Below are 57671 nucleotides of genomic sequence, written 5' to 3' on the forward strand. Positions count from 1 at the left end.
TACATGAGCGGTTTTTTGTCCCACTCCTGCTAAAGATTTTAAATCTTTCTCGTTTAATGGAATTTCTCCACCAAATTCCTCGCAAACCGCTTTTGCCATTTTAATTAAATTTTGTGCTTTGTTGTTAAAAAAAGAACAAGAATTGATCAATAGCTTTAAGCTATTTAAATTTGCATTGGCTAAAGATCTAATATTAGGATAAGCATCAAAAAGAACAGGGGTAATTAAATTTACTCTTTTATCGGTGCATTGCGCTGAAAGCATTACGCAAACTATCAACTCATAGAGATTTCTAAATTGCAACTCAGTAACCGGTTTATCGAAATGTTTTAATAATAAATTTTTTATTTCTAATTCTCTTTTTTTCATTTTTTTATTTTAGTTAATTTTTTTTAAATTAACTTGAGTTATAATACAAAAATATATTTTTTATTTAAAAGGAAAGAAATATGAAAAAATTTTCACTCGTCGTTGCAAGTTTAGTTGCTGGAACAGCTTTAAGTTTAAATGCTGCTGTTGTGGCTACTGCTGGTGGTAAAAATATTACCGATACTCAAGTAGATGAATTTTTTGCTCCTATGCTTAGAGGACAAAGCATTAATAATTTACCAGCTGATCAAAAAAAGGCTTTTATTCAACAATATATTGTGCAAGATTTAATTTTAAATGAGGCTAAAAAAGATGGTTTAGAAAAAGATGCGACTTATAAAAAAGAATTGGATCGTGCAAAAGACGCTATTTTAGTAGCAGTTTATCAAGATAAAATCATGCAAGATATTAAAATAGATTCCGCAAAAGTGAAATCAATTTACGATCAAAACAAAGATAAATATGTAAAACCAGCTAGAGTTCAAGCTAAACATATTTTAGTTCAAAATCAAACAGATGCAGAAAAAATTATTGATGAATTGAAAAATTTAAAAGGCGATGCATTAGATAAAAAATTCTCTGAAATTGCAAGAGCAAAATCTATTGATAACGGCTCCGCTGCACAAGGTGGTGAGCTTGGTTGGTTTGATGAATCTACTATGGTAAAACCATTTACAGATGCTGCTTTTGCACTTAAAAAAGGTGAAATTTCCAAATCACCTGTAAAAACTAATTTTGGTTATCATATTATCCTTAAAGAAAATTCAGAGGCAAGAACACAACTTACTTTTGATCAAGTAAAACAAGGTATTGAGGCAGCTTTAAGAGCAGAGGAATTTAAACAAGTAATTGCAAAAAAAGCTCAAGAACTACTTGATAAAGCTAAAGTGACTTACAAATAATGGGTGTTTTAGATATAGTAAAAGCAGGAGTTGTTAGTGGCGAAGAGTTGAATAAACTCTACGCTTACGCTAAGAGCGAAAATTTTGCAATTCCTGCAGTAAATGTTGTGGGGACTAATTCTATCAATGCGGTTTTAGAATCTGCCAAAAAAGTTAATTCGCCTGTAATCATACAATTTTCAAATGGTGGAGCTAAATTTTTTGCAGGTAAAAATTGCCCCAATGCGGAAGTTTTGGGAGCTATCAGCGGTGCTAAACATGTTCATTTACTTGCAAAAGCTTATGGAATTCCTGTGATTTTACATACCGATCATGCTGCTAGAAAACTTTTACCTTGGATAGACGGTTTGATTCTTGCAAATGAAGAATTTAAAAAACAAAATGATGTAGCTTTATTTAGTTCGCATATGCTTGATCTTAGCGAAGAAAGTTTGGAAGATAATCTTAGTACTTGCGAAGCCTATCTTAAAAAATTAGATGCTTTAGGGGTGAGTTTAGAAATAGAACTTGGCTGCACTGGTGGCGAAGAAGATGGGGTGGATAATACTGGCATTGACAATGCAAAGCTCTATACTCAGCCTGAAGATGTCGCTCTTGCTTATGAAAGACTTGGTAAGATTAGTGATAAATTTTCAATTGCAGCAAGTTTTGGTAATGTTCATGGTGTATATAAACCAGGTAATGTCAGCTTGCAACCTGAAATTTTAAAGAATTCTCAAAATTTTGTTAAAAATAAATTTAATCTTCAAAATGATAAGCCTATTAATTTTGTGTTTCATGGTGGTAGTGGTAGTGAATTAAGCGATATTAAAAACGCTGTAAGTTATGGCGTTATTAAAATGAATATCGATACAGATACACAATGGGCATTTTGGGATGGTGTTCGTATTTATGAAGCCAGCAATAAAGCCTATTTACAAGGACAAATTGGCAACCCAGAAGGTGATGACAAGCCAAATAAAAAATACTATGATCCTCGCGTGTGGTTAAGAGCAGGTGAAGAAAGCATGATTAAACGCTTGGAAATTGCTTTTGAAGATTTAAATTGCATTAACAAAAATTAAAATTGATAAAAACAATCGCTTTTGATTGTTTTTATCCCAAGATAGTCATCTCTGACGCATTTTCATTTATCTTTAAAATTTTTATCCATTTTTAAAAATTCACATAATTTATTATTAAAAATTATTTATTTTTATAAATCATAAAACAAAGTGTGATATTTTAAAAAATTCAAGCTAAAGATTTTTATTTTAAAAATTTATCCCAAATAAGAGTTAAAAATTCTAAAAAAATGCAAGAGATATTAAAACCATTGTTGATAAAAATAATTCTTAAGCCCTAATATCGATATTTATCAAAGAATATATTTTATTAATATTATTTGGTTGTTTTAGAATTTCAAATAAAGATTTTTGATGCTCCTTTGGTGATTTGTTGCACCCATTCTAAAAAATTACTTGAATTTATTTCATTTTTTTGATTTAAACTATTTAATTTGTTTTCAAAATCTTTAACATCACTTGTGTCACTAAGTAATGCAAAAGCATCGCTTAAATTCGAAAAATAAGCATTGCTAAGTTTATTATTAAGTTCTTTGATTTCATTTTCACTTAAAGAATTATCAAACCCTTGTAACTTTCCCCATATGGTTGTTTCGCCAGTAATTAAAGGTTGTATGCTTACACCCCAGTATTAACATTGTTAGATAAAAAACCTATTAATAAACCACCCATAGTAATAGAGTCATCATTATTTGTATATTTATCAGCACTAGTATCCCAAGATAAAGCGGTGTTTTTAGCACTATGTAAAATATCAGGATTAAAAAGTAAAAGTTCTGATTTTTCATCTGTATTGTCAAAATTAAAAAAAACTAGGACTTAATTTTTCATTCTCATTAATATTTTTAAATCCACCTTTTGCGTTAATGTCTTTCATTTCTTCGTAAGAAAAAGTTTGTTTTACTTCTAAAGTGTTTTTATCTATTAAGTAATTTTGCGGAAAATAATTTGCTAAATCTTCTTTTGAAAAGCTATTTTCTCCTTTTAATTCAGGAGTTTTTTCTATAAGTTGAGAAACTATTTTATAAGCATTTCCTATGGTTTTCGCAATATCGATATTTGTATAGCTTTGCAAAATTCCATTATTTTGAGCCTTAATAAAATTTTCCATAGCGCTAGAATAAATTTTTATGTCTTCAGGAATTCCTACTTTTTTATTAAATTCACTTGTGAAATACCCATCTTTATCCACATCATAACTCATAAATTGGTTTTGCTTTAGAGTATCTGTATTTTTTATTGGGATTTATAGATAAATTTAACCCAGCTTAAAGCTACTAAAAGTAGTGTTTTTGATTTTTATCATACTAAGCCCTAATATCTATACTTTTTGGTGCAGAATTTAAAGAAAGGATTTTGTTAAATTCCCCTGTATCATCATCGCTAAATTTCATACCAAAAAGAATTTCTAGCTCATCGCTTGTACCAAATTTAGTTTCTAGTAGCTTTTTTAAAAGTTCATTCATTTTATTATCATCTTTGTAGGTTTCGCTTTTACTTTCTGCTTGTATAGGTTTAAATGGTTTTTCTTTGTCTTCTTCTGAAGTCTCTTGCGATGAAACAACTTCTTTTTGCTTTGCTATCTCGGCTTTATATACTTCTCCCATTTCATCACTTTTGGCTTTCATTTCTAGCCATTGTTTTTTAAATTCATCTATATCAGTTATTGTATTTCTAAGTTTGGTTATATATACACTATCTGCAAATACATCTCCTGTTATACTCCATTCGATAGGATTTTGTTTTATAAAATCATTCAAATCTTCCACTTGGCTTTAGCTCATATTTTTATCATAGCCATTAAGTTTTTCAGCTATGGTTGTTTCACCCTCTATAAGAGGATTTTGCCCTGACATAACTGCAAAGAATGCCATTAAAACACCACCTTTGCTTATAGTGCCATTATCATTTTTATAAAATGATGCTCCAATATTTATATGAGAGCTTGGATCAAATATATCGCTATTTTTTTAATATAATCAGCAGGAGCTTTTTCTTTCCAGCTTGGGAAACTTAGGGTTAATTGCTTAGGATTTTGATAGATTTTTAAGTCATCTTCAAAACTTAAAGCATTTTCAAAATCTTTTTCGGAATAATAAACATTTGTTACTTGAAAACTTTTTTATCATAAGAAAATCCTAAAGGGATTTTACTTAAATCTTCAGTAGTAAAATTTCCACTCGGTTCATCAATAAGCTGTGAAAATACCCTATAAGCATTACCTAAACTTTTGGCAATATCCATGCTAGTAAAAAATTTAGAGTTAGAAACCGTAATATAATCTACTAAATTTTCAGCACCTTTAGCATAAATTTTATAATCTTTTGGAATTCCCGCTGCTTCATTAAAATCACTTGTAAAAAAGCCATCTTTATCCACCTCATAACCTAAGATTTTATTTATTGCTTGTGATTTATCGCTTACAAGATTTAAATTATTATTTATGATACTTAGATGATTTTGTATTTGAAGTATTATTGCTAAAAGTATTTGTGTAATTGTAGCTTGAATAAGAATTTATACCATTAATCATTTTGCCACCTTGTAAAAATAGGATTTACAAGATAAATCGGCAAAAATGATTTTTTCGTAAATTTTTTATCTTTTTTGTTTTAAATATTTAATTAAAGTGTGTAAAAATAAAATCCTTAATAAGTTTTTTGCGGTATAATATTTTCTTTTATTTTTAAATTTTAAAGGTTGCTTATGGCTACAAAATCCGACAAAATGATAGAATTAGTCCTTCCAGAAGTTAAAGAAAGAAAAGGTTTTTTGGTTTATTTTAAAATCATTCTCGCACCATTTCTTGCGTATTTGTGTTTTGCATTAGCGTATTTTAACTTTATTTCATTAAGAATTGACTTGAATAGCTTTGCAATGATTAGTATTTTATTTTTCATTGCTTTAATTCTTGCTAAATACAATGCTGAATACGATTCTAATATCTTTGAACAGCAAAAACTTGAATTTAAACAAAATTTAAAACAATATATCATTAAACATTTTTTAACTATAGGCAAAGAGACAAAAGCCAATGCTTCTTTTGATAATTTTGCCTATGATTTTGTGACCAATATCAGAAATGAGCAATTTACCAGTGTGGCAACTTCTATTTTTCCAATGCTTGGTGTTTTAGGAACTTTTATAAGTCTTGCTATTTCAATGCCAAATTTTACCTCCAACGACATTGCAAATTTAGAAGGTGAAATTTCTTATCTTTTGATAGGAGTTTCATCTGCTTTTTATATTTCAGCTTATGGTATATTTTTGGCACTTTGGTGGGTATTTTTTGAAAAATATGGTAAAAACAAAATTCAAAAACTCATCAATCGTCAAAAAAATGCCACAAGCAATTTCTTTTGGACAAAAGAAGAATTGGAGCACCGCTATTTGTACGAAAGTCTAAAGCATTTTGATAAAATTGGACTCATAGTCGAACAGGTAAGCAATCAAGACTTTTTTACGGAACTTGATCAAACCATTAATCGTAAATTTGAACTTTTCCAAGATATGTTTAGCGTTGAAGAAAAAGCGATTAGAATTAGCAACGAGCATATCAAACAAACTATGAATGATTTACACAAAAGCCAAAAAGAGCAAAAAGACATAGGTAAACTTTATTCTGAAATTTTAAATGCTGTTGGTATTTTTAACCAAAATCTCAAAGATGTAAATCTTAGAATGTCTGAGCAATACAATCGCTTGCTTGATATAAGTTCTGAAAAAACTCACCATTTGGATAAAACTTTAAGTTCATTAGATGAAAAAATAGAACTTTTTCAAAGAAATTTCGAGTATTATCAAAAATCTATGCTTGAAAATCAAGAGAAAATATTCAATGGCTTTAAAACAAGCTTATTGGAAGGTATGAAAGAATTTAGAGAGATTTATGAAGAAGAAAAAAGTCTCGACAGTAATTTAGAAATCATGTCTCAATTAAAAAATGAAATTACTGAATTAAATAGCGAAGCAAGCGAAATGATAAGCAAACTCGAAGAAAGCACAAATAATGCAAAATAAAGAAAATAATTTTTGGATACTTTATGCTAATTTAATGGGTGCTTTATTTTTTATTTTTATTTTAATCATTGCGGCCATAGTTATCAAATATGCCTTAACCAAAGACAAATTAGAAGGCACCAAAAACGCTCTTAGTCAACAAGAACAAACCTTAGAGCAAAAAAAACAAGATTTTGAAAAACAAAAACAAATCATCTACACCCTTGCAAAACGATTAGCTGATGTAAATTCAAGTTATGAAAAACTCAATGTAAAAGATCAAGATTTATTGATATTGGTTGGTTTATTGGAAAAAAGGGAAGAGGAATACGAAAAGTTAAAGGAAAAATTTACAGAATTCAGACAAAGGCTTAATAATGTAAATTATTCTAAACAAGAATTAAGCGCCGAGCTTAAAAAAAATCCGAATTTAAATCTCATCATTAACGAAGAGGCGAATATTATTTTAGATTCTGATATTTTGTTTAACACAGATTCTTATATTTTAAAATCAGAAATCAAAGAAAATTTAAGAAAGCAATTAACTCTTTATTTTGATAGCGTTTTAAATAATAAAATTTTTGCCCCAAAAATCGAAAATATTATCATAGAATCTCACACCAATAGTGATGGTTCTTATATGTATAATCTTGACTTGTCTCAAAAAAGAGCTCACGAGCTTTTAAATTTTATACTTTCTTTTTATAAAGATACAAGGCTTCAAAAATTACTCATAGCCACTGGAAAATCATACTCTGAACCTATTTTTAAAAATGGTAAAGAAGATAAAATTTCCAGCCGTAGAATGGAAATTAAAATTCAAATTTCAAATAAAGCTATAGTGCAAGATATTGAAAAACTTATTTTTAACTAAAAGTCCTATTCAAAAAATTACCTTCAAGGGCTTTGAATTTTATATCAAAAGAGATGATTTATTAGGACAAATTAATGGCAACAAAGCTAGAAAACTAGCTTTTTATCTTCATCAAAATTATCCCAAAAATCAACGCTTTATAAGTTTTGGGGGACTTCAAAGCAATGCTTTGGAAGCTCTAAGTATTTTTACAAAGCTTAAAGGCTACAAGCTTATTTATTTTTGCGAAAAAATACCCCAATTTTTAAAGCAAAACCCTTGCGGAAACTATGCTTTAGCTTTAAACAATGGCGTTGTTTTTAAAGAAAATTTACAAGCAAAAAATTTAAAAGAATTTGCCCTAAGTTTTTGTAAAGAAAATGATGTTTTCATTGAACAAGGCGTGGCAAATTTAAATGCGGAATTTGGCTTAAAAGAACTTGCAAAGGAACTTGAAATTCAAAGCAAAAAACTTCAAATTGATTTTGATATTTTCTTACCTTCTGGCACAGGAACTTCAGCAGCATTTTTGGCAAAAAATTCAAATTTTGACATTTATACTTGTGCTTGTGTGGGAGATAGCGAGTATTTAAAAAAACAAATTTTAAATATTTTGCCTAATTTTGATTTTAAAAATTTACATATTTTAAACAGTGTAAAAAAATACTATTTTGCAAAGCCCTATCTTGAATTTTATGAGCTTTACAAACAAATCAAAATAGAATGCAATATAGAATTTGACCTGCTTTATGATATGCTAGGTTTAAATATAGCTTTAAACCATAACTTCTCAAAACCCCTTTTATACATACATCAAGGCGGCATAAATGGTAATACTTCTATGTTCGAACGCTATAAAAGATTGTTTTGATGTTTTGCTACACTCAACATGACGAGATACTTTGTCATACTAAGGGAGTAAATTCGTCATCCTGAGGGAATGAAATGACTGAAGGATCTCTATGATGAAAAACCATAAGTGGTTTAACGGTTTAATGATAAAAAATAGAGTTTTTGATTTTTTAGAGTTTACAAATTTTTTAAGTCCTTTTTAAATATAAGTAAGCTCTAAAAAGTTATAAAGCTTTGTTGATTTGAATTCTTTTTTATAAAATGGAACGAAACTGTGAAAGCAAGGGTTTATTTTAGGCTCTTGCTGGCTATTATCAAATTTAAAAACCTTCATTTATAAAGCAAGATAAAGGGCAATTTCATCAGCAAGTAAAAAATTTAAATTATAAAATCTTGCATTTTCAAATTTCAACTTTTTGTCTTTTAGTAAAATTTGTGCTTTTTCTTTTTGTGAAATTTGCAAACTTTTTTCATCAATACCTACTATGCTTCTTAAACCTAAAAACAAATGCTCTAAATTTAAATCCTTTTCACTCAAATACTCAAGCTCTCTAAAACAAGGATTTTCTATATAGGACTTTAAATTTTTAGCCGTATAAAAACGCTTGTTTTCATAAAAACCAACCCCACTCAAACCACAACCTATATAATTTTTACCTTGCCAATAAGCAAGATTGTGCTTACAAATATAGTTTTCATTTTTAGCAAAATTGCTAATTTCGTATTGTAAAAAGCCAAGTTCTTTGATTTTTTCTATAAAAAATTTCATCAAATGCGGTGCATTTTTTTTAAAATGCTCTTTTTTTGCAAAAGCCGTTTTTGGCTCTATAGTAAGATTATAAGCGCTTAGATGGGTGATTAGGGGTTTGATTTTTTCTAAATTTAAAAGCTCAAATTCAAGCATTTTTTTATCATCTAATTTTGTATCATAAATCAGATCTAAATTTACATTTTTAAATCCTGCTTTATTGGCATTTTTTAAGGCTTTAAAAATTTCTTTTTGACTATGAATGCGCCCTAGAAATTGCAATTTTTTTTCGCTAAAACTTTGTGCGCCAAAAGAGATGCGATTGACTCCAAAATTTTTTATCTCTTTAAGCCAAGTAAAGTCGGCAGAATTTGGATTTGCCTCGATAGAAATTTCAGCATTTTTTGCTAAAAATGGTTGCAAAAATTCAAAAATATTCTCATAGGCCTTTGCCTCGATCATACTTGGAGTTCCACCGCCTATAAAAACAGTATTGATGCTAGATTTATTTATATTAAAATTTGAAATTTGAAGGATAAGATCTTCTTTTAAAGCCTTAAAATAAGCATTTTGAAAATCTTTAAGCCTTAAACTCGTAAAAGAACAATAATGACATTTGCTTTCGCAAAAAGGAATGTGAATGTATAAATGCATAAAAACCTTAAAATTTTTAATTTATTTTAATCAAAAATTGATTGAAAATAAGTTAAAATAGGGGGATTTTTGCAAATTTTTAGGAATTAAGGTGGAACAAGAAAAAAAATATAGACTTAATGTCGCAGCGATAATTCTTTCAAGTGCTTATCCTTTTGAATGTAAAGTTTTAGTCGCAAAAAGAAATGATATGGATAATGTTTGGCAATTTCCTCAAGGGGGTATTGATAAAGGCGAAAGTCCAAGAAGTGCGCTATTACGAGAATTACAAGAAGAAATTGGTACTAATGAAGTGGAAATAATAGCAGAATATCCAAAATGGTTGCAATATGATTTTCCAAGCAAGGTTGCTAAAAAAATGTATCCTTATGATGGGCAAAGTCAAAAGTATTTTTTAGTGCGCTTAAAGCCAAAGGCAAAAATTGATCTAAATACTAAGCATCCTGAATTTGATGCTTATGATTTTGTTAATATAAAGCAAGTTTTTGAAATGATTAATCATTTCAAAAGACCTCTTTATGTCAAAGTGATTAAATATTTTGAAGAGAAAGGTTATATTTAATGCTTATAGTTCAAAAATATGGTGGCACAAGCGTTGGCGATTTAGAACGCATTGAAGCAGTAGCACAAAGAGTAATTAAAAATAAAAAAGAAGGACATCGGCTTGTAGTTGTAGTTTCTGCAATGAGCGGTGTGACAAATCAGCTTATTGAATACGCTGAATTTTTTAGTAAACAACCCAACGGTAGGGATATGGATGTACTTTTAAGCAGCGGTGAAAGAGTGACTTCTGCACTTTTAGCCATTGCTTTAAATGAAAAAGGCTTTCCTGCAATTTCCTTTTCTGGAAGAAATGCAGGTATTATCACAGATAGCATTCATACTAAGGCTAGAATTCAAAGCATTGATACTAAGGCGATTTTAGAGCAATTAGAGCAAGATAAGATCGTCGTTGTAGCAGGTTTTCAAGGTATTGATGAGAAAGGCAATGTTACGACTTTAGGGCGTGGCGGAAGTGATTTAAGTGCCGTGGCTTTAGCTGGGGCTTTAAAGGCTGATTTATGTGAAATTTATACCGATGTGGATGGAGTTTATACCACAGATCCAAGAATTGAGCCAAAAGCAAAAAAACTAGATAAAATTTCTTATGAAGAAATGCTTGAACTTGCAAGTTTAGGGGCTAAAGTTTTACAAAATCGCTCTGTGGAGCTTGCAAAAAAATTAGATGTAAAATTAGTCACTAGAAGTAGTTTTAATGACAATGAAGGAACAATTATAACAAGAGAGGATGGAATGGAACAGGCTTTAGTAAGTGGTATAGCATTAGATAAAAACCAAGCAAGAATTACTTTAAGAAAAATCGAAGATAAACCAGGAATTGCAGCTGAAATTTTTTCAGCCCTTGCAAACGCAAATATCAATGTGGATATGATTATCCAAAATGTCGGAGTAGATGGAGCTACAAATTTAGGTTTTACAGTGCCACAAAACGAATTAGATCTTGCAAAAGAAACAATGAAAAAAGTTCTTGGCGATAATGCTGTTATAGAAAGTGATAGTGCAATAGTTAAGGTTTCTATAGTGGGCGTTGGTATGAAATCTCATTCAGGGGTTGCTTCGGCTGCATTTAGCGCTTTAGCAAAAGAGGGCATTAATATCGGTATGATTTCAACAAGTGAAATTAAAATTTCTATGATAGTGCATGAAAAATACGGAGAATTAGCAGTCAGAGTTTTACACGAAACTTACGGACTTGATAAATAATGACAGATTTTTTAAAATTTACCCTTGAGTGTATACGTGATGGTGGTGCTTCTATGGCTTGGATGGAAGAAAGAAGGCTTGAGTTGGCCCCTTTACTTGCAGCAAGACTTAGATTGTTACTTGAGGGCAAAAGTTTTATTTTTATGTGTGATGAGCAAAGATCTTGGTATGAGGAATATTTTTTAAAAAATATCAATATCCGCTCTTCGCGTCCTATGCTTCCTTTTTTTTCTTTGAATAATTTTTGCAAAAAAAAATTAGAAAGCCAAGAAGATATAGAATTGCTCAATGATCTGTTAGAATTTACCTTTCCTAATGGCTATGTGTATTTTTATATAGGATCTAATTTAGATAAAAAATGTCAAATTGCGAAGTCAAAAAATGATAGCTTACTTTGGCTTTTTGACGAACAATTGCAAAATAGTTTTTATCTTAATTCTAACGATAGCGATCTTGATGTTAAACTCATTACGCTTTTTAAACTTATGGATAAAAGTTTAGATGCGATTTTATTTTCTAAAGTTAGTATTTAAAGGTTGCTCTTGGAATTTATCAGCAAAATCATCATTAGTAGCGAATTTGAAAAAATCACAGAAGAAATGCTAGAAAATTTTAATCTTAACGATTTAAGATTTATCCCAAAAACTCCAGTAAATGAGTTTTTAATTGAAGATGCAAAAGCCGTTGAAAAAGAAAGCTATATAGCCGAAAGAACGCAAAAAATTATCATCATCATGGCACATTCTTTCAGAAATGAGGCGCAAAATTTTTTATTAAAACTTTTTGAAGAACCACCAAAAAATATCAAATTTCTTATCGTAGCACCTTCTAAAAATTTGCTTTTACCTACAGTGAGGTCGCGATTTATTTGTGAAAAACGCAATGAAAAAAAACAAAGACAAGATATAAATTTAAATCTTAAGCAACTTGGCTTAAAAGAGATTTTTAGTTTTTTACAAAGCCATGAAAGCTTAGATAAGGTAGAATTAATGGAACTCATTGCAAATTTAAGTTTGCATTGTGTAAAAGAATTTAATTTAAGTGAAAAAGAATTAGAACTTTTTTATAAAGCCTATGAGTTAGCTAAGTTAAATTCGAAAGCAAATATTTTACTAAGCTCACTCTTACTTAATTTATATGAAGTAAAAAAATGAAATTTTTTAAAATTAACCCAAATACCAATTTTAATTTGCTTTGTTCTTTTATAAATCCGCATAAATTCGGACAAAAGATTATGAGTGAAAAAACACAAATTCACTTCATACTTATTAAAGATCTAAGCGTAAGTGCGGCAAATATTTTAAAGCAAGATGCCTTAAGAGTAGGGGCGGAACTTGTCACACATAAAGAAGTCATCACAGCTAAAATCACGCACTCAAATGCGCTTTTAATGGCGACAAAAGAGCAAATTCAAAAGCTTATAGCTAAAGAAAAACTTCAAGATTTTGGCCTTAAAAATCTAGCTAATTTTTTAGAAAATGATTTTACTAAGCCAAAAAACGCAGAGCTTATGGCAGTCATTAATGTAAATGAAGATAGTTTTAATGAACAAAGCAGAGTAAATGAGAAAAATTTTGAAAAAAAACTTATTGAGTTTTTAGAGCTAGAGCCTGAATACATCGACATAGGAGCGGTGAGTTCTAGACCAAAAAGCGTGTATTGTGGCAAAGAAGAAGAATTTAGAAGACTTAAAGGTGTGCTTGATTTAATTTATAGTCAAAATTATTATGAAAAAGCCATTTTTAGCCTTGATAGTTTTGATGAGTATTGCTTAGAATATGCTTTAAATAAAGGCTTTAAATTTATTAATGATATCAGCAGTTTAAGAAATGTAAATTTAGCTAAACTTGCAAGTAAATATAATGCAAAATATTGTCTTATGCATATGCAAAATGATCCTTTGACTATGCAAGATGATCCAAAATACGATGATTTGCTTGATGAAATGAGTCAGTTTTTTGAAGAAAAACTTGAAATTTTAGAAAGCCTTGGTGTAAAAGAAAGTATTTTAGATGTGGGAATTGGTTTTGGCAAGAGTGCAGAACATAATATGATTTTAATCAAACATTTAGAACATTTTTTAAAATTTAAAAAGCCTTTGCTTGTGGGCGCAAGCAGAAAAAGCGTCATCAATGCCTATCATAAAAGCGAAGTAAAAGATCGCTTAGCAGGGACTTTGTATCTACATTTAAAAGCTTTTGAAAATGGAGCAAGCATCATAAGGGTGCATGATTTATACGAGCATAAACAGCTTTTTGCGTTAGAAAAAGCAATGCAAAGCATAGGAGTTTAAATGACAAAAAAAGAATATTTAGAAAAAGTTGCTTTGGCTGCTTCTTGGATGAGGGCGTATTATGAAAAAGATGAGCCATTAGCAAGTGATGCAGAATATGATGCTTTAATTAGGGAGCTAAGAGAGTATGAAGAGCAAAATGAAAATGAAATTTCGCCTAACTCTCCTACGCAAAAGATAGCACCTACCATACAAAGCGAGTTTAAAAAACTTTCTCATTTAAGTCGTATGTGGTCAATGGAAGATGTTTTTGATGAAAGTGAGCTAAGAGCTTGGGCAAAACGCACAAGATGTGAAAAGAATTTTTTCATCGAGCCAAAATTTGATGGCGCGAGTTTAAATTTGCTTTATGAAAATGGTAAATTAATAAGCGGTGCGACAAGAGGGGACGGCGAAATAGGCGAAGATATCACGCTAAATGTGCAAGAAATTGACAATATCCCTAAAAGTATTTCTTATAAAGAAAAGATAGAAATTCGTGGCGAAGTGGTGATTTTAAAAGATGATTTTGAAAAAATCAATGAAAAAAGAGCCAGTTTAAATCAAAGTTTATTTGCAAACCCACGCAACGCAGCAAGTGGGAGCTTAAGACAGCTTGATACGAGTATCACAAGAGAAAGGAATTTGAAATTTTATCCTTGGGGAGTAGGGCAAAACTCACTTAATTTTAGCAAACATAGTGAGATTATGAGCTTTATAAGAGAGCTTGGCTTTTTAAAAGATGATTTTGTCAAAGTTTGTGCGAATTTAGAAGAGGTTTTAAAAGCTTATGATGAGCTTTTATCTTTAAGAGATGAAAAGCCTATGATGATGGATGGAATGGTTGTAAGGGTTGATGATTTATCGCTCTGTAAAGAGCTTGGTTACACCGTGAAATTTCCAAAATTTATGGCGGCTTTTAAATTCCCTGCTTTAGAAAAAACCACGCGTTTAATCGGGGTAAATTTACAAGTAGGAAGAAGTGGGGTTATCACTCCTGTGGCGGTTTTAGAGCCTGTAAATTTAGACGGGGTTGTTGTAAAATCTGCAACACTTCATAATTTTGATGAAATCGCAAGGCTTGATGCTAAAATTAATGATTTTGTAAGTGTGATAAGAAGTGGCGATGTGATACCAAAAATCACTAAGGTTTTTAAAGAGCGTAGAGATGGTTTAGAACTTAACATTACTAGACCTAAATTTTGTCCCACTTGTAAAAGCGAACTTTTAGATGAAGGCACTTTGATAAAATGCCAAAATATCGATTGTAAAGATCGCCTTGTAAATTCCATCATCCATTTTGTTTCTAAAAAATGCTTAAATATCGACGGACTTGGTGAAAGTATAGTTGAGCTTTTATTTAAAGAGAAAAAAATCACTACACTTGAAAGTATTTTTCATCTTAAATTTAGTGATTTTGAAGGTCTTGAGGGCTTTAAAGAAAAAAAGATTAACAATATTTTAAATGCCATTGAAGAAGCAAGAAATTGCGAACTTTTCCGTTTTATCACGGCTTTAGGTATTGAGCATATTGGAGAAGTGGCAGCTAAAAAACTCGCTTTAAGTTTTGGCAAAGAGTGGCACAAACAAAGCTTGGATGCTTATGCAAATTTAGAAGGTTTTGGTGAGCAAATGGCACTTTCTTTGTGTGAATTTTCGCGTGTAAATAGAACAAGAATTGATGAGTTTTACAAGCTTTTAAATTTAAAAGAGCCACAAATTCAAATCAAAGAAAATAGCGCGATTTTAGGCAAAACCTTTGTCATCACAGGCACACTTTCACGCCCTAGAGATGAATTTAAGACAATGATAGAAGAGCATGGAGCAAAGGTAAGTTCTTCGGTTTCTAAAAAAACCGATTTTGTGCTTTTTGGCGAGGAAGCGGGATCAAAACTTGAGAAGGCTAAGGAACTTGGCGTAAAATGTATAGATGAAAACGAATTTTACGAGCTTTTGCGATGATTATTTTGCTTGCACTTTTTGCTTTTATTGCGACTTGGCAAAATTTTAATTATGCTTTTATTTTTTTATTTTTTCTTTTTTATGCTTTATTTAGGGAGATTTTTGCTTTTTTAAAGCTTAGAAAAAATATCATCAAAGAAGCAACTATTATAAAAAATAGTCTTATTTATCATTTAAGCAGTGATTTTTATATTTATATTATTAGTTTTTTTGTAAGTGTTTTTGTATTTGTATCTTTATTTTTGAATTTAATTAGCTTTGATAAACAAGATTTTATTTTTTTGTTTTTACTTTTACCTTTAGTTTTGTTTTTTTTAAAGAAAAAACTACATTTACAATTTGTAGATAATGCTTATAATGATTTTAGAATCATCATCATTGCTAGTTTTTTCATCGCTTTAACTTATGCTTTTTTTGGCTTATTTTTTGTAAATTTTGATGATTTTAGTTTAAATGATTTTAATGATTTAATCATACATTATAAAAATTCCACTTTTTTTATTTTTGATTTTATTTCACAAATTTTAAATATCTTAAGTGCTTTAAAGATGTATTTTTTACTCTCTTTGGGTGAATTTTGGTTTAAAATTTTTAATTTTTTTATGGATTTTTTTAATTTTTTTATATTGTGTTCGGCTTTGGCTTATATTTATAATTTTGCTTTTAAGGGTGGAAAAAAATTCTATATTTTTACACTTTCTATCATTATGAGTTTTGGGGTATTTTTCTTAGGAGAATCAAAAAATCAAAACTTAAAACCTTTGCAAAAAGAAATCATTTTAATGGGAGAAAATTTGAAATTTTTAAAAGAACAAAATTTAAGTTCTTTAAAACAAGATAAAGAAAATTTAGAAAAAAACCTAAAACAAGTGCAAGAACTTTTAAATAAAAATACCTTTGAACTTGGAATTTGGTGGTTTTCTAAGGAAAAAGAAGATTTGCAAAAAACACTTAATGAGAATTTACAATGAGATATGATTTATTTATCGCTAAAAAATTAAATATCAGTAGAAACAAAGCCTTAGAGCTTATAGAAAATGAAGAAATAGTGTTAAATTCTAGGCTTTTTAAGGCTTCTTTTGATGTGAAAAATTTGCTTAAAAATGATTTAAATGATGATGAAATTTTGTATTGTGAAGAGTTGAATTTAAAGCTTTTGAATGAAATTTATGTTTCTCGTGCCGCTTTTAAACTCAAAAATTTTCTAAAGGATAAAAATATTACAATCCAAAATAAAAACTGCCTTGATATCGGTTCTAGCACGGGTGGTTTTGTGCAAATTTTACTCGAAAATAAGGCTCTAAAAATCACAGCCCTAGATGTGGGAAATAATCAACTTCATCAAAGTTTAAGAAATAATGAAAAGATAAAAGTGCTTGAAAACACGGATTTAAGAGAATTTAAAAGCGATGAGAAATTTGATATTATCACTTGTGATGTGAGTTTTATTTCTTTACATCTTTTGCTTTTTTATATTAATAACCTAGCATTAAAAGATATTATTTTACTTTTTAAACCTCAATTTGAAGTAGGGCTTAGAGCAAAAAGGGACAAAAAAGGCGTTTTAAAAGATGAAAAGGCCGTGCAAGGAGCAAGAAAAGAATTTGAAAAAGCCTGCATGAAATTAGGCTGGATTTTAGTCTCAAGTGAAGAATCAAAAATCAAAGGAAAAGAAGGCAATGTGGAATATTTCTACCACTACGCAAAAAGATAAAATCACTTCTATTGCGATAGGTTGTTTTGATGGAGTGCATTTGGGGCACAAAAAACTGATTTCGCATTTAGATGATTTTGGAGTTCTTTTAGTCATCGATAAATTTAAGGGTAAAAAGCTTTGCGATAATGAGCAAAAAGTATTTTTGGCAAATAAAAATCTTATAGAGCTTGACTTTGAGAGTATTAAAAATTTAGATGGTAGAGAATTTTTGCAAATTTTAAAAAAAGAATTTATAAATTTAGAAAAAATTGTCGTGGGCTATGATTTTTCTTTTGGAAAAAATAGGGCTTTTAAGGCGATTGATATTGAGAAATTAAGTGAGATAAAAACCATTATCGTAGATGAGTTTAGCATTGATAAAATCGGCGTTCATTCAAGTAAAATAAAAGAATTTTTAGAGCAAGGCGATATAAAAAATGCTAATCTTTTTTTAGGCAGAACTTATAGCATTAAAGGCAAAGTTATCAAAGGGCAGGGGCTTGGAAAAAAGGAACTTTTTGCGACTTTAAATTTAAAATGCGATGAGTATTTTTTGCCCAAAAATGGAGTTTATGCTACTTTTGCAAAATACAAAAATAAAAGCTATAAAAGCGTGAGTTTTATAGGCATTAGAAGCACCGATGAGAGCTTTGCCATAGAAAGTCATATCATAGAAAATTTTGATGAAAAAGTAAAAACAGATGATGCAATCGAGCTTTTTTTTGTGGATTTTTTAAGGCAAAATCAAAGATTTGACGACCTTAAACTTTTAAAAGAGCAAATCGCAAAAGACATAGAAAAAGCTAAAAAACTATTAGGATAAAAAATGAAAGATGATATTTTTAAAAAACCTTTGGAAAAGCAGTTTGAATTTGATAAAAGCGTGGCTAGTGTGTTTGATGATATGGTGCTAAGATCCATTCCCTTTTATGATAAAAATTTAAAACTCATTGTTGATTTCATCTCGCTTTTTGCTAAGCAAAATGCTAAAATTTGTGATCTTGGTTGTTCTACGGCGAATTTATTACTTGCTTTGGGTGAAAAAAGAAAGGATTTTATTTTAAGTGGTGTCGATAATGCAGACGCTATGCTCGAAATCGCTAAAAATAAAAGCAATGCTTTTGGTATAAAACTTCAATTTTTTAATGCAAATTTAGATGAATTTGAGTTTTTTAAAAATGATATTTTTATCGCAAATTATACTTTGCAATTTATCCGCCCACCAAAAAGACAAGAACTTGTAAATAAAATTTATGAGCATTTAAACGAAAATGGCATTTTTATCATCAGTGAAAAAATCCTATATGAAGATGCTAAAATTTCTAAAAAAATGATAGAAATTTACGAAAATTATAAAGAGGAGCAAGGTTATAGCAAAATAGAAATTTCAACCAAAAGAGAAGCACTAGAAAATGTGCTTATCCCTTATACAGAAATTGAAAATATCACCATGCTTAAAAATGCAGGATTTAAAAAGGTTGAGAGTATTTTTAAATGGGTGAATTTTGAAACTTTTGTAGCTTTTAAATAATATTTTGATGGGGTGGGGTAGAAAATGCTTTAAAAATATTTTACAAATTTATAAATTCATAAAATAGAAAATCCAATTATTTTATTAAATTATCAAAATAATATAAATTTTGATAAAAATAATATTATTAAAATAAGCTTAATCATATATATTAAAAATTTAACTCCAATCTTACTTGTATAAAATTACAAAACAGTTTTCAAAAAATAATACACTAAATTCTATGGATAAATTAAAATCATCCAAAATATAAAATCATCAAAATACCTAAAAATATAGCTTTAGAACAATTTATATATGAAATAGAGTAGATATATAAAAAAGTTTGAAAATTATAGTTTTCAATACAAAAATAAAAATTTTATGTATTTTTACCTTTTATCATATCTTTTTACATATCAATTAAGTTTGTTTTTATTTTAATTTTTTATCAAAAAATTAAATCATAATTTTAATAATTTTTATTTTTTAATCAAAGCAAAAAAAGCTTTTTTTTACAAAGTGCATATTAAAATATAAATTTCAAAAAAAGTTTAATTTTAGGAAATACATAATTATGAAATATCCCTTAGATTGCGAAGAAAATTTTGAAAAGTCTTTTTTATTTTGGCTTGCTAAATATGTAAAATTTAAACTCAGTTCGCTTTCAAACAAAGAACTAAAAAATCCCGCAGCCCTAGCTGAAGTAAATTATTTACTCACAAAGGGTGTTAAAAATATCGAAGAATTGGATGCTTTAGCTAAAAAAGCCCGTAATGCTGGACTTGGAGGCGTAAATACTTATTTTAATCCCCTAAAAAAGCTTTTTGAATATTTACTTTTTTATAAACTCTATTCTTTAAAGCAAATTGACGAATCTTTAATCATAGAAATTCTAGCAAGCATTACAGGATCGCTTTCTGATGCGAGTAAGAAAAATTACCGCATTGCTGTGATTAATTTCTTTGATTTTTTAGACAAACAAAACGAAGAAGATAAAAAAGCACATCTTTTTGAGATCACTTTAAAAAATTGGGCAGGCATTGTAGGGGCAAAAGGAGTGAAATTACCTGAATTTATGAGCGAAGAAGAGTTGAAAAAATTCCTTGATGCTGTGGAAAATGCAGACTTTAAAAGCAATACCATACGCAACAAACTTATCATTAAAATCATCATTTTTACAGGTATTCGCGTCAGTGAAGCCATTAACATCAAGCTAAAAGATATTAGCGAAGAAAACGATCTTTACACTATAAGAATTCGAGCCAAAGGTAATAAATACCGTATTGTGATGATTAAAAAAGAACTTATAGCCTCTTTATTAAAAAATGTCAAAATTAATTATTTAAGCAAAGATGCCCTACTTTTTGTCAATAAAAAAGGTATGCCACTTACCCAATCTTACATTTCGCGCATTGTAGAACAATTACTTTTTAAAGCAGGAATTCGCAAACAAAAAAATGGCGCACATATGCTAAGGCATACTTTTGCCACCTTGCTTTACAAAAAACAAAAAGATTTGGTTTTGGTGCAAGAAGCTTTGGGACATGCAAGTTTAAATACTTCAAGAATTTATACTCATTTTGATAATGATAAATTAAAACTTGCTGCACAAGTCGCAAAAGAACTTAGCGAGAATTAACAAAAATTAACAATTTTATTATATTTAACGGACTTAAAAGGAAAATTATTATGATTTTAAAATTTTATGTAAATATTTTTGCTAGAATTTACAAAATTTTTTTGAAGGATAGATAAATGTTAAGTAAAAGATCTCAAGTTTTAGAAGAGTCCATCACTTTAGCAATCACTGCTCTTGCAAATGAGCTTAAAGCAAAAGGTGAAGATATCATCAGTTTTTCAGCAGGAGAGCCTGATTTTGATACTCCAAAAATTGTCAAAGATGTTGCAATTAAAGCTATAGAGAAAGGCTGTGGAAAATATACAGCCGTTGCAGGTATCAAAGATACCTTAAAAGCTATCCAAACAAAACTCAAAAAAGATAATAATTTAGACTACGAGCTTAGCGAAATTATCACTAATGTTGGTGCAAAACACTCACTTTTTAACTGCATTGAGTGTCTTGTTGAGGCAGGCGATGAAGTGATTATCCCTAGTCCTTACTGGGTAAGTTACCCTGAAATGGTTAAATTTGCAGAAGGAAAGCCTATTTTTATAGAAGGTATAGAAGAAAATGGTTTTAAAATCACAGCTGAACAATTAAAACAAGCTATTACACCAAAAACAAAAGTATTAATCCTAAATTCTCCATCAAATCCCGTTGGTGCAATGTATACAAAAGAAGAGCTTACCAGCATAGCCAAAGTTTTAGAAGGCACAAATATCACTGTTTTAAGTGATGAAATGTATGAAAAACTTTGTTATGATGGGGTTGAATTTTGTGCTTTTGCAGGAGTTAGTGAAGATGCGCTAAAAAGAACAGTTACTATCAATGGCTTAAGCAAATGTAGCGCAATGCCAGGTTGGCGTTTTGGCTATATGGCAAGTAAAAATAAAGAGTTAGTTTCAGCCGTTAAAAGGCTTCAAGGACAAAGCACATCCAATATATGTTCAATCACTCAATACGCTGCCATACCTGCTTTAAATGGAGAAATTGACAAAGATATAGAAAATATGAGACAAGCTTTTGAAAAGCGACGCAATACAGCACTTAAAATGCTAAATGAAATTTCAAATATCAGTGTTTATAAACCACAAGGTGCTTTTTACCTTTTTGTTAATATCAGCAAATTAGAAAAAGACTCGATGAAATTTTGCAAAAAATTACTTGAAGATCAAAAAGTTGCAGTTGTCCCAGGTATTGGTTTTGGAATGGATGGTTATTTTAGACTTTCCTATGCGACAAGTGAAGAAAATATCATCAAAGGAATTGAAAGAATTGCCAAATTTGTTAAATCTTATTCTTGATAAAAGCCCTATTTTGGGCTTTTATCATTAAAAGAAAAACTGTAAATTTTTCTCTTTAAAAGTATCTTTTATGCTTTTAAGGTATTTTTCTCCTAAGCTATCAAAAAATCCATCATTTTTACTTTGTATGATAAATTCATCAAGCTCTTTTTTAAGCTCCACATTTTCTTTTTGCACAGCTATACCCCAAAATTCAGCCTCTTCTTGAAAGGGATCTAAGATAGCTCTTGTCGTATCTTGGTGTTTTTGCCAAGTTCTATAAATGCTAAGCTGATCGTAAAAAAAGCCATCTGCTTTGCCTTGTATCACTTCTAAAATCGCCGCATTTTCTTTATCAAATAAATGTATAGTGGCATTTTTAAGATTTTTACTTGCATATAAATGCCCAGTAGATCCGCGTTTTAAAGCCAGAATTTTACCCTTTTGATTTAGATCTTTAATGCTTTGAATGTTTGAGTTTAAAGGGGTTAAAATTGCCAAATTTGCTTGTGCATAAGGTATGCTAAAGCTAACGGTTTTTTTGCGCTCATCTGTGATAGTCATAGAAGACATGATAAGATCGATTTTACCAGTTTTTAAAGCAGGTATTAGCCCATCCCAAGCGATATTTTTAACTACAAGCTTATAGCCATTTTTCTCAGCAAAAGCTTCTAAAAAATCCACGCTAATCCCACTTGCTTTGCCGCTTTTATCACTCATTTCAAAAGGAGGATAAGCAAGCTCCATACCCACAACTAAATCTTTTGCCACTAAATTTAGAGCAAAAAGCAAAGTTAAAAAATAAAATATTTTTTTCATATTTTTCCTTTATGTTTGATTGGCTAAAAATTATACTGATTTTATCTTATTTTGGCATTAGGAAGCATTTGGCTTAATTAAAAATTTGTTTTCAAAGCATTTAAGAGAAAACTTATATATATATATATATATAATAATTGCTTATCTTATAAATGAAAGGAGAACATGAAACAAATAATTGTTGAGAACAAGCAACATTTGCTTGAGTTATTGAAAGATGAGAATTTGGATTTATTATCTTTAGATATTAGCAAGCTTGATGATTTAAGCGAAGTCTTTAAAGGCAGCAAGCGAAAAAATTTCAGCGGCATAGGCACTTGGGATACTTCAAATGTTAAAAATATGCGCGAAATGTTTGCTTATGCAGAGCATTTTAATGAGAATATCAATGATTAGTGCGTGAGTAAGGTAAGCAATATGAGCTCTATGTTTAAGGGCACTTCTTTTAATCAACCCTTAAATAAATGGGATACAAGCTCGCTTGAAAATATGGACTCGATTTTCCTTTGCGCCAAGTCTTTTAATCAAGACATAAATTCATGGAATGTCTCAAAGGTAAAGGATATGTCCCTTGCTTTTATGTTTGCAAGTAAATTTAATCAAAATCTTGATAAATGGAATGTTAAAAATTGTGAAAATTTCAACTGCATGTTTGCGCTGTCTGGCTTTAAACAAGATTTAAGATCTTGGAACATTGACTTAGAGCAAGAGGATGTATTTGGCGAGATACTTAGAAATGAAGTAAAGGGTTTAATATGAGAAAAATGTTTTTAATGGCTTTGGCTTTGATTTTATCCTATGATATTGCTATGGCGGTTTGTAGTGCTGAAAAAATTGATTATACAAGTCAAGTTAATTTTTGCAAGCTTTATGGTGGCAATTATTGTCAAGATGTTGATGAGAAATACAGATTATGGCAAGGTTGTTTAATGGAAGAATCCATAAAACAACAACAAAAGGCGTTAGGGGGGGGGGGATATTAAACTAAATACTTTTAAATAAGCCAATTAAGCATTAAGCTTTTTTGGCTTATAGATATACAAATACACTTATTTTATCAAAGAATTTATACCGATAAAAAAGTCATTTATGGTGTAAAAAATTTATAATTTTTTACAAGATTGTTTAAAAATCTAAAAAAAGAAAATAAAATTTTATTATAAAAAGCTAATTTAAATTAGCTTTTTATAAATTTCAAAGCCCTTTCGTAGTCTTCTTTAGTGTCAATTCCCATGCTATTTGTGATAATTTCAAGCATTTTGATTTTTTTACCATTTTCTATGGCCCTTAATTGCTCTAATTTTTCAGCCTTTTCAAGGGCAGAATTTTTTAAAGCACAAAATTCGCGCAAAGCCTTAACGCTATAAGCATAAATGCCTAAATGTCCCTTAAAACTCTCTTCATACTCTGCTCTTTCATAAGGGATTTTTGCTCTTGAAAAATACAAAGCAAAGCCGTCTTTATCGCAAAGCACTTTGACTAAATTTGGATCACTGGCTTCGTCTTTGTTGATTTTTTTATAACAACTTGCCATGAAAGCATCTTTTTTAAGACAATCTTTGGCAAATTCTTTAAATTTAAGCAAATTTTCATACTCGATAAAAGGCTCATCGGCTTGCACATTGATGATAATTTCATCATCTTTAAGTCCTAGTTTTTCGCAAGCTTCATTTATCCTATCTGTGCCACTTTCGTGGTTTTTACTTGTTAAAACCGCTTTAAAGCCGTATTTCTTAGCGATCTCTTGCACTCTTTCATCATCAAGTGCAATACAAACTTCATCCACGCTCGAAACTTGCTTGGCTGTAGCAATAAACATCGGAACACCGCCTATATCACAAAGAATTTTTTCAGGAAAACGCGTAGAAGCCAGCCTTGTAGGTATGATAATCATTTTTTAATCCATTCTAAAATTATATTTTCAATGTCTCTTATTTCATAAACCTTTTCATCGGTATTTTTAAGATCGAAAAGCTCTAAAAGTTCTTTTTTGATATCCACTTTAAATTCTTTTGCTAGAAGCTTAAAATCTGCTTTTTCATCTTCGCACTCTCTATCAAAAAGTGCTTTTATCATGCTTGGGGTAAATTTAGTCCATTCAGCAGTTGAAGTGATGATGCTTGGTTTTGATATGTCAAGCATTTTAAAACAAGTTGCTGTGTGTGGATCGATTAAAGTTTTACTATTTTTGATAAATTTCATACACTCTTCATCACTGCAAAAATCAGCCTCAAAATCTTCTTGCAAACTTTTTAACTCTTCTTTTTCAAGCTTAAAATATTTTTGCGTTTTAAGTAGCTCCATTAGCTCTTTTGTTCTTTTATCTTTAAATTTAGCAAATAATAATCTTTCAACATTGGAAGAAATAAGTATATCCATAGCTGGAGAAATCGTCTTTTTAAGCACCCTATTTTTAAGATCGTATTCACCTTTGTGAAAAAAATCACTTAGGATATTGTTAGAATTTGAAGCAATTTTAATCTTTGAAATTTTAGCGCCCATTAACTTGGCATAAAAAGCCCCTAAAGCATTGCCAAAATTTCCACTTGGCACGATGATTTGAACTTCTTCTTTAAATTCATTAAAAAGCCTTAAACTTGCATAATAATGATAAATGATTTGAAATAAAATTCTGCCAAAATTCACCGAATTTGCCGCACAAAGCTCATAGTCTAAATCATGCAATTCATCTTTAAATTCTTGTTTTCCAAGCAAGGTTTTTAAAGTGCGTTGCGCATCATCAAAATCGCCTTTTATAGCTAAAACTTTTAAATTATTCTTATCCATTGATCGCATTTGAAGTTCTTGTAAAGCGCTTGTTCCGCCTTTTGGATACATACAAATAACTTTGATATTTTCTAAATTTTCAAAACTTTTAAGCGTTGCAGGTCCTGTATCGCCACTTGTAGCGCAAATGATTAAAATCTTTTTATCTTTGGAAAATTCACTCAAAAGCACACCAAAAGGTTGCAGAGCCATATCTTTAAAAGCCCTTGTAGGTCCATGCCAAAGCTCGTTAATATAGGTTTTATCGGCAATTTTTTGAAGTTTTATTGGTGAGTTTTTATCATCAAATTTTTCATAGCTTTTTAAAGCTTTTTCAAACAAATCTTCATAACCAAATTCAAAGCTTTCTATTAACTTTAATGCAAATTCTTTATAAGGTAAATTAGTGTATTTTTCGCCATCAAATTTAGGTAAAATTAAGGGCGAGTAAAGCCCACCTTGCGGGGCATTTGGATTTATAATAGCATCTTTAAAATCTTTTTTTTCGCTAGCATTTCTGCTTTCAACTAATAACATCAAAACTCCTTACATATTCGTGCAAAATTTGTTTAAAATTTTCTTTTAATTCAACATTTAATTCTATGATTTGACACTTAAAACCAAAATCTTTCACTTTTACAAAATCTTTAAAAGTAAGCATTAGTGTATCGCAATTATGTTTTTTTAGCAAATTTTCAAGCTCTTCTTTTTTAAATTCATAATGATCTTTAAAAAAATAACAAGCTCTAGCCTTAATAAAATGCTCATATAGCCTAAAAGGCTTGGCAATGGCGCTAACAAGCACGGCTTTTGGATTTTCACTGACATAAGAATAACGCACAAAATCCCTTCCTTCAAGTGCAATAAAATCAGCTTTTTTTTCATAAAATTTAGGCAAACGATAAGCTCCGCTTGGCAGGGTAAAATTAAAAAAAGGCTTAATCTTACTTTCAAGCAAAATATCAAATTTTTTAATATGAAATTTAGAAAAAGCATCATCAAGCAAAACAATTTTAGCACCTAATTCAAAGGCCTTTTCTATGCCTTTAACCCTATCTTCACTCACTATCACGCCAGAAATTTCTTCGCAAAAGGCGTATTCCATTGCCTCATCGCCACTTTTGCTTACTTCACATAAAATTCCATTTTGACTTTTAACGACAATTAAACCTTTGCTCTTTCTCTTATAGCCTCTAAGTACAACAAAAACACCATCAAATTCTTTTGCTATAGCTTTACACATAGGCGTTTTTCCATTACCGCCAAAACTCAAATTCCCCACACTTATAATGGGTTTTTTAAAATCAATTTTTTTGCGAAAAAAACTATTTAAAACCGCACAAATAGTATAAATAAAACTTAAAGGCAAAAGTGAAATTGCAAGACATTTTTGTAAGAAACTAGGCTTAAAAAAATAATTATCCAGCCAAAGTTCGTAGTTTTTTTCTTTCATTTACAAAAGACTCTTAAGCTTAAAATCTCAGGCATTACTCTTTTAAAAGCATTATTTTTTAATCTTGAATTTAGCATATTTAATAAATTTTGATCAAGTTTTTCAAGTGCTTTTTTATCGTTATTTTCAAGCGCTTTCAAACCTTTATCTATAAGCTCATAAGAAAAGCCTAAATCTTTTTCATCGCTTTGCTCCTCCCAAAGATCTGCGCTTGGAGCTTTTTTGATGAAATTTTCGTGTAAATTTAAATGTTTTGCAAGCTCGTAAATTTCGCTTTTATAAAGATCGCCTATAGGATTAAAAGCACAAGCTAGATCCCCATAAATTGTCCCATAGCCTAAAAGCAACTCGCTTTTATTTGAAGTACCAACAACCAAAGCATTTTTTAAAGCAGAATAATCATAAAGCAAGCTCATTCTAATGCGTGCAGCAAAATTACCCGTGCGAATTTTATTGGTATTTTCACTTTTATCTAAAAAAGTATCTAAGATATTTTGAATTTCTAAGATTTTATATTCTAGTTTGAGTTCTTTGCAAAGCATTAAAGCATCGTTTAAATTCTCTTGATTGGAAAATCTTGTAGGCATTAAGAGCGCAAAAACATTTTCATTTAAAGCTTTTTTACAAAGCATTGCAACTAAAGCAGAATCAATCCCTCCACTAAGTCCTAAGATAACGCCTTTTGTATTAGAAAGTTGAATTTTATTTTTTATAAATTTATCAATGTTTTGCAAAATTTGCTTATAATCCATTTTTACTACCTTAACTTTAAAAGTATAATTATAATAGCTTTTCTTTTAAAATGCGTAGATATTTTAAATTTTAGTCCAAAAGAAATGATAAAAATTATATAATACACAAAAATAAAAAGGGTAGAAAATGCAAATTTTAAAACAAGCTTGCGGGGATTATCAAACAAATTGTTACATTGTAAGCTCACAAAATGCAGAGTTAATTATCGATCCAGGAGTTGATGCGCTTGATTTTATCAAAAAAAATACTAAAAATCCTTTGGCGATTTTAAACACTCACGGACATTATGATCATGTTTGGGATAATGCCAAGGTTAAAAAAGAATTTAATATCCCTATTTACATCCACAAAAATGATGAATTTATGCTTCAAGATCCTTTTAGCAAAGGTTTTGAGTCAAGTAAAGCTGATATTTTAATCGACAATGAAGATGAATTTAATATAGCTGATTTTAAGCTTAAATTTCATTTTTTTCCAGGACATACTCCAGGTTGTTGTATGATAGAGCTTATTGGAGAGAAAATAATGTTTAGTGGAGATTTTTTATTTAATAGAAGCATAGGAAGGTGGGATTTTCCTTATTCCGATGCCACTTTAATGAAGCAAAGTCTAAAAAAAGCTATGGCTTATAAGAATGACTTTATTCTTTTGCCAGGACATGGTGAACAAACGAGCTTAAAGACAGAACAAGAGCATTTACCTTACTGGTTAAGATATATAGGTGAATAAATATGTTTGTATTGCTCTCTTATCTTCTTGTTTTAAATTTTATTACTTTAATTGCCGTTTTAATTAATTTTAAATATCCTACTGAAGAAAATTTACAAAAAAGTTTTATAAAATTTTGTCCTTGTAGAAAAATGGCACAAAATGGCATTTTATATAAAATTGCCATTTATAGTGCTATGGGTGGATTTTTATTAAGTTCAACCTTTTTAAGCTTGATTGAATTTAATCTTTATGCGCTTTTTTCTTTATTTTTGTCTTTACTTTGCGCATATTTAACTTGGTTTATCAAAAAATAATCACCATTTTAAAATAAAGCTACTACCTTCGTTTGGAACAGATTGGCATTCTACGCTAATCTCATACTCTTTGGCAATGTTTTTTACTAAAGCAAGTCCTATGCCAAATCCCCCTTGATCTTGATTGAATCTTGCGTAACGCTCAAAGATATTTTTTAAATTTTGTTTATCTATACCACAACCTGTATCTTTAATTTCTAAAATATTTTCACTGAGTGAAATATAAATTTTGCCACTTTTTTTATTATATTTAATAGCATTACTTAAAAGATTATCAAGCATTTTAGCAATACGATTTTTATTTGCAAAAAGTGTATTGTTATCGTTTAAATTTAAAACAAGTTCGATTTTTTTTTGTTCAAAAAATAATTTAAAATATTCCAAACGCTCTAAGATTAAATTTTTCATATCAATATGAACCTTATCTTGGGCAATAGTATTGGGAAAATTATAAAAAACCAAATCGGAATAAATTTGATTTAAAGTTTTTGCTGCAAGTTTAATGCGTTTGAATTTTGGCGAATTATTTTGATCTTGTCTCTCAAGCTGCTCAACACTCATTAAAATTACACTTAAAGGGGTGTTGATTTCATGGGTTGAATCTTTAATGAAGCGATTTAAAGTATGAATTTTATTTTCCAAAGGTCTTAAAGCAATTTTCACCAAAAAATAAGAGATAATTCCTATTAACACAAATGATAGTAAGGCAGATAAAAATACTTGCAAGCGGATTAAAAACAATTCTTTGCTAACTTCAAATCCCTGTATCAGTATTTTTAAACCATTTTTATTTATTTTTTCTTCATTTATTGGATTAAAATTCTTAAAATGTCTTAGATAATAATGAGATGAACTAAGCGGTGCTATAAAAAAAACTGTATTTTTATAAATATCTCTACCGCCTTGTCCTCTGTATTTTAAAGTGATTTCATCCACCCTATAATCTAAATTACTAAAAAATACCTTTTTACGATCAAAAATCGCAAATTTAAGCTCAGAATCTTTAGCAATATCAGCAGCACTTTGTTCTAAAGGTACAAATCTTGAATTTGTGATACCTATAACAATATTTCGATGATATTCTTTTAAATTTATACTTTTTTCAGAAATTAACTCCTCATAAAGTTTTTCATACCAAATTCCAAAGAAAATACTTAAAAATACTCCTGTTGTTGTAAGATAAATAAGTAAAATTTGTCTGATAACGCTTTTAGCTTCGGACATAACAATATCCCCTTCCGCGTTGATTGATAATTTTATCTTTTCCTAAAATTTTTCTTAAATTTTTCACATAAACCCTTAAACTCATTTCGCTAGGTTCTTCATTATAATCCCACAATTCTTCAAAAATACGCTCCAAACTTAAAAAATTATTTTTATTTTGCAATAATAAACTTAAAAGCTTGATTTCCTTACTGGGTAAAGATAAAGCCTCTGAATTATGGTACAAAATTTGAGAACGCAAAGCAAATTTATAGCCATTCCCTAAATCTTCATAATCATCGTTTTTATGTGAAAAAGAACGCTTAAGCAAAGACTCTATACGCACGCAAAGTTCTACAAGTTCAAAAGGTTTTCGTATATAATCATCACAACCCACGCCAAAGCCCTTTTGTAAATCTTGCACGGTATTTAAAGAAGTCATAAAAATAGCGGGCGTATCTTTTCCTGCACTTCTTAATTCTTTTAATAAAGAAAAACCATCGCCCAAAGGAACTTTCACATCCAAAATCCAAAGATCAAATTTTTGCTCATAAGCCAAATCAAGAGCGTCAGCTGCATTATCTACTACTTTAATTTCATAGCCCATATCACTTAAATACTCATCAATAATTTCACTTAAGCTCATATCATCTTCAAGTAAAAGAATTTTAGTTGCCATTGCTTTCCTTTTTTGGTTGAGAATATAAGAATTTTACATTAAAAATTTTAATTTATCATTTGTATTTTTGTTTTTTATGATATAATCTTTGCTAAGTATAAAATTACTTCGTAAAAAAGGTGAAAAGATGTTACCTAAGTGGGACAATAGTTATAGTGTTCATAATGCTAGAATTGATGATCAACACAAAAAACTCTTTGAATTAGCTGCTGAAGTTGAAAGAATTTCAGATCGTCCGGTATGTAAAAGTGATGTTAAAAATTTACTTGCTGAATTTTTTACATATATGAAAAATCATTTTAATGACGAAGAAAAATATATGCAAATGATAGGTTATCCAAACTATGAAGAGCATAAAAAAATTCACAAAGAAATCATACAAATGATGATAGATTTAATTAAAGACATTAGATCTACAAACGATCTTAAAGAAAAGCTTTATGTTATAGCCAAACAATGGCTATTGGGTCATATCTTATACGAAGATATGAAGGTTGAAAAATGGAGAAAATCTTCCTTAAGCACTGATGAAGGAGATGATGCAAGTTTTGAAGAGGTTAGAGATATAGTTCACGAAGAAGAAATTTGCACTTATTTATATTCTTGCAATTGCAAAGGTAAAGTTCATGATGTGCCTTATGGAATTCACAACAAAATTCAAAATTCAGGCGCTAATTTTACTTGCAAAGTTTGCAAACAACCTATAAAATTTTATAAAAAACATTAAGGAGAAAGTAATGAAAAGCAAAGAAGAATTCAAAAGTTACTCTCTAAAATTACCAACAAAATTAAAAAATCGTTTAGATCAAATCAGTAAAAATTTATCTAAACCAAAATCTATCATTATAAGAGAAGCAATTGAGACTTATTTAAATGAATTTGAAGATTTTGATTTTGCTATCGAAGCTTTAGAGGAATTAAAAGATGGAAATTACACTGAAGCGAGTAAAAAAATTGATAAAGTTATTGCTCATCTAAAAAAATAAACTAAGGTTTTGCCTTAGTTTAAAATTTACTAATTTAAATTTTGACTTTTTTCCAATACTTCAAAATACGCATTTTCCAATTTTTCTAATTCTTGCTGTAAATTTTCTAATTGTTCATATAATTTTGCAATTCCAATTTCTTGATAAAATTTAGGATCTGAAAGCTGCTGATTGAGTTTTTGAATTTCATCTTCTAAGCTTTGAATTTTTTCAGGATAAAGCTTTAAAATTTCATTTTCTTTATAGCTTAATTTCTTGCCACTTTTTTCCTTTGAAATAATTTCTTTGTTTTGATTTGACTCTAAATTTGCAAGATATTCATCAAATTCTTTTAGCTCTTTTTCTGTTTCTAAATACTGCGTATAAGGTATATGTTCTATATTAATAAAACCATCTTTTTCAAAGGCGTAAATTTTAGTAGCGATTTTATCTACAAAATACCTATCATGCGAAACAAGCAAAATTGCTCCTTCAAAACTAAGCAAATACTCTTCTAAAATATTAATAGTCGCAATATCAAGATCATTTGTAGGCTCATCCAAAACCAAAACATCATATTCCTTAGTAAATAGTAAAGCCAAAGCCACGCGATTTTTTTCTCCACCGCTTAAAACCGATACTTTTTTATCTAAAAATTCTTTTGGAAATAAAAAATTTTTCAAATACCCATAAACATGCATATTTTTACCACGCACTTCCACTCTATCACCGCCATTAGGGCAAAAAATTTCAAGTAAGCTTTTATCTGAATTTACAAGACTTCTAGCCTGATCAAAATACCCTATTTTAAGCTCGCCTCTTTTTATTTCTCCACTATCTTGATGAAGCTGACCTAAAAGCACTTTTAAAAAAGTTGATTTTCCACAACCATTCTTCCCCACTATGGCTATACGCTCGCCTTGCAAAATACGACTTGAAAAGTCTTTGAAAAGAATTTTATTTCCTATACTTTTGCTTATATTTTTAAGCTCAAAAAGCATTTTCTTGCGATTTATAATTTTTTCTCCGTTAAAATTTAAAGCTGCTCTTGAAATTTCAAGCTTCAAACGCTGAATTGCGCTAGGATTTTTCTTAGCCTCTTCTCGCATTTTTAAGATGCGCTCTTTTCGTCCTTCATTGCGTTTTAATCTCGCTTTAACTCCGCGCCTTAGCCATTCCTCTTCACTTTTAAGATGCTTTAAAAGAGTTTCATGGCTTTTGGCAAGACTTTGCAGAATTTGAGTTTTCTTTTCTAAATAATTTACATATCCACCTTTAAAAACACTTAAATTTCCTGCATCAATTTCCACGCATTTATCTGCAATTGCATCAATAAAATACCTATCATGCGAGATGAAAATCACACACATTTTAGAATTTTTTAGCATATTTTCCAAAAAGCTGCTCATGTAGACATCCAAATGGTTTGTAGGTTCATCAAGTAACAAAATATCTGGATTTTTAAGCAAAAGCACACAAAGCCCCACACGGCGAATCTCGCCACCACTTAAAGTGCAAACCGCCCTATTTTCGTATTCTAATAACTGAAATTCTTTTAAAATCCTTGTGATCTTATCATCAATATTCCAAGCATCTTTGCTATCAATAAGAGAAATCAAATCATCTATTTGTCTTAATAAAGATTCATTATGAGGGTTTGTACTGAGCTTGCTTTGTAAATTTTCATAATCTTCTAAAATTTGATAAATTTCAGCAAGTTCTTTTTTAATAAGTTCTTTGACGCTTAAATTGGTATCAAAATCCACACTTTGAGAAAGCATGGCTATGCTTTTTCCATTTTGTCTTATAATTCTACCGCTATCTAAAGTAAGGATACCCAAAATGACTTTTAAAAATGTAGATTTTCCTTCTCCATTTTTGCCAATAATGGCAATTTTTTCACCATCATTGGCACTAAAATTCGCTTCATTTAAAACAATTTTCTCGCTAAATTTCTTAGAAGCTTTGATTAAATCTATTAGCGCCATCTTAGCCTTTAAATTTCAACATATTGTGCAAAAATACAAGCATCAAATGCATTGAGCTTATCAAGTAAAGCTTTATTGATTTTATCATCAACCAACACTACAGCCAAAGCATGACCAAAACCATCGCGTCCTAAACGGAAATCGGCAATATTGATTTTATTTTCAGCAAGTATAGAGGTGATTTTTGCAATAACTCCTGGAATATCCTTATTTTTAAAGATTATCATTTTTCCTTTAGGTTTAAAATCTGTTGCAAATCCATTTAGCATGACAACTCTTTGTTCATTTTCATTAAAGATAGTCCCTGATACACTAACGCTAGATTGCTCTGTAACAATTTTAATGGTAAGCTTATTATTATAACCACTATTAGGTAAAACCTCGCTTCCAAGCTCTATGCCTTTATCTCTAGCCACAAATTCAGCATTAACATAATTAATCGTATCGCCTAAAATTCCACCCAAAACACCGACACAAGCAAAAGTAAGCATAGAATTTGCAAACTCGCCAATATTTCCTTCTGCTTCAAGTCTTATGCTTTTTACTGGATTTTTATCAAGCTGAGCACATAAAAATCCCATTTTAGATACAAGCTCTATATAAGGCTCTACAAATGGTGGCAAATCTTCAGTTTTAATTGGTAAATTTAAGGCATTGGGATATGATATACCTCTAGCTGCATTTAAGGCTTGTTCGCAAGCTTGTATGGATATGTTTTCTTGACTTTCAAAGGTATTTGCACCAAGATGAGAGGTGACTGAAATGTTATTAAATTCCAAAATAGGATTATTTGTTGCTGGCTCTTTAACAAATACATCGATGCCAAGCCATGCTATTTTACCGGTTCTTAATCCTTCGCATAATGCCTCTTCCGTATATAAACCCCCTCTTGCACAGTTAATCAAACGAATACCATCTTTCATTTTAGCAAGCTCATTTAAGCCTATCATACCTTCTGTTTCTTTGGTTTTTGGAGTATGTATAGTAATAAAATCACTTTGGGTTAAAATATCTTCCAAATTTGTTACTGCTTCCATACCAAGATCGGTGATTTTTGAAGTAGGTATATAAGGATCGTAAGCTAAAATTTTCATTCCAAATGCCTTAGCACGAATAGCTACGCGAGAGCCGATATTTCCAAAGCCTATCACACCTAAAGTCTTATTCATTAACTCTACGCCGTACCATTTTTCTCTTTCCCATTTTCTTTCTTGTTTTAAGAAATTATGAGCATTAACAAAACTCCTTGCTGAAGTTAAAAGATGTGCCATTGTAAGCTCTACTGCGGCGATAGTATTGGCCGTTGGGACATTCATCACAATCACACCGCGTTTTGATGAATTAGCAATATCCACATTATCCACGCCAACTCCAGCGCGGATTAAAGCTTTAAGCTTCTTTGCATGACTTAAAAATTTTTCATCCACATCAGTCGAACTTCTTGTAATCGCCACATCAACATCTTCAAGCATAGATAAAAGCTGATCTTTTGGAACTTTTGCAGCCTCGATAAGCTCTATATCTTCAGCATTGCGTAAAATTTCAACACCCTTATCTAAAATCGCATCACATACTATGATCTTTTTTTTCATAACCACATCTCCTTTATTTGAGTATCTATATCATAGGTTTTTAATTTTTTAATAATACCTTCTAATATGTTTTTATCATCCGTATCTAAAATAATTTGAGTATTATCCTTGGTGCTTACCAAACTATACTGCACATTAAATAAATTCAGCGTTTGCTTTAAACAAAACATAGAATACACATCATTTTTACTGATTAAAAGTTGATAATATCGTTGCTTTGGTTCAAAGGCACTTGTATCTACTTCAAAATACATTGAAAAGTATTGCACCGCAGGAACATAGTTTTTTTTAGGAAGCTGCGAAAGCTTATCTTGCCATGTTTCTTCTTTTGAATTTTCTTGTTTGGGAGTATTAATTTTATAAGCCACTTCCTTGATAATTTCAGGCATAGCGTTTATTTCGCCATACCTGAAAAATAAAACTACAATGCAGACAAAAAGAATTAAAAATAAAGTGAATAAAACACCATATAGGGTATATTTTTTCATAGACTTAATTCATTTAAGAAAGTTGATCTTTTATAATATCACCTAATGTTACTTTATCATTATTGTTGATTTCGTTTAAAACTTCTCGTTCTTTCATTCTGTGAAGATTTTTTACGCTTAAACGAATTCTATTTCTTTTTTCATCAACAAAAACTATTACCGCTTCAATCTCGGAATCAATTTGCAAATTTTCAAAATCAGCACTACTAATATCTTCTTTATGAATCAAAGCATCAACGCCATTTTCAAGTTCTACAAAAATACCAAAATCCTTAATATCTCTTATTTTACCCTTTACTATATCGCCAACATTGTGTTTCAAAGCATAAACTTGAACTGGACTTTGTGTAAGCTCTTTAACACTAAGAGATACTTTTTGGTTTTCTTGATCTATTTTGATGATTTTTACTTTTATTTTATCATTAACCTTAAATAAATCTTTGCATTTTATATTTCTATCCCATGAGGAATCTTCATTGTGTAATAAACCTTCAATATTTCCAATTTTAACAAAAGCACCAAAATTAGTAATAGAAGTTATCACGCCATCTACCACATCGCCAATTTGATATTGTTGTAAAAATTCATCAAAAGGCTTTGAAAGTAAATTTTTCAAAGATACTCTCAATCTTCTTTCTGGGATATTAATCTCAATCACTTCAACATCAATTTCTTGACCTTTTGTGATGTGATTTTTAGGATTCTTTATGTTTTTATCCCAAGAAATTTCGCTGACATGCAAAAATCCTTCAATATCATTACCCAAATCTACAAAAGCTCCATAAGGCTCAATATTAGACACTACAACCTTGATAGTATCACCGATTTCTAAGCTATCTTTGATCTCATTCCAAGGATCAGGAATAGCTGCTTTAACAGACAAAGAAAGATGCTTTTTATCTTTATCGTATTTTATAACTTTAACAGGAACTTTATCACCCTCTTTATAAAGTGCATTAGGATTTACAGGTCCTTTATAAGAAATTTCACTATAATGAACAAGCCCGTCAATTCCACCCACATCAACAAACATTCCATAGGTTGTGATTTTCTTAACAACACCCTCTAAAATTGCATCATTTTCTACAATACCACTAATAAGCTCTTTACGTTTTTTTCTATCATCATTGAGAATTTTCTTTCTCGAAATAACGATACTTTGCTCATCTTTATCAATTTTTACAATTTTTACTTTGAAAGTTTTACCAATAAGATTATTTGCATCTTTAAATCCATACTGAGATCTTGGCATAAAAAATTCAACACCTTCATCATCTATAGCTATAAATCCGCCTTTATTTTTTCCTATAATTTTCACATCAAAAGCTTCATCGTTTTCAACATAATTTTCAATAAATTCCTGAACTTTTTGTTTTCTTAACGCTTTTTTATAAGAAAGTAAAGATCTGCCTCCACGAGAACCGATCACTGCTACTTTGATAGTATCTCCAACCTTAAATAATAAATTAGTATCTTCATCAGTAATTTCATTTAATGCCAAAATACCTTCTGATTTTTTGCCTATATCAATATAAACTTCATCATCTCTGATCTCAACGATCACACCTTCAGTTGCAGCTTCTTCTCTGGATTTATCAAAAGCCTCTAAAAGCTGTTCAAAATCCTCATCTTCAGGAAATTCTTCCATATTTTTTTGAACTTTTTTGTTCACCTCAGTCATCGCGGTCCTTTAAAAATAAAATAAAGCTTGATTATATATCATTTTTTCTTTAATTAGTGTTAATATTTATAAATTTTTAGCATATTTCATCATTTTTGCTCATTTATTCATTTCCCAAACTCCCTTTTAAGCTTTCTTACATCCACAAAATAAAATTTCAAATATCCACTTTATGCTAGTTTTTGTTAGCTTTAATAAATGCTTCGTCAAGCTTACAAGTAAAACATTCCTTTTATTTTAAAGCTTCTTTATAGTCAGGATAGCTTTCTGAAGGTGGAAGTTTATCTTTAGTTAGTTTTAAATTTTTATAACTATAGCAATAGCCATTTGTATGAAAGATGAGAGTAAATTCTCGCTTTGGCAGAATTAGCACTGATTAAATTTATCGTGATGGTTAAAATCATAAACTTTTAAAATTTCTATATTTTATTAGCTAAGACTTCAAAATCTATTGTTTGATTATGATAATTTTCATTAGGAGAAGCAAAGAAGAAATAAGGTTGCAAAAATCTAATCGTTTCCGATTTGTATTCCAAGTTTGAACTTCAATATAAAATTCGCCAAAATTTACATTGTTAAAATTTAACATAGCTTGAGTTTGAGCATCTATTGCGCTTCTAATAAATTTGTGTGTCTAAATTCTTTTGAAATATTTGTCTTTTCATTTTTAATCAATACACTAGAATAAAAACTAGGTATATGATATTCTTTATTGTTCTAATTATGAACACCTATTAAAAAATATTTTTCAAACTATTTAGAAATTTAAGCTTAACATTTTTATCAAGTCTGTAAGTTTTTTCATCAAATATTGAATTTTTATAGGAATTTCTCGCAAATTTCCATTGATTAGTTCCATATCTTTTGGAGTGCAAATTTAAATTTAGAATTATCGTTTTTTTGTATTAAGTTATTTTCGTTTTTTAAAACTGTCAATATTTTTAATGATATTCTTGCCAAATTCACACATAATTCTAGTTTGCTAATAATGAGCATCAGTTCTTTTTCTAAATTCCACCAAAGAATTTTCATTATAATATTTTTATATTGAAACCAAAATAAGAACAAAATTTGCGTATAGATATTATCAATAACTTTGTAGTTATCACAAGAATAAGGTAAAACCAAAATTAATACTTTTTTATTTAAAAAACAAAGCTCCTTATGAAGCCACATTAAATTACGATATATTAAAAAATACGGAAGTTTTTGATAGGGATGAAAATAATATTGTTTATTGATATTATTTTCGGTTATGATAAATTCAGCATTTTAAAAAATTTCTTTATGCCTAATAATTTCATATAAACTTTAAAGCAAAATTATAAAATTCTAATACCCCCTCCTCCGCGGAGCATTTTCATTATATTTGTCTATACCTTCTCTTAGGCCTTTTTTGTAAGCCATTTACCATTACAGAATTACTTCCGCCTAGTAAAACTACATTTTTATTCATTTGTAAAACCTTTCAAAAATATTAAAAATTTTTATTATACCCCCCCCCCATAAATTTAAACTAAATTTTAAAACTTTCTATTTTACCAATCACTCTTTGTATAATCCAATCAGGAGTACTAGCACCCGCACTAATACCACAATATTTTTTACCCAAAAACCATTCTTTTTGGATTTCACTCTCATTTTCTATCAAATAACTATCCTCGCAATTTGCCTTAGCGATTAAAAAAAGTTGCTTGGTATTGGCAGAATTTTTACCACCCACAACCACTACCACATCGCTTCTTAAAGAAAGTTCTTTAATGGCATCTTGATTTTTAAAAGTCGCATCACAAATCGTATTAAAAACCCTTACTTCCTTTACTCTAAGCATTAAAAAATTCACTATCTCCATAAAATGCTCGATCTTTTTAGTTGTCTGGCTTACAACGGCAATCTTGCTAGGAAATTTGATATTTTCAAGCTCTTTTTTATCTAAAACCACATAAGCTTTTGTGCTTACATAGCTTTTCACGCCTTTGACTTCTGGATGATTTTCATCACCAAAAATCACCACTTCATAGCCTTCATTGCTCATTTTCTCGCAAATTTGTTGAGGCTTCGTTACAAAAGGACAAGTGGCATCAAAAATTTCAATATCCTTTTTTTTCAATTCTTCCAAATCTTGTTTTGTGATCCCATGAGTACGGATAATCGCCTTTTTTTCGTTGCTTAAAGCTCTTATATTTTCCAAAGTTTTAACATTAAAATCTTTTTGCAAACGCGAAATTTCTTCATTATTATGAATGAGCGGTCCTATAGTTGCTGCATCTTTAATTTGCTCTGCTTTTTTAATTGCCCTTTTAACACCAAAACAAAAACCATAATTTTTCGCTAACTCAATAATCAATTTTTGCCCCCAATTCTAAAAGCAATTTTTCAAAATTTGGAAAAGAAGTTTTAATACACTCTGTTTCATCAATTTCCATTCCATAAAGCAAACCTAAAATCGCAAAACTCATAGCAATGCGGTGATCTCCATAGCTTTTGATTTTAGCACTTTTTGCCTTAGCGCCTGTGATTTTAAAACCATCATCTAGCTCTTCTGCCTCAATGCCGCATTTTTGTAAATTCTCAACCATAGCATGAATTCTATCGCTTTCTTTAACACGCAATTCTTTGGCATTTCTTAAAATACTTTCTCCTTTAGCACAGGCAAAAGCTATTGCAAGAGCTGGTGCTTCATCAATTAACCAAGCGATATTCTCACTCACTTCAACGGCTTGCAAAGAACTACTTTGTGCATAAATTTCTCCCACGCTTTCAAAGCTATTCTCATAAAATTTAAACTCGAGCTTAGCGCCCATTTTTTGTAAAACTTTATAAGCTTCAATGCGTGTAGGATTGAGTAAAACATTTTTAAGGGTAATTTTAGAATTTGGCAAAATCAAAGCAGCTAAAACAAAATAAAAAGCCGAAGAAGGATCATTTGGTATCGTGATATCCAAGGGTTTTAAAGGTTCTTTTAAAGGAAAAATTTCCATACTTAACTTATCTTGAGAAATTTTTAAAGGAGCATCCATCGCTTTTAGCATATTTTCACTATGATCTCTACTGAGTGAAACTTCGCTAAATTTACTCACTCCATCTGCACTAAAACCTGCTAAAATCATAGCGGTTTTTACTTGGGCTGAAGAAATTTTACTTTCGTATTTAAAAGCTTTTAAATTTTGTCCTTCTATGCAAAGTGGCGCCAAATTTGCATCCATTCTGCCATAAATTTTTGCTCCAATTTCTCTTAAAGGCTCGCTGAGTCGTTTCATTGGGCGATTATTTAAATACCTATCTCCACTTAATACAAAAAAGCCTGAAATTCCTGCTAAAAATCCCATCATCAAACGCATAGCAGTGCCTGAATTTCCACAATCTAAAATGCAATTTGGCGAAAGAATTTCACTAGGTGCTTTAATGCTAACACTAGAGTCTTTTCTTTCTACTTTAGCGCCTAAATTTTGGACTATTTTTAAAGTATTTAGCGTATCTTGGGCTAAAAGATAATTTTGCGCCCTATTTTCTCCTTGTGTTAAAAGAGAAAAAATCGCAAAACGATGAGAAATGCTTTTATCAGCTGCAATTTGTGTAAATTCTTGATTAAAATGAGCTAAAGGATAAATTTTCATCTTAGCTTTAATCCTAGTTCTTTATCCAAGGTATTGATAATTTGCTCCATACAAACGGCAACTTCGTTATCTTCCAGAGTTTTTTCACTATCTTTAAAAGTAAAATTTACAGTCAAGCTAAATTGCTCTTTTAAATTCTCATCGTGATATAAATCCACTATCCTAAAACCTTCTAAAATCTTTATATTTAAAGTATTAATGCAGGTTTTAATTTTTTCATAAGGATAATCTTTAGGTATAAGCAAACTTAAATCTCTATTAATCGCTGGAAATTTCGAATAAATTTTAGCTGTCTTAAATTCAGGTTTTAAAAGATCTAAATGAAGCTCACAAACATAGGTTTTAAACAGATCTCTTTCGTTTTCTATTTTCAAATGAACCCTACCCACATAGCCGATTTTAATACCTTCTTTTATGATATCAGCTTGCTCGTAAGGACTTAAAAAAACATAACTTGAATTTGCTAAATTAAAGTCCCCTATGATATTTTTAAGCTCAAGTAGAAAATCATAAAAATTAACTAATTCAGGCTTAGCTTTATTGGCAATTTTAGCTTCATCCTTGTAGCCACAGCTTAAAAATGCAATTTTATGCAATTCATTATTTTGCTCATCAAAAACCATACCATTTTCAAAAAGCTTAACAATTTTTTTAGAATTTTTTATGTTAAAACTTGCTGCGTTTAATAAATGATTAATCAAAGTGCTTCTTAAAGTATCAAGCTCTGAAGTAATGGGATTAACAAGTTTTAAATTTGTGGTTTTAAAGCCTAAATTATGCAATTCTTCTTTAAAATCCAAAACATAATGCAAACTTTCAAAATACCCATTATTTACAGCTCTAACTCTAAGATCTTTTAGAAATTTATAATTATTATAAGTTTGATTTATACGGTTTTTCTCAAAAAATTCCAAGGCTTTAGACTCAATATTGTCAATACCTATAATGCGAACAACTTCTTCACAAATATCTGAAATATTTTTAATATCAGGTCTATGCAAAGGAACTTTAGCATTAATTAATTCTTCAGTAACAAGCGTGATATCAAAACCTATGTGTTTAAGAATCTTTAAAATAAGATTTTTTTCTATGCTTTTACCTACCATTTTATTGATATCTTCACTGGTAAAATTGATAACTTTTAATTCTTTATGCTCTGTAATTTGCTGAGAACCACTATAAAGAGTGATGTTGGAAATTACACTCATTTGTTTAAACAAAAAATCCGTTCCAATACTTAATTTTGGCTCACTCCCTCTAAAACTTTTATAAAACATTTCATTATTAATTTTTTTATAATTTTCTTTTGCTTCAGCGATAATTTCAGGATGAGTATAATTTGCTTCTATAATGACAATTTTAGTATGATCGTTGATTCTAAATTCATCTTCTTGGTAAATCCCACCAACTGATAACAATTTATTTTGACAAAAAACAGCACTTTCGCCATTTTCTTGCTTTTGTATATTGATTAAAACATCATTATTCGCACTTTTTAATTTATCAAAATCATAAGCAGTGAAAAGCACTCCTGTAGAATGTGTAGCATAATTTAATAAATTTTCTATGCTATTATCTTTCAATGTATCAATATAAGCTAATCTTAATTTTATAGATAAATTTAATATAACCTTATTCTTAAGTTCTATAGCTCTATAATTAAAAAAACTATTAAGATTTTGATTGCTTTGCAAACGCAAAATTCTACCTATACCTAAAGTGTTTTCAGGCTCTTTAAAGGTATTTTGATCTTTTAAATTTAACCCATAAGCTACAGCCAAATCCCTAGCTACTCCATAAACACTTAAGCAATCTCCGCGATTTGGTGTTAATTCCACTTCGATAAAACAATCATTAAACAATTCATAAGAATTTAAAGCTTTACCAAGCTCCAATTTTCCAATACTATCATCTAAAATCATAATGCCATCATTGATTTTTGGAAAACCAAGTTCTGTGCTAGAACAAAGCATACCAAAAGATTCAGCGCCTCTAAGTTTAGTTGCCTTAATCTCCATACCATTTGGCATGATAGCACCCTCAAGCGCAACGGCAACGAATTGTCCAACATCAACATTAGCAGCACCGCAAACAATTTGTAAAATTTTATCCCCAACATCCACTTGACAAATACTTAATTTATCAGAGTTTTCATGCTTTATTTTTTCTTTTACATAACCCACAACAATATTATCAGGGGCTTTAATTCTATAAGCTTTATCAACTTCTAAACCTATAGAATTTAGAGTTTTAACCAAGTCTTCTAAAGTTTTATCGCCAATATCCAACCAATCTTTTAACCAATTTTTTGTAATTATCATCTAAATTGCTCCAATAATCTTAAATCTCCTTCAAATAAAGAACGTAAATCAGGAATTTGATGCAAAAGCATTGCAAATCTTTCTACCCCAAGACCAAAAGCATATCCACTTACATTACTATAACCTACAAATTTATAAACATTAGGATCTACTATACCACATCCTAGTACTTCAAGCCAACCTGTTTGCTTACAAACCCTACATCCGCAGCCCTTGCAAAATACACAAGAAATATCCACTTCAGCAGAAGGCTCCGTAAAAGGAAAAAAACTTGGACGAAAACGCACTTTGACATTGCCAAACATATAACGCAAAAAATCTTCTAAAATGCTTTTTAAATTTGCAAAACTTACTTTTTGCCCCTCTTCCACTACAAGCCCTTCAACCTGATGAAACATAGGGGTATGAGTAAGATCAAAATCCCTTCTAAAAACCGCACCTGGAGTAATCATACGAATAGGCGGTTTTTGAGTTAGCATTGTGCGAATTTGCACTGGCGATGTATGAGTCCTTAAAAGTCTTTTATCTTCGAAATAAAAAGTGTCTTGCATATCTCTTGCAGGATGTGATTTTGGCAAATTTAAAGCTTCAAAATTATGAAAATCATCTTCAATTAAAGGTCCTTTTTCAATGCTAAAATTTAAAGATACAAAATAATCTATAATTTTATCCATAGTACTCATCACAGGATGCAAAGCTCCTGCTTTAGAATTTTCATCAAAATAATAAAAATTCATCGCATCTTGTTTCATTTTTTCATCTAAGAATTTTTCATTTAATTCTTTAAATTTTAGATTAAAAGCGTGAGTTAGCTGCTCTTTTTGCTCGTTGAGTTTTGCCGCAAATTCCTTTTTTTCTTCATCTTTTAAATCTTTTAATTTGGAGAATTTGCTCGTCAAGCTTCCCTTTTTTCCCAATATACTTATTTTTAAATTTTCTAAATCTGATAAATTTTTACATAAATGAATTTGATTAATGAGCTGTTGCAAGTTCTTACCTTAAAAATAAAATTTTAAACGATTATTCTAATCTAAAATAATTTAAACTTAGCATAAAATCAGCACTTTAAGGTATAATTTTACGAATATATTTAAAAAAGGATAACAAATGAGAGAAAAAACAGTTTTTGAACTTATCATTGAAGGAAAACTTCCGTGCAATAAAGTCTTAGAAAATAATGACTTTTTAGCATTTCACGACATAAATCCTAAGGCGCCAATTCATATTTTAATTATCCCCAAAGAACATTTTAAAGATTTTCAAGAATTTAAACCCGAACTTATGTCAAAAATGACAAGTTTCATTCAAGAACTTGCCACACTTTTGGGTTTAGACAAAAGTGGCTATAGACTCATTACAAACTGTGGTAAAAACAGCGGACAAGAGGTTTTTCACTTGCATTTTCATATGTTGGGTGGCTTTGAACTTCCAAAATCAAAAGACGAGCAAAGCAACACTAGTGACTTGTTTTAACATCAAATTTTTAAAGTAAAATCAAGATTAATACTATACAATTAAACTTTTGATTTTAAATTAAGGTTGAAAAATTTGAATGAAAGTAAGATGAGAATTTTTGTATTTTTTGTGATTATTTTTCTATGGGGATACTTTTCGTTTCCTGTAGAAATTTTACAAATTAAAGACGCAAATGCAAATATAACTTACGCTTATACCGACAATGCAAAAGCTTATGTAAATAGTTATTTTGTCACTCTTGGTTTGACTTTTGGCAGTATCATTTTGGGTATAGTCATTGGCTTTTTATTAGCTTTTTTAAGATTTTTACATATAAAAGTTCTAAATTTTATCATCGATGAATACATTGATATTATCAGAGGAACTCCAGTTCTTTTACAGTTGCTGATTTTTGCTTTTGTAATTTTTGTAACTTGGAAAGATAATTTTTATGTAGCCATTATCGCCCTTGGTTTAAATAGCTCTGCCTATATTGCAGAAATTGTAAGAAGTGGGATTAATAGCGTCGATAAAGGACAAATGGAGGCTGCTAGGGCTATGGGGCTTGATTATTTTACTTCAATGAAAGAAATCATTTTTCCACAAGCCATTAAAAACATACTTCCTGCTTTAGCTAATGAATTCATCTCGCTTTTTAAAGAAACTTCTGTTGTGGGTTTTATTAGCGTGATTGATATTACAATGCAAAGCAAGAGTTTGCAAGCAATTTATTATAGTCCAAAAGCTGTGATTTTTACGGGCCTTGTTTATTATATTAGTGTAAAAATTTTTAGCTTTGGCGTTAAAATTCTTGAAAAAAGGCTTAGCAGTAATGATTGAAATTAAAAATTTAAGTAAAAAATATGGCAATTTAGAAGTTTTAAAAAATATCAATACTCATATCAATCAAGGTGATATCATTGCCATTATTGGACCGAGCGGAAGCGGTAAAAGCACTTTTTTACGTTGTATTAATAAATTAGAAATTGCAAGCAGTGGCGAAATTTTCATCAAAAATCAAAATATACTGGATGAGAAAACCGATATTAACAAAATCAGACAAAAGGTGAGTATGGTCTTTCAGCACTTTAATCTTTTTACTAATAAAACTGTGCTTGAAAATTTATGCCTCGCTCCTATTAAGGCAAAAATTCTTACTCCCCAGCAAGCGAAAAATAATGCTTTAAAATTACTGCAAAAAGTAGGTCTTGAGAGTAAAAAAGATGTTATGCCTCATAATTTATCGGGCGGACAAAAACAACGCATTGCCATTGCTAGAAGTTTGATGATGAGTCCTGATGTGATTTTATTTGATGAGCCTACTTCAGCACTTGATCCTGAGATGATAGGAGAGGTGTTAAATATCATGAAAGAAGTGGCTATGGAAGGTTTAACCATGCTTGTCGTAACGCATGAAATGGGTTTTGCAAGAAATGTTGCTAATAGAGTATTTTTCATGGATAAAGGAGAAATTGCGCTTGATACTACTCCACAAATTGCTTTCAATAACCCACCTAATGAAAGATTGAAAGAATTTTTAAATAAAGTCTTAAATCATTAAGCCTTAAAATTCATATAATTTTGCCTTAAAGCCTCATAAGAAATAATCCCTACGCTCGTGGCAAGATTAAGACTTCTGCCACATTGTTTCATAGGAATGGTGATAGCATTATCCCAATTAAGCCGCATTAAATCTTGTGGTAAACCAAAGCTTTCGCTTCCAAAAAATAAAAAATCTCCTTCTTGAAAACAAGCATCAAAATAAGGCTTTTTACTTTTTGTAGTTGCAAAGAAAAATCGTTGCAAATGTTGCTTATTTTGTTCTAAAAATTCATCCAAATTTTCCCAAATAATGGGTTCTAATTTTGGCCAATAATCAAGTCCGGCTCTTTTTAAAGCTTTTTCATTAATGTCAAAAACTAAAGGCTTAATAATATGCAATTTAAACCCAGCGTTATAACACATTCTGCCTATACTGCCTGTATTTTGCGGAATTCTTGGGCAAACTAAAACTATATTAAACATTATAACCAACCTTTTTTCTTAAAGAAAATTACAGGTGCGATGATAGATAAAAGCATAATGATTACTACAATAGGATAACCATATTCCCATTTTAATTCAGGCATAAATTCAAAATTCATTCCATAAATTGTTCCTATAAGCGTCGGAGGCATCATTGCTACGGTTGCAACTGTGAAGAGTTTGATGATTTTATTTTGTTCTATATTGATTTGACTTGCCAAAATGGTTTGTATATTATCTAAAATATTAAGCTGCGAAACATTAAATTCTACCAAAGAATTTAAATCCTTTAAAACTATGGTTAAATTTCTTTTGATATCCATATCAATTTTATCGCTTTTCAAAAGCGAGGTCATAGCGCGACGCTTGTCAAACAAAGAATCCCTTACTCTCATATTAAGCTCTTGGAGACTTGAGATTCCTTTTAGCATTTCATCATAACTTGGAACATCTTTTTGTTCTAAAACGTTACTTCTTAAACGCCTTGCTTCTTTATCTATCCATTCTAAAATATCCGCATCCTTTTCGACGCGAACTTCAAAAATTTTATCCACTATATCATAACCATCTTCAAAATTCTTAGGACTTGCAAGAATGCGATTTTCGATCTCTCTAAAAGTGCTAAATTCATTAAAGCGTATTGTAAATAAAATATTTTGCGTTGTCATAAAAGTAACAATTTCTTTGCTTAGTTTAAATTCTTGCTCTTTAATTAAAAAAGGAGCATTGATGGTAATTGTTGTATTATCTTCCCAATATTTCGCACTTTGCTCTATTTCTTCTCTTTCTTCTTCATTAGGAATTTCAAGATTAAATTTTGATTCAATAAATTTAATTTCATCATAGCTTGGATTAAATAAATCCATCCATAAAATATTTTTTGGTAATTCATCTTTGATGTTAAATTCATCTCTTCTTACAAGTGCATTTGGGGTTTTTGTGTAAATATACAACATTTTTAACTCCTAAGTGAAAATAAGCAAGCAAAAATTATAACAAAAAGAAAAATATTTTAAGCAAATAAAAATAATAAATTTAAAAAATAAAACAAAATATTAAAATCTAATATTTTGTTTTATTGGCTAATTTTTTTCAAGAAATCTTCTAAAATTTGAATTTGTTTTTCTACGCTTTTTACAGAACTTGAACCTTCGCTTTGTTTTAAATTTAAGGAATTTTCAAAATTTAAAAGTCTCATTGCTTTTTCATCAAAAATAGGATCGATTTTAGACAAATCTTTAATTTCACTTATATCAATACCTTGCTTTTCAGCTTGGGCAACTACATTTCCTACAATAAAATGCGCCCTTCTAAAAGGAATATTTTTCTCGCGTACCAAATAATCTGCTAAATCGGTAGCTAATAAATGCCCTTTTTTACAAGCATTTAACATATTATTTTTATTAATTTGAATTTCTTTTAACATGGCATTTAAGATAATCAAACTATCTTTTGCGGTTTTGACACTATCAAAAAGCCCTTCTTTATCTTCTTGCATATCTTTATTGTATGCTAATGGTAAGGCTTTCATTGTGGTTAAAAGCGAAATCAAATTTCCATAAACTCGTCCTGTTTTTCCGCGTATAAGCTCACAAACATCAGGATTTTTTTTCTGCGGCATAATGGAGCTTCCAGTTGAAAAACTGTCACTTATGGTTAAGAAACCAAATTCAGAACTAGAAAATAAAATCATTTCCTCGCAAAGCCTTGAAGTGTGAGTAAAAATCACTGCTATATCATATAGCAAATCAAGAGCAAAATCTCTATCACTCACCCCATCCATAGCATTTGGCATAATATCTTTAAAGTCAAGCATTTTAGCACTAAATTCACGATTTGTCGCATAACTAGTCCCTGCACATGCACACGATCCAAGTGGAGAAAAATCAGCAAGTTCTAAACTATTTTGCAAACGTTTTATATCACGCATAAACATAAAAGCATAAGCTAAAATATAAAAAGAAAAGCTGATTGGCTGTGCATGTTGTAAATGTGTAAAGCTTGGCATAATAGTATTTTTATGCTCTTTTGCATGAGAAATAATGGTTGCGATGAGTTCTTTTAAAAACAAAATAAGCTCACTATGGGATTTTTTCACAAAAAGTTTAAAATCCGTCGCAACCTGATCATTTCTGCTTCTTGCAGTATGAAGTCTTCCACCTATCTCACTTCCTATGATCTCGCTTAGGCGTTTTTCCACTGCCATATGGATATCTTCATCTTTAATATCAAAAACAAATCTACCCTGCTCTATCTCGCTTTTAACTTGCTCTAAGCCTTTTATGATAGCTTTTAATTCATCGCTTGTTAAAATTGCACAGCTTTCAAGCATACTAGCATGAGCAATGGAGCCTTTAATATCTTCTTCAAATAAAGCTTTATCTATATTTAAACTTGCATTAAATTCTTTTAAGAGCTCGTCACTTGCTTCACTAAAACGGCCTGACCACATTTCATTTTTCATCTAATTGCCTTAAATTTTAGGTCCAAATTTACTGTATTCTACGCCTTCTTTTACATCTTCATAGCGTTTGAAATTTTCATTAAACATTTTTGCTAATTTATTTCTTGTTGCAATAAAATCATTTTTATCTAACCAAGTATTCATAGGATTTAAAAGAGTAGTTTCCACACCTTCCAAAGCCTTAGGAATAGCCAAATTGAACACATCATAATTTTCAAATTCGCAATTTTTAATACTTCCATCCAATATTGCATCAATGCAAGCTCTAGTCGCTTTGATACTCATTCTTTTGCCGACACCATAAGCACCACCGCTCCAACCGGTATTTACAAGATAAACATCTACTTCATGCTTATCAATTTTTTCTCCAAGCAATCTTGCATAAACAGTTGGATGAAGTGGCATAAAAGGCTCTCCAAAACAAGCCGAAAAAGTTGCTTGAGGCTCTGTAATACCGCGTTCTGTTCCAGCCACTTTAGCCGTATAACCACTTAAAAAATAATACATTGCTTGTTCTTTACTTAACTTGCTTACAGGAGGCAAAACCCCAAAAGCATCAGCACTTAGAAAAATAATATTTTTTGGATGTCCTGCTTTTAAACTTGGTTCGTGATTTTCTATATGCTCAATAGGATACGAAACTCTCGTATTTTCGGTTTTTGAAGCATCGCTATAATCCACACTTTTATCATCTCTTAAAACCACATTCTCTAAAAGTGCATTTTGTTTTATCGCACCATAAATTTCAGGCTCGTTTTTTGGATCTAAATTAATGGTTTTTGCATAACATCCACCTTCAAAATTAAAAACACCTTCTTCATCCCAGCCATGCTCGTCATCACCTATAAGTTTTCTTTTAGGGTCAGTTGAAAGTGTAGTTTTACCCGTGCCACTTAAACCAAAGAAAAGTGCAACATCTCCTTTTTCTCCTACATTTGCACTACAATGCATAGAAAGTTTGTTTTCAAGTGGCAACCAATAATTCATCATAGAAAAAATTCCTTTTTTCATCTCGCCACCATACCAAGTTCCACCAATTACTGCTATATTTTTTTCTATATTAAAGATTACAAAAACTTCTGAGTTTAATCCATCATCTTTATAATCTTCATTTACACATTTACAAGCATTATATACTACAAAGTCAGGAGTAAAACTATCTAGTTCGCTATCTTTTGGACGAATAAACATATTTTTAACAAAATGCGCTTGCCAAGCAACTTGAGTTACAAAACGCACCGCTTTTCTGCTTTTTAAACTAGCACCACAATACGCATCTTGTATATAGATATCGCTATTACTAAGCTGCTTCTTGGCCTTTGCTAATAATTTTTCAAATAATTCCTCATTAATAGCTTGATTTACCTTTCCCCAAGCCATATATTTTTGCGATGGATCTTGTTTAACAAAATACTTATCTTTAGGACTTCTACCTGTAAAAATCCCCGTATCTACTGCAAAAGTTCCATTATCACTTAATGCGCCTTCTTTATTGTCAATTTCATGTTTTAAAAGCTCATCATAACTTAAGTTATGAAATATATTCTTGGGATTTTCTAAACCTAATTTATCAAAATCTTTCATATTCTCTTCCTTGTTAATTTATATTATTAATATAAAGCCAAAGCTTGCCCTTCACTGACACTATCGCCTGTTTTTACGCAAATTTCTTTAATAATACCATCTTTTGGCGCATTGACTTCTATTTCCATTTTCATAGCTTCAAGCACAAAAACAACTTGCCCTGCTTTTACACTATCATTTTCATTGACAAGAATTTTAAATACATTCCCAGACATACTTGCTTCAATACAATCTGCATTTTCTTGACTAGGAATTTTTTTCTCTTCTTGAGCAACTTCTCCTGAAGCTTTTTTTACATTTTTAATATTCACCGCCTTATCAAAACCGGCACTGACTTCAACATGGTATTTATTACCATTAACCGAAACGGTAAATTTATTCTCATCAGCATTAATTGCTTTTGGCATTTGACTGACTTTTCTTACATTTACTTTAGCCTCACCTTTTAAAAACGCTATGCCCTTTTCTTTACATGCAGCAGCAATGAAAATATTTTCTTCACTTGTTTCTATGCCTTCTTTTTCAAGCAAGGCTTTGGTATAGGCTATGCTTTTAGTTTCGTCTTTATCTGCAATATCAACAGCTAATTCATTTGTAGGTTCTAAGTTAAGCTGTTTTGCGGCGAGTTTAACAATTTCTTCATCAGGTTTAACCGGAGTTTTACCAAAATATCCAAGTACCATTTTGCCATATCCATCAGCTATTTTTTCCCATTTTCCAAACATCACATTATTAAAAGCTTGTTGAAAGTAAAACTGAGAAACTGGAGTTACAGAAGTTCCAAAACCGCCTTTTTCTACAACTTCACGCATAGCCTTAATCACTTCTGGGAATTTATCTAGAATATTATTATCTCTCATCATTTGAGTATTAGCAGTTAAGGCTCCTCCTGGCATAGGAGAAAAAGGAATTAAAGGACTAACCATAGTTGCTTCAGGCGGTAAGAAATAATCACTTAAACATTCTTTTAAAACTTCTTCATATTTTAGAATTTTTTCTTCTTCAAGTCCGCCTAAATCGTAATCCTTTCCCTTAACGGCATGCATCATCGTTAAAATATCAGGCTGAGAAGTTCCGCCACTTACAGGACTTGCAGCCAAATCAATGCCATCAGCTCCAGCTTCTAAAGCAGCTAGATAGCAAGCTATACTAACCCCTGCGGTTTCGTGAGTATGAAGTCTTATGTGTGTATCTTGTGGTAAAATTTTTCTTGCCATTTTAATGGTTTCATAAATTTTGTTTGGATTTGAAGTTCCACTAGCATCTTTAAAACATACACTATCAAAAGGTATATTAGCTTCTAAAATTTCTTTAAGAATTCTTTCGTAAAAAGGAACATCGTGTGCGCCTTTACAATGTGGCGGTAAATCCATTAAAGTAACTACTACTTCGTGATTTAAACCATATTTTTTAATACACTCGGCACTGAATTTTAAATTATTTACATCATTTAAAGCATCAAAATTTCTTATTGTAGTTGTACCATGTTTTGCAAATAATTTCGCATGCAAATCGATAAGCTCTTTGCTGCCAGTATCTAAAGTTACAGTATTTACGCCTCTTGCTAAGGTTTGTAAATTTGCTTCTTTTCCAACAATAGAACGGAATTTATCCATCATCAAAAAAGCATCTTCGTTTAAATAAAAATAAAGACTTTGAAATCTCGCACCGCCACCAAATTCAAAATGTGTAATTCCAGCTTCTTTCGCCGCTTCAACTGCAGGAAAGAAATCCTCCATTAAAACCCTTGCACCATAAACAGACTGAAAACCATCTCTAAAAGTGGTGTCCATCACATCTATAAATTTTTTAGCCATAATGTTCCTTTTCTAAAGTTTGTATCCAAAAATCAATACCAAAAACAAAATTATACAAAAAAATAATAACACATCACAATAATAATAGCCACAGGAGAAATAAAGCGTATGAAAAAGATCCAAAGTGTAAACAATTTACGACTCATAAATTTAGAAAACACTTTATAAATTCTTGTCTGACTTACAAAAAATCCTACAAAAATTGAGCTTGCTATCGCTCCTAAAGGCAATAAAAAATTCGAACTAAGTTTATCTAAAATTGTAAAAAAATCAAAACCAAAAATACTAAAAAAAGAAGAAAAATTTGCATTTGAAGATAAAATACAAAGCATTCCTAGGCAAAAAACAAAAAATCCTATAAAAAACAAAGCTTTAAATCTTGAAAATTTATAATTATTAATCAAATAAAAAACCAAAGGTTCTATCATAGAAACAGCCGAAGTAATACCTGCGAAAAATAAAGCTAAGAAAAAATAAAAAGCCAAAAAATTTCCCCAAATTCCAAGCTCATTAAATAAGCTCATCAAAGAAATAAAAACAATGCCGGCTTGTTTCACATTTGGATCTAATTCACCAAATTCAAATATAAAAGTAAAAACAATAAGCCCCATCATTAAAGCAATAAAAATATTGACAAACACGATAAAAACTGAACTTTTAATAAAATTGGTTTTTTTATCTAAAGCTGCCGAATAAGTAACAATACAACCTATCCCCAAGCAAAGTGTAAAGCATGCAAGACCCAAAGCTTCTAAAATACAACTTAGATTAAAATTTGAAAAATCAGGATAAAAAAGATAAAAAAAAGCCTTTGATAATCCATTCTCAAAACTCATACAATAAAGCAACATAAAAACAAGCATTAAAAATAAACTGGGCATAATGATAATATTTAGCTTTTCTATACCTTTAATTAGCCCTCTTGAAACCACAGCAAGTGTCAAAATAAAAGAAATACTAAAAAATACAACTGAGCTACTTAAATCGTATTTTATAAGATAGTCAAAATTACTAGCAGCCTCTTGTATATTATGTGGCAAATAAAATAAGCTTGTGCTCATGTATTTTAGCACCCAGCCCATAATGACTAAATAAAACGAAAGAACAAAAATTCCACCCAACATAAAAATACCTGCAAAACGCCATTGTTTTGAATATTTAAGTGCTAAAGTAGAATAAGCATTTGCCAAGTCGCTTTTACTGAGTCTTCCCATAGCAATTTCGGCTAAAAATATACTAAAACCTATACTTAAAGTAAAAAGCAAATATAAAAGCACAAATACAAAACCACCATTTTCAGCACTCAAAGTTGGAAATTTCCAAGCATTACCAAGTCCTACGGCACCACCTGCAACTGCTAAAACAAAACCTATTTTTGAAAATTTTTCCCTCACTTACTGCCTTAAAAAAATATTTTTTGTATCATAATGATAACAACTGCTAAAGGTGCAATAAATCTTAAAAAGAAATACCAAAGCTCAAAAAAGAATACATTCATATAAGGAGCAAAAAGAATTCTTAAACCTTCTTTTTTTATCACAAAACCTACAAAAAAAGCCGTCACAAGAGCAGAAATTGGCATCCATAAATTCTGTATAAATTTATCCAAAATATAAAAAAATTCCACCCCAAAAAATGTCAATAATTCTTTAGTATCCGCATAAAAAGAAAAAATAGATAAAGAACCGATAAAATACACCACAATGCCTATTAAAATCAAAGCTTTTTTGCGTGACATTTCAAAACGATTGATTAAATAAAATGTAAAAGGCTCAATCATAGAAATTGCTGAAGTAATGCCAGCAAAAAATAAAGCGATAAAAAAGGCAATGGCTAGGATATTGCCTAAAAAATCAAGTTTTGCAAAAAGTGTTGCTAGAGAAATAAATATAAGCCCTGGACCTTGCTGAGAAGGATCGGCACCAAATTCGAAAATAAAAGTAAAAACAATAAGCCCCATCATTAAACCCACAACGGTATTAATGATAATAATATTAAATGCACTGGCTATAAAATTTGTGCGATCTGGTAGGCTAGCTGCATAGGTTAAAATAACACAAACCCCTAAAGACATACTAAAAAATGCAAGCCCTAAAGCATCAAGGATAGAATTAACACTAAGCTTTGAAAAATCAGGAGCAAATAAAAAGTCACTTGCCTTAGAAAAACCATCCATGCTAAAAGAATAACCGAGCATTAAAATGAGCAAAATAAACAAACTTGGCATCATCCAAACATTTAATTTTTCAATACCACTTTTTACTCCTTTTGATACCACATAAAAAACTACAGCAAATACAAAGGTAAAACATATGAATTGAGATAAAATATCATTGCTTAAAAGATTGTTAAAAACATTTGCAGCCAAATCAGCATCTTGCGGTAAAGCAAAAAAGCTTAAATGAACATATTTAACTATCCAGCCTATCACAACGCTATAAAAAGAAACTAAAATAATAGCCCCTATCATAAAAAATCCCGCATAAGACCAAGCTTTTTTATTTTTTGGCGCAAGGGTATAATAAGCATTTACTGGATCTTTTTCGCTGAGTTTCCCGATGCTAAGTTCAGCCAAAAATATAACCAAAGCTACGCCTAAGGTTAAAAGCAAATACACTACAACGAAAGCCGAGCCACCATTTTGTCCCACCAGCGTAGGAAATTTCCAAGCATTACCAAGCCCTACTGCACTACCTGCAACAGCTAAGACAAAACCTATTTTTGAAAATTTTTCTTTCATAATTTAGCCTTAAAAAAAGATTTTTTGTATCATAATGATAATTACTGCTAAAGGCGCAATAAATCTTAAAAAGAAATACCAAATTTCAAACCAAATTCCTTTAAGATAAGGATTAAACAAAGTTTGCAAAGCTTGCTTTTTAAGCACAAAACCAACAAAAATAGCCCCAAAAAGTCCGCCTAAAGGCATCATGAAATTTGAAGCAATATAATCTAAAATATCAAAAAATCCCGCTCCAAAAAATGTCAACAATTCTTTACTTCCTTCAATACCTGATAAAATACATAAAGAACCCAAAATATAAACCACAATGCCTATTAAAATCAAAGCTTTTTTTCTAGAAATTTGATAAGAATTGATTAAATAAAATGCAAAAGGCTCTATCATAGAGATTGCTGAAGTAATGCCAGCAAAAAATAAAGCGATAAAAAAGGCAATGGCTAAGATATTACCTAAAGGTAAAAAACCAATAGGCTCAATATGAGAAAATAAACTCATCAAAGAAACAAAGATAAGTCCTGGCCCTTGCTGTGCTGGATTACCTCCAAATTCAAATATAAAAGTAAAAACAATAAGCCCCATCATAATGCCTATAATAATATTAATAATAATAATATTAATACTGCTTGCAATAAAATTTGTCCGATCTGGCAAACTAGCAGAATAAGTTATAATAGAACCAACACCTATAGACAAACTAAAACACGCAAGCCCTAGCGCACTTAAAATAGAGCTTGTATTAAGCTTTGAAAAATCAGGAGCAAATAAAAAGTCACTTGCCTTAGAAAAACCATCCATACTAAAAGAATAGCCAAGCATTAAAATGAGTAAAATAAACAAACTCGGCATCATCCAAACATTTAATTTTTCAATACCACTTTTTACTCCTTTTGATACTACGAAAAAAACTACAGCAAATACAAAGGTAAAACATATGAATTGAGATAAAACATCTTGAGTTAAAAGCCCATCAAATAAAGCTCCAGCTCCAGCAATATCACTAGGTAAGGTAAAAAAGCTTAAATAAACATATTTAACTATCCAACCAATAATTACACTATAAAATGAAACAATTAAAATTGCACCTATCATTGAAAAACCAACCAAAGACCAAGCTTTTTTATTTTTTGGCGCAAGGGTATAATAAGCATTTACTGGATCTTTTTCGCTGAGTTTTCCAATGCTAAGCTCAGCCAAAAATATAACAAAACCAACGCCTAAAGTTAAAAGCAAATACAAAAGAACAAAAGCTGAGCCACCATTTTGTCCCACCAGCGTAGGAAATTTCCAAGCATTACCAAGCCCTACTGCACTACCTGCAACAGCTAAGACAAAACCTATTTTTGAGAATTTTGAAGTCAATTTAAAACCTTTAATTTTAATCAAAATATAAATTTAAGCTAAAAAAACTTGAAAAGCCCATTAAAAGTTTTTAAATAATCAAGCAAAATTTACCACTTGAAACATTGCTATTTATTTCAAAAAAAATAAAGCTAAAAAATACTATAATAACAACTTTGATTTTTAGAAAAATTCTTAAGTAGGGATACGCAAGCCGAACTGAATTTTACTCAAGAACCAAAAAATAAATATTTTTAAGGAATTTTACAATGAAAAAAATTGTATTTCTAACATTAGCTTTAGCAGCTATGGCATTTGGTGCTGATAATGTACAGCCAACTGAATTAGAGTCTATGAATGTATGGATCAAAGCGTTTTCAGTTTTAGCAGCTGGATTAGGGCTTGGTGTTGCAGCACTTGGTGGCGCTATAGGTATGGGACACACTGCAGCGGCTACTATCGCAGGAACTGCAAGAAATCCGGGTTTAGGTGGTAAATTAATGACTACTATGTTTATCGCACTTGCGATGATTGAAGCACAAGTAATTTACGCACTTGTAATTGCTCTTATAGCGCTTTATGCAAATCCTTTTATAAAATTTGCTTAATATTTCTTAGCCCTTTTTTGGGCTACTTTTTAATGCGGTTATGGTGGAATTGGTAGACACGCCATCTTGAGGGGGTGGTGCGCTCAGCGTGTGCGAGTTCAAATCTCGCTAACCGCACCATACAATACTACTATATCTCATAAATCTTTAATCATTGTATCTAAAATAAAGACTGTTTAAAAACCGCTAATCAAAATAAATTCAACCAAATTTTAGTCTTTTTAAGAAAAACTCATAAAAATTAAAATTACTTTAATATGATAACTAAAAAATATCCCAATCGTCTTTTATGCTAAATTGATATATAGTTAAAAAGCTATACTTTATCTAGAGATAAAGAGAAGAAGGTTTGGTTTTTAAATTCAACTTAATAAAATGATATATAAGATTTTGATAATACTTTTACTTCTCCTTGATGAATTTATCCAGATGAGTAAAATTAAAAATTAATCAAGGCTTTAAAATTTTTTTCTAATTTAAAGAACAAATATAAATTAAATAAATTATCTTATATAATAAAACAATTCATCTGTATTAGGAGTAAAATTTGCAAATCCCTATTTATTCTAAATTAAAAACAAAGCTAGAAAGTAAAGGAATAGACAATATATCAAGCGGACAAATTGCTTGGTTTGTGTGTAGTGTAATTTTTACCTATTTATTATTTTTATTAATTGTAATTATAAATACTAGAACAATATCTTTTGAAAACCTTAAATTTTTTACTTTTGAAGG

The 57671-nt window shown here is 30.1% G+C and carries 55 protein-coding genes, 1 tRNA gene and 1 pseudogene (1 of these 57 only partly in view); 29 read left to right on the forward strand and 28 right to left on the reverse strand.

Features of this window, described 5'->3' with window-relative positions:
- Positions 1-369: the 5' portion of an endonuclease III gene (gene nth, locus ELQ16_RS05915; protein WP_134238640.1), read on the reverse strand. Its footprint begins 258 nt before the window's first position; the window shows 369 of its 627 coding nt (coding positions 1-369); the start codon lies at positions 367-369; its stop codon lies off the left edge, out of view.
- A gap of 80 nt (positions 370-449) precedes the next feature.
- Between nth and ELQ16_RS05920 the strand changes: the two genes are divergently transcribed.
- The gene (locus ELQ16_RS05920) at positions 450-1271 is read left to right on the forward strand and encodes a peptidylprolyl isomerase (protein WP_134238641.1); all 822 of its coding nucleotides are present in this window, start codon (positions 450-452) and stop codon (positions 1269-1271) included.
- Positions 1271-2335 (forward strand): class II fructose-bisphosphate aldolase, encoded by a 1065-nt coding sequence (gene fbaA, locus ELQ16_RS05925; protein ID WP_134238642.1) that lies wholly within the window; start codon positions 1271-1273, stop codon positions 2333-2335. Before ELQ16_RS05920 ends, fbaA begins: the two co-directional genes overlap by 1 nt.
- An 802-nt stretch (positions 2336-3137) precedes the next feature.
- Here the strand turns inward: fbaA and ELQ16_RS05930 are convergent.
- From ELQ16_RS05930 to ELQ16_RS10475, 3 genes are all read right to left on the reverse strand, one after another.
- Positions 3138-3539, reverse strand: a complete 402-nt coding sequence (locus ELQ16_RS05930) for a Cj0814 family flagellar-dependent secreted protein (RefSeq protein WP_208335071.1) — start codon at positions 3537-3539, stop codon at positions 3138-3140.
- Between the two features lie 103 nt (positions 3540-3642).
- A complete protein-coding gene (locus ELQ16_RS10180) occupies positions 3643-4104 on the reverse strand; it encodes a hypothetical protein (protein WP_407919963.1) in 462 nt (153 codons plus the stop codon).
- A 337-nt stretch (positions 4105-4441) separates the two neighbouring features.
- The gene (locus ELQ16_RS10475; protein ID WP_347876279.1) at positions 4442-4714 is read right to left on the reverse strand and encodes a Cj0814 family flagellar-dependent secreted protein; all 273 of its coding nucleotides are present in this window, start codon (positions 4712-4714) and stop codon (positions 4442-4444) included.
- 327 nt (positions 4715-5041) lie between these two features.
- Here ELQ16_RS10475 and ELQ16_RS05945 point away from each other — a divergent pair, with 327 nt between their 5' ends.
- The 3 genes from ELQ16_RS05945 to ELQ16_RS05955 are packed head-to-tail and all read left to right on the forward strand — an operon-like array spanning position 5042 to position 8058.
- On the forward strand, positions 5042-6355 hold the full coding sequence (locus ELQ16_RS05945; RefSeq protein WP_134238643.1) for a MotA/TolQ/ExbB proton channel family protein: 1314 nt from the start codon (positions 5042-5044) through the stop codon (positions 6353-6355).
- Positions 6345-7208, forward strand: a complete 864-nt coding sequence (locus ELQ16_RS05950) for an OmpA family protein (RefSeq protein WP_134238644.1) — start codon at positions 6345-6347, stop codon at positions 7206-7208. The genes ELQ16_RS05945 and ELQ16_RS05950 overlap by 11 nt, the downstream gene beginning before the upstream one ends.
- Positions 7186-8058: a 1-aminocyclopropane-1-carboxylate deaminase/D-cysteine desulfhydrase gene (locus ELQ16_RS05955; RefSeq protein WP_134238645.1), complete on the forward strand. Its 873-nt coding sequence runs from the start codon at positions 7186-7188 to the stop codon at positions 8056-8058. Before ELQ16_RS05950 ends, ELQ16_RS05955 begins: the two co-directional genes overlap by 23 nt.
- A gap of 315 nt (positions 8059-8373) precedes the next feature.
- Here ELQ16_RS05955 and hemW read toward each other — a convergent pair whose 3' ends face one another.
- Positions 8374-9441, reverse strand: a complete 1068-nt coding sequence (hemW, locus tag ELQ16_RS05960) for a radical SAM family heme chaperone HemW (RefSeq protein ID WP_134238646.1) — start codon at positions 9439-9441, stop codon at positions 8374-8376.
- A gap of 91 nt (positions 9442-9532) precedes the next feature.
- On the opposite strand from hemW, the gene ELQ16_RS05965 reads away from it, so the two are divergent.
- The 12 genes from ELQ16_RS05965 to ELQ16_RS06020 all read left to right on the forward strand — a co-directional run bounded on the left by ELQ16_RS05965 (position 9533) and on the right by ELQ16_RS06020 (position 21573).
- Positions 9533-10003, forward strand: coding sequence for an RNA pyrophosphohydrolase (locus ELQ16_RS05965; protein ID WP_134238647.1), 471 nt, complete (start codon positions 9533-9535; stop codon positions 10001-10003).
- Entirely contained in the window at positions 10003-11205 is a 1203-nt protein-coding gene (locus tag ELQ16_RS05970) for an aspartate kinase (protein WP_134238648.1), read from the forward strand. Before ELQ16_RS05965 ends, ELQ16_RS05970 begins: the two co-directional genes overlap by 1 nt.
- Entirely contained in the window at positions 11205-11738 is a 534-nt protein-coding gene (locus ELQ16_RS05975) for a HobA family DNA replication regulator (RefSeq protein ID WP_134238649.1), read from the forward strand. The genes ELQ16_RS05970 and ELQ16_RS05975 overlap by 1 nt, the downstream gene beginning before the upstream one ends.
- A gap of 66 nt (positions 11739-11804) precedes the next feature.
- On the forward strand, positions 11805-12359 hold the full coding sequence (locus tag ELQ16_RS05980; RefSeq protein WP_243832601.1) for a DNA polymerase III subunit delta': 555 nt from the start codon (positions 11805-11807) through the stop codon (positions 12357-12359).
- Positions 12356-13498 (forward strand): dihydropteroate synthase, encoded by a 1143-nt coding sequence (gene folP / locus ELQ16_RS05985; RefSeq protein ID WP_134238651.1) that lies wholly within the window; start codon positions 12356-12358, stop codon positions 13496-13498. The genes ELQ16_RS05980 and folP overlap by 4 nt, the downstream gene beginning before the upstream one ends.
- Complete coding sequence (gene ligA / locus ELQ16_RS05990; RefSeq protein WP_134238652.1) at positions 13499-15439, forward strand: NAD-dependent DNA ligase LigA; 1941 nt, start codon at positions 13499-13501, stop codon at positions 15437-15439. It abuts the gene before it with no gap.
- On the forward strand, positions 15436-16410 hold the full coding sequence (locus tag ELQ16_RS05995; RefSeq protein ID WP_134238653.1) for a hypothetical protein: 975 nt from the start codon (positions 15436-15438) through the stop codon (positions 16408-16410). Before ligA ends, ELQ16_RS05995 begins: the two co-directional genes overlap by 4 nt.
- Positions 16407-17153: a TlyA family RNA methyltransferase gene (locus ELQ16_RS06000; protein ID WP_134238654.1), complete on the forward strand. Its 747-nt coding sequence runs from the start codon at positions 16407-16409 to the stop codon at positions 17151-17153. Before ELQ16_RS05995 ends, ELQ16_RS06000 begins: the two co-directional genes overlap by 4 nt.
- Positions 17119-17958: a bifunctional riboflavin kinase/FAD synthetase gene (locus ELQ16_RS06005; protein ID WP_134238655.1), complete on the forward strand. Its 840-nt coding sequence runs from the start codon at positions 17119-17121 to the stop codon at positions 17956-17958. The genes ELQ16_RS06000 and ELQ16_RS06005 overlap by 35 nt, the downstream gene beginning before the upstream one ends.
- A gap of 3 nt (positions 17959-17961) precedes the next feature.
- Entirely contained in the window at positions 17962-18666 is a 705-nt protein-coding gene (gene cmoA / locus ELQ16_RS06010; RefSeq protein ID WP_134238656.1) for a carboxy-S-adenosyl-L-methionine synthase CmoA, read from the forward strand.
- Between the two features lie 556 nt (positions 18667-19222).
- Positions 19223-20287 carry a tyrosine-type recombinase/integrase gene (locus ELQ16_RS06015; RefSeq protein WP_134238657.1) on the forward strand — a complete coding sequence of 355 codons (1065 nt, stop codon included), beginning with the start codon at positions 19223-19225 and terminating at the stop codon, positions 20285-20287.
- 116 nt (positions 20288-20403) lie between these two features.
- Entirely contained in the window at positions 20404-21573 is a 1170-nt protein-coding gene (locus ELQ16_RS06020; RefSeq protein WP_134238658.1) for a pyridoxal phosphate-dependent aminotransferase, read from the forward strand.
- Positions 21574-21600: 27 nt separating this feature from the next.
- Here ELQ16_RS06020 and ELQ16_RS06025 read toward each other — a convergent pair whose 3' ends face one another.
- Positions 21601-22371, reverse strand: coding sequence for a transporter substrate-binding domain-containing protein (locus ELQ16_RS06025; protein ID WP_134238659.1), 771 nt, complete (start codon positions 22369-22371; stop codon positions 21601-21603).
- 165 nt (positions 22372-22536) lie between these two features.
- Here ELQ16_RS06025 and ELQ16_RS06030 point away from each other — a divergent pair, with 165 nt between their 5' ends.
- Genes ELQ16_RS06030 through ELQ16_RS06040 form a run of 3 tightly spaced genes read left to right on the forward strand, consistent with a single transcriptional unit; the run spans position 22537 to position 23354 of the window.
- Positions 22537-22767 (forward strand): BspA family leucine-rich repeat surface protein, encoded by a 231-nt coding sequence (locus tag ELQ16_RS06030; RefSeq protein ID WP_134238660.1) that lies wholly within the window; start codon positions 22537-22539, stop codon positions 22765-22767.
- 3 nt (positions 22768-22770) lie between these two features.
- The gene (locus tag ELQ16_RS06035; RefSeq protein ID WP_279586260.1) at positions 22771-23130 is read left to right on the forward strand and encodes a BspA family leucine-rich repeat surface protein; all 360 of its coding nucleotides are present in this window, start codon (positions 22771-22773) and stop codon (positions 23128-23130) included.
- The gene (locus ELQ16_RS06040) at positions 23127-23354 is read left to right on the forward strand and encodes a hypothetical protein (RefSeq protein ID WP_134238662.1); all 228 of its coding nucleotides are present in this window, start codon (positions 23127-23129) and stop codon (positions 23352-23354) included. The genes ELQ16_RS06035 and ELQ16_RS06040 overlap by 4 nt, the downstream gene beginning before the upstream one ends.
- Before the next feature lie 194 nt (positions 23355-23548).
- Here ELQ16_RS06040 and kdsB read toward each other — a convergent pair whose 3' ends face one another.
- From kdsB to ELQ16_RS06060, 4 genes and pseudogenes are all read right to left on the reverse strand, one after another.
- Complete coding sequence (gene kdsB / locus ELQ16_RS06045) at positions 23549-24265, reverse strand: 3-deoxy-manno-octulosonate cytidylyltransferase (protein ID WP_134238663.1); 717 nt, start codon at positions 24263-24265, stop codon at positions 23549-23551.
- Positions 24262-25674, reverse strand: a complete 1413-nt coding sequence (gene thrC, locus ELQ16_RS06050) for a threonine synthase (RefSeq protein WP_134238664.1) — start codon at positions 25672-25674, stop codon at positions 24262-24264. The genes kdsB and thrC overlap by 4 nt, the downstream gene beginning before the upstream one ends.
- Complete coding sequence (locus tag ELQ16_RS06055) at positions 25661-26590, reverse strand: tetraacyldisaccharide 4'-kinase (protein ID WP_134238665.1); 930 nt, start codon at positions 26588-26590, stop codon at positions 25661-25663. The genes thrC and ELQ16_RS06055 overlap by 14 nt, the downstream gene beginning before the upstream one ends.
- Positions 26587-27345: pseudogene (locus tag ELQ16_RS06060) on the reverse strand (NAD+ synthase); the annotation flags it as partial. The pseudogene ELQ16_RS06060 and the gene ELQ16_RS06055, both read right to left, overlap by 4 nt.
- A 124-nt stretch (positions 27346-27469) precedes the next feature.
- On the opposite strand from ELQ16_RS06060, the gene ELQ16_RS06065 reads away from it, so the two are divergent.
- Together ELQ16_RS06065 and ELQ16_RS10480 are read left to right on the forward strand one after the other, a co-directional pair.
- A complete protein-coding gene (locus ELQ16_RS06065; protein ID WP_134238667.1) occupies positions 27470-28072 on the forward strand; it encodes an MBL fold metallo-hydrolase in 603 nt (200 codons plus the stop codon).
- A gap of 2 nt (positions 28073-28074) precedes the next feature.
- Entirely contained in the window at positions 28075-28368 is a 294-nt protein-coding gene (locus ELQ16_RS10480) for a hypothetical protein (protein ID WP_134238668.1), read from the forward strand.
- Here the strand turns inward: ELQ16_RS10480 and ELQ16_RS06075 are convergent, their stop codons facing one another.
- Together ELQ16_RS06075 and ELQ16_RS06080 are read right to left on the reverse strand one after the other, a co-directional pair.
- Positions 28369-29592 carry a HAMP domain-containing sensor histidine kinase gene (locus ELQ16_RS06075; protein WP_134238669.1) on the reverse strand — a complete coding sequence of 408 codons (1224 nt, stop codon included), beginning with the start codon at positions 29590-29592 and terminating at the stop codon, positions 28369-28371. It lies immediately after the preceding gene.
- Entirely contained in the window at positions 29579-30250 is a 672-nt protein-coding gene (locus ELQ16_RS06080; RefSeq protein WP_134238670.1) for a response regulator transcription factor, read from the reverse strand. The genes ELQ16_RS06075 and ELQ16_RS06080 overlap by 14 nt, the downstream gene beginning before the upstream one ends.
- 127 nt (positions 30251-30377) lie before the next feature.
- Between ELQ16_RS06080 and ELQ16_RS06085 the strand changes: the two genes are divergently transcribed.
- A complete protein-coding gene (locus ELQ16_RS06085; RefSeq protein WP_134238671.1) occupies positions 30378-30977 on the forward strand; it encodes a bacteriohemerythrin in 600 nt (199 codons plus the stop codon).
- Between the two features lie 10 nt (positions 30978-30987).
- Positions 30988-31236 carry a ribbon-helix-helix domain-containing protein gene (locus tag ELQ16_RS06090; RefSeq protein WP_134238672.1) on the forward strand — a complete coding sequence of 83 codons (249 nt, stop codon included), beginning with the start codon at positions 30988-30990 and terminating at the stop codon, positions 31234-31236.
- Between the two features lie 29 nt (positions 31237-31265).
- On the opposite strand, the gene abc-f is transcribed toward ELQ16_RS06090, so the two are convergent.
- The 8 genes from abc-f to pheS form a co-directional block, all read right to left on the reverse strand.
- On the reverse strand, positions 31266-33203 hold the full coding sequence (gene abc-f, locus ELQ16_RS06095) for a ribosomal protection-like ABC-F family protein (protein ID WP_134238673.1): 1938 nt from the start codon (positions 33201-33203) through the stop codon (positions 31266-31268).
- Positions 33204-33211: 8 nt separating this feature from the next.
- On the reverse strand, positions 33212-34795 hold the full coding sequence (gene serA, locus ELQ16_RS06100) for a phosphoglycerate dehydrogenase (RefSeq protein WP_134238674.1): 1584 nt from the start codon (positions 34793-34795) through the stop codon (positions 33212-33214).
- On the reverse strand, positions 34792-35283 hold the full coding sequence (locus ELQ16_RS06105) for a hypothetical protein (RefSeq protein WP_134238675.1): 492 nt from the start codon (positions 35281-35283) through the stop codon (positions 34792-34794). The genes serA and ELQ16_RS06105 overlap by 4 nt, the downstream gene beginning before the upstream one ends.
- Before the next feature lie 13 nt (positions 35284-35296).
- On the reverse strand, positions 35297-36964 hold the full coding sequence (locus ELQ16_RS06110; RefSeq protein ID WP_134238676.1) for a 30S ribosomal protein S1: 1668 nt from the start codon (positions 36962-36964) through the stop codon (positions 35297-35299).
- A 1516-nt stretch (positions 36965-38480) separates the two neighbouring features.
- Entirely contained in the window at positions 38481-39311 is an 831-nt protein-coding gene (locus ELQ16_RS06120; protein ID WP_134238677.1) for a 4-hydroxy-3-methylbut-2-enyl diphosphate reductase, read from the reverse strand.
- Positions 39301-40581, reverse strand: coding sequence for a 3-phosphoshikimate 1-carboxyvinyltransferase (gene aroA, locus ELQ16_RS06125; protein WP_134238678.1), 1281 nt, complete (start codon positions 40579-40581; stop codon positions 39301-39303). The genes ELQ16_RS06120 and aroA overlap by 11 nt, the downstream gene beginning before the upstream one ends.
- Complete coding sequence (gene pheT / locus ELQ16_RS06130; protein ID WP_134238679.1) at positions 40578-42902, reverse strand: phenylalanine--tRNA ligase subunit beta; 2325 nt, start codon at positions 42900-42902, stop codon at positions 40578-40580. The genes aroA and pheT overlap by 4 nt, the downstream gene beginning before the upstream one ends.
- A complete protein-coding gene (gene pheS, locus ELQ16_RS06135; RefSeq protein WP_134238680.1) occupies positions 42899-43891 on the reverse strand; it encodes a phenylalanine--tRNA ligase subunit alpha in 993 nt (330 codons plus the stop codon). The genes pheT and pheS overlap by 4 nt, the downstream gene beginning before the upstream one ends.
- A gap of 118 nt (positions 43892-44009) precedes the next feature.
- On the opposite strand from pheS, the gene ELQ16_RS06140 reads away from it, so the two are divergent.
- The 3 genes from ELQ16_RS06140 (at position 44010) to ELQ16_RS06150 (ending at position 45918) form a co-directional block, all read left to right on the forward strand.
- On the forward strand, positions 44010-44375 hold the full coding sequence (locus ELQ16_RS06140; RefSeq protein ID WP_134238681.1) for a histidine triad nucleotide-binding protein: 366 nt from the start codon (positions 44010-44012) through the stop codon (positions 44373-44375).
- Positions 44376-44465: 90 nt separating this feature from the next.
- Positions 44466-45197, forward strand: a complete 732-nt coding sequence (locus ELQ16_RS06145) for an amino acid ABC transporter permease (RefSeq protein ID WP_407919966.1) — start codon at positions 44466-44468, stop codon at positions 45195-45197.
- Complete coding sequence (locus ELQ16_RS06150; RefSeq protein WP_134238683.1) at positions 45190-45918, forward strand: amino acid ABC transporter ATP-binding protein; 729 nt, start codon at positions 45190-45192, stop codon at positions 45916-45918. The genes ELQ16_RS06145 and ELQ16_RS06150 overlap by 8 nt, the downstream gene beginning before the upstream one ends.
- Here ELQ16_RS06150 and ELQ16_RS06155 read toward each other — a convergent pair.
- From ELQ16_RS06155 to ELQ16_RS06190, 8 genes are all read right to left on the reverse strand, one after another.
- Positions 45915-46382, reverse strand: a complete 468-nt coding sequence (locus tag ELQ16_RS06155) for a tRNA (cytidine(34)-2'-O)-methyltransferase (protein WP_134238684.1) — start codon at positions 46380-46382, stop codon at positions 45915-45917. The genes ELQ16_RS06150 and ELQ16_RS06155 overlap by 4 nt on opposite strands.
- Positions 46382-47338 (reverse strand): magnesium/cobalt transporter CorA, encoded by a 957-nt coding sequence (corA, locus tag ELQ16_RS06160; RefSeq protein ID WP_134238685.1) that lies wholly within the window; start codon positions 47336-47338, stop codon positions 46382-46384. Before corA ends, ELQ16_RS06155 begins: the two co-directional genes overlap by 1 nt.
- A 119-nt stretch (positions 47339-47457) precedes the next feature.
- Positions 47458-48846, reverse strand: coding sequence for an argininosuccinate lyase (gene argH, locus ELQ16_RS06165; RefSeq protein WP_134238686.1), 1389 nt, complete (start codon positions 48844-48846; stop codon positions 47458-47460).
- Between the two features lie 9 nt (positions 48847-48855).
- Positions 48856-50448, reverse strand: a complete 1593-nt coding sequence (gene pckA / locus ELQ16_RS06170; protein WP_347876280.1) for a phosphoenolpyruvate carboxykinase (ATP) — start codon at positions 50446-50448, stop codon at positions 48856-48858.
- Positions 50449-50456: 8 nt separating this feature from the next.
- A complete protein-coding gene (locus ELQ16_RS06175; protein WP_134238688.1) occupies positions 50457-52247 on the reverse strand; it encodes a biotin/lipoyl-containing protein in 1791 nt (596 codons plus the stop codon).
- A 50-nt stretch (positions 52248-52297) separates the two neighbouring features.
- Positions 52298-53641, reverse strand: coding sequence for a sodium-dependent transporter (locus ELQ16_RS06180; protein ID WP_134238689.1), 1344 nt, complete (start codon positions 53639-53641; stop codon positions 52298-52300).
- An 8-nt stretch (positions 53642-53649) separates the two neighbouring features.
- Complete coding sequence (locus ELQ16_RS06185; RefSeq protein WP_134238690.1) at positions 53650-54987, reverse strand: sodium-dependent transporter; 1338 nt, start codon at positions 54985-54987, stop codon at positions 53650-53652.
- 9 nt (positions 54988-54996) lie between these two features.
- On the reverse strand, positions 54997-56349 hold the full coding sequence (locus ELQ16_RS06190; RefSeq protein ID WP_134238691.1) for a sodium-dependent transporter: 1353 nt from the start codon (positions 56347-56349) through the stop codon (positions 54997-54999).
- 248 nt (positions 56350-56597) lie between these two features.
- On the opposite strand from ELQ16_RS06190, the gene ELQ16_RS06195 reads away from it, so the two are divergent.
- Positions 56598-56936: a F0F1 ATP synthase subunit C gene (locus tag ELQ16_RS06195; protein WP_134238692.1), complete on the forward strand. Its 339-nt coding sequence runs from the start codon at positions 56598-56600 to the stop codon at positions 56934-56936.
- A gap of 34 nt (positions 56937-56970) precedes the next feature.
- A tRNA-Leu gene (locus tag ELQ16_RS06200) sits at positions 56971-57056 on the forward strand.
- Positions 57057-57671 lie beyond the last annotated feature (615 nt).

This window comes from Campylobacter sp. US33a (assembly GCF_004378855.1).
GTDB lineage: Bacteria > Campylobacterota > Campylobacteria > Campylobacterales > Campylobacteraceae > Campylobacter_D.

What these genes read in the sequence shown, in the direction of transcription:
- ELQ16_RS06110 (WP_134238676.1), bottom strand. Translation starts at nt 36,964, where the DNA reads ATGACTGAGGTGAACAAAAAAGTTCAAAAAAATATGGAAGAATTTCCT.
- ELQ16_RS06090 (WP_134238672.1), top strand. Translation starts at nt 30,988, where the DNA reads ATGAAAAGCAAAGAAGAATTCAAAAGTTACTCTCTAAAATTACCAACA.
- ELQ16_RS06040 (WP_134238662.1), top strand. Translation starts at nt 23,127, where the DNA reads ATGAGAAAAATGTTTTTAATGGCTTTGGCTTTGATTTTATCCTATGAT.
- ELQ16_RS06155 (WP_134238684.1), bottom strand. Translation starts at nt 46,382, where the DNA reads ATGTTTAATATAGTTTTAGTTTGCCCAAGAATTCCGCAAAATACAGGC.
- ELQ16_RS06105 (WP_134238675.1), bottom strand. Translation starts at nt 35,283, where the DNA reads ATGAAAAAATATACCCTATATGGTGTTTTATTCACTTTATTTTTAATT.
- ELQ16_RS05950 (WP_134238644.1), top strand. Translation starts at nt 6,345, where the DNA reads ATGCAAAATAAAGAAAATAATTTTTGGATACTTTATGCTAATTTAATG.
- ELQ16_RS05970 (WP_134238648.1), top strand. Translation starts at nt 10,003, where the DNA reads ATGCTTATAGTTCAAAAATATGGTGGCACAAGCGTTGGCGATTTAGAA.
- ELQ16_RS06085 (WP_134238671.1), top strand. Translation starts at nt 30,378, where the DNA reads ATGTTACCTAAGTGGGACAATAGTTATAGTGTTCATAATGCTAGAATT.
- ELQ16_RS06195 (WP_134238692.1), top strand. Translation starts at nt 56,598, where the DNA reads ATGAAAAAAATTGTATTTCTAACATTAGCTTTAGCAGCTATGGCATTT.
- ELQ16_RS06075 (WP_134238669.1), bottom strand. Translation starts at nt 29,592, where the DNA reads ATGTCCGAAGCTAAAAGCGTTATCAGACAAATTTTACTTATTTATCTT.
- ELQ16_RS10480 (WP_134238668.1), top strand. Translation starts at nt 28,075, where the DNA reads ATGTTTGTATTGCTCTCTTATCTTCTTGTTTTAAATTTTATTACTTTA.
- ligA (WP_134238652.1), top strand. Translation starts at nt 13,499, where the DNA reads ATGACAAAAAAAGAATATTTAGAAAAAGTTGCTTTGGCTGCTTCTTGG.
- ELQ16_RS06065 (WP_134238667.1), top strand. Translation starts at nt 27,470, where the DNA reads ATGCAAATTTTAAAACAAGCTTGCGGGGATTATCAAACAAATTGTTAC.
- ELQ16_RS06005 (WP_134238655.1), top strand. Translation starts at nt 17,119, where the DNA reads ATGTGGAATATTTCTACCACTACGCAAAAAGATAAAATCACTTCTATT.
- fbaA (WP_134238642.1), top strand. Translation starts at nt 1,271, where the DNA reads ATGGGTGTTTTAGATATAGTAAAAGCAGGAGTTGTTAGTGGCGAAGAG.
- ELQ16_RS06000 (WP_134238654.1), top strand. Translation starts at nt 16,407, where the DNA reads ATGAGATATGATTTATTTATCGCTAAAAAATTAAATATCAGTAGAAAC.
- serA (WP_134238674.1), bottom strand. Translation starts at nt 34,795, where the DNA reads ATGAAAAAAAAGATCATAGTATGTGATGCGATTTTAGATAAGGGTGTT.
- ELQ16_RS06185 (WP_134238690.1), bottom strand. Translation starts at nt 54,987, where the DNA reads ATGAAAGAAAAATTTTCAAAAATAGGTTTTGTCTTAGCTGTTGCAGGT.
- ELQ16_RS05980 (WP_243832601.1), top strand. Translation starts at nt 11,805, where the DNA reads ATGCTAGAAAATTTTAATCTTAACGATTTAAGATTTATCCCAAAAACT.
- ELQ16_RS06015 (WP_134238657.1), top strand. Translation starts at nt 19,223, where the DNA reads ATGAAATATCCCTTAGATTGCGAAGAAAATTTTGAAAAGTCTTTTTTA.
- ELQ16_RS06080 (WP_134238670.1), bottom strand. Translation starts at nt 30,250, where the DNA reads ATGGCAACTAAAATTCTTTTACTTGAAGATGATATGAGCTTAAGTGAA.
- hemW (WP_134238646.1), bottom strand. Translation starts at nt 9,441, where the DNA reads ATGCATTTATACATTCACATTCCTTTTTGCGAAAGCAAATGTCATTAT.
- cmoA (WP_134238656.1), top strand. Translation starts at nt 17,962, where the DNA reads ATGAAAGATGATATTTTTAAAAAACCTTTGGAAAAGCAGTTTGAATTT.
- ELQ16_RS06175 (WP_134238688.1), bottom strand. Translation starts at nt 52,247, where the DNA reads ATGGCTAAAAAATTTATAGATGTGATGGACACCACTTTTAGAGATGGT.
- argH (WP_134238686.1), bottom strand. Translation starts at nt 48,846, where the DNA reads ATGAAAAATGAAATGTGGTCAGGCCGTTTTAGTGAAGCAAGTGACGAG.
- ELQ16_RS06025 (WP_134238659.1), bottom strand. Translation starts at nt 22,371, where the DNA reads ATGAAAAAAATATTTTATTTTTTAACTTTGCTTTTTGCTCTAAATTTA.
- ELQ16_RS05920 (WP_134238641.1), top strand. Translation starts at nt 450, where the DNA reads ATGAAAAAATTTTCACTCGTCGTTGCAAGTTTAGTTGCTGGAACAGCT.
- ELQ16_RS06145 (WP_407919966.1), top strand. Translation starts at nt 44,466, where the DNA reads ATGAGAATTTTTGTATTTTTTGTGATTATTTTTCTATGGGGATACTTT.
- abc-f (WP_134238673.1), bottom strand. Translation starts at nt 33,203, where the DNA reads ATGGCGCTAATAGATTTAATCAAAGCTTCTAAGAAATTTAGCGAGAAA.
- thrC (WP_134238664.1), bottom strand. Translation starts at nt 25,674, where the DNA reads ATGTTATTAGTTGAAAGCAGAAATGCTAGCGAAAAAAAAGATTTTAAA.
- corA (WP_134238685.1), bottom strand. Translation starts at nt 47,338, where the DNA reads ATGTTGTATATTTACACAAAAACCCCAAATGCACTTGTAAGAAGAGAT.
- ELQ16_RS05995 (WP_134238653.1), top strand. Translation starts at nt 15,436, where the DNA reads ATGATTATTTTGCTTGCACTTTTTGCTTTTATTGCGACTTGGCAAAAT.
- aroA (WP_134238678.1), bottom strand. Translation starts at nt 40,581, where the DNA reads ATGAAAATTTATCCTTTAGCTCATTTTAATCAAGAATTTACACAAATT.
- ELQ16_RS05975 (WP_134238649.1), top strand. Translation starts at nt 11,205, where the DNA reads ATGACAGATTTTTTAAAATTTACCCTTGAGTGTATACGTGATGGTGGT.
- ELQ16_RS05930 (WP_208335071.1), bottom strand. Translation starts at nt 3,539, where the DNA reads ATGAGTTATGATGTGGATAAAGATGGGTATTTCACAAGTGAATTTAAT.
- ELQ16_RS06030 (WP_134238660.1), top strand. Translation starts at nt 22,537, where the DNA reads ATGAAACAAATAATTGTTGAGAACAAGCAACATTTGCTTGAGTTATTG.
- ELQ16_RS05945 (WP_134238643.1), top strand. Translation starts at nt 5,042, where the DNA reads ATGGCTACAAAATCCGACAAAATGATAGAATTAGTCCTTCCAGAAGTT.
- ELQ16_RS06150 (WP_134238683.1), top strand. Translation starts at nt 45,190, where the DNA reads ATGATTGAAATTAAAAATTTAAGTAAAAAATATGGCAATTTAGAAGTT.
- folP (WP_134238651.1), top strand. Translation starts at nt 12,356, where the DNA reads ATGAAATTTTTTAAAATTAACCCAAATACCAATTTTAATTTGCTTTGT.
- ELQ16_RS06140 (WP_134238681.1), top strand. Translation starts at nt 44,010, where the DNA reads ATGAGAGAAAAAACAGTTTTTGAACTTATCATTGAAGGAAAACTTCCG.
- kdsB (WP_134238663.1), bottom strand. Translation starts at nt 24,265, where the DNA reads ATGATTATCATACCTACAAGGCTGGCTTCTACGCGTTTTCCTGAAAAA.
- ELQ16_RS06055 (WP_134238665.1), bottom strand. Translation starts at nt 26,590, where the DNA reads ATGAAAGAAAAAAACTACGAACTTTGGCTGGATAATTATTTTTTTAAG.
- pheT (WP_134238679.1), bottom strand. Translation starts at nt 42,902, where the DNA reads ATGATAATTACAAAAAATTGGTTAAAAGATTGGTTGGATATTGGCGAT.
- ELQ16_RS06020 (WP_134238658.1), top strand. Translation starts at nt 20,404, where the DNA reads ATGTTAAGTAAAAGATCTCAAGTTTTAGAAGAGTCCATCACTTTAGCA.